This window comes from Levilactobacillus lanxiensis, from assembly GCF_016861655.1.
Lineage (GTDB): Bacteria > Bacillota > Bacilli > Lactobacillales > Lactobacillaceae > Levilactobacillus > Levilactobacillus lanxiensis.
In genome coordinates this window covers 57672-115342 of record NZ_BOLN01000009.1, presented here as the reverse complement: position 1 = coordinate 115342, position 57671 = coordinate 57672, and the positions used below count along the sequence as shown (strand labels likewise).

56 protein-coding genes (2 of these 56 cut by a window edge) are annotated in these 57671 nt (G+C 50.9%); 5 read left to right on the top strand and 51 right to left on the bottom strand.

Translation table 11 applies throughout. The features are described 5' to 3' along the window. Positions 1–472: the final stretch of an APC family permease gene (locus JUF22_RS11355; RefSeq protein ID WP_203646321.1), read on the top strand. It extends 851 nt beyond the left edge of the window; the window shows 472 of its 1323 coding nt (coding positions 852–1323); its start codon lies off the left edge, out of view; the stop codon is at positions 470–472. Between the two features lie 46 nt (positions 473–518). On the opposite strand, the gene JUF22_RS11350 is transcribed toward JUF22_RS11355, so the two are convergent. From JUF22_RS11350 to JUF22_RS11315, 8 genes are all read right to left on the bottom strand, one after another. Next, positions 519–2042 (bottom strand): gamma-glutamylcysteine synthetase, encoded by a 1524-nt coding sequence (locus JUF22_RS11350; RefSeq protein WP_203646319.1) that lies wholly within the window; start codon positions 2040–2042, stop codon positions 519–521. Positions 2043–2921: 879 nt separating this feature from the next. Then, on the bottom strand, positions 2922–4220 hold the full coding sequence (locus JUF22_RS11345) for a pyrimidine-nucleoside phosphorylase (protein ID WP_203637416.1): 1299 nt from the start codon (positions 4218–4220) through the stop codon (positions 2922–2924). A 37-nt stretch (positions 4221–4257) separates the two neighbouring features. Next, positions 4258–5214, bottom strand: coding sequence for a DNA-binding transcriptional repressor DeoR (gene deoR / locus JUF22_RS11340; RefSeq protein WP_203646317.1), 957 nt, complete (start codon positions 5212–5214; stop codon positions 4258–4260). A gap of 427 nt (positions 5215–5641) precedes the next feature. Next, on the bottom strand, positions 5642–6349 hold the full coding sequence (gene deoD, locus JUF22_RS11335; protein ID WP_203637417.1) for a purine-nucleoside phosphorylase: 708 nt from the start codon (positions 6347–6349) through the stop codon (positions 5642–5644). Positions 6350–6380: 31 nt separating this feature from the next. Beyond that, positions 6381–7568, bottom strand: a complete 1188-nt coding sequence (locus tag JUF22_RS11330) for a phosphopentomutase (protein WP_203646315.1) — start codon at positions 7566–7568, stop codon at positions 6381–6383. Positions 7569–7599: 31 nt separating this feature from the next. Next, on the bottom strand, positions 7600–8286 hold the full coding sequence (gene deoC, locus JUF22_RS11325) for a deoxyribose-phosphate aldolase (RefSeq protein WP_203646313.1): 687 nt from the start codon (positions 8284–8286) through the stop codon (positions 7600–7602). A 357-nt stretch (positions 8287–8643) separates the two neighbouring features. Further along, a complete protein-coding gene (locus tag JUF22_RS11320) occupies positions 8644–9480 on the bottom strand; it encodes a hypothetical protein (protein ID WP_203646311.1) in 837 nt (278 codons plus the stop codon). A gap of 470 nt (positions 9481–9950) precedes the next feature. Continuing rightward, positions 9951–10196 carry a helix-turn-helix transcriptional regulator gene (locus tag JUF22_RS11315; protein WP_125765111.1) on the bottom strand — a complete coding sequence of 82 codons (246 nt, stop codon included), beginning with the start codon at positions 10194–10196 and terminating at the stop codon, positions 9951–9953. A 165-nt stretch (positions 10197–10361) separates the two neighbouring features. Between JUF22_RS11315 and JUF22_RS11310 the strand changes: the two genes are divergently transcribed. Further along, complete coding sequence (locus JUF22_RS11310; protein ID WP_203646309.1) at positions 10362–10724, top strand: helix-turn-helix domain-containing protein; 363 nt, start codon at positions 10362–10364, stop codon at positions 10722–10724. 61 nt (positions 10725–10785) lie between these two features. On the opposite strand, the gene nudC is transcribed toward JUF22_RS11310, so the two are convergent. The 12 genes from nudC to JUF22_RS11250 all read right to left on the bottom strand — a co-directional run bounded on the left by nudC (position 10786) and on the right by JUF22_RS11250 (position 26887). Next, on the bottom strand, positions 10786–11637 hold the full coding sequence (nudC, locus tag JUF22_RS11305; RefSeq protein ID WP_203646307.1) for an NAD(+) diphosphatase: 852 nt from the start codon (positions 11635–11637) through the stop codon (positions 10786–10788). Positions 11638–11968: 331 nt separating this feature from the next. Next, a complete protein-coding gene (gene rlmD, locus JUF22_RS11300) occupies positions 11969–13336 on the bottom strand; it encodes a 23S rRNA (uracil(1939)-C(5))-methyltransferase RlmD (RefSeq protein WP_203646305.1) in 1368 nt (455 codons plus the stop codon). A gap of 74 nt (positions 13337–13410) precedes the next feature. After that, positions 13411–14421: a diacylglycerol kinase gene (locus tag JUF22_RS11295; protein ID WP_203646303.1), complete on the bottom strand. Its 1011-nt coding sequence runs from the start codon at positions 14419–14421 to the stop codon at positions 13411–13413. A 17-nt stretch (positions 14422–14438) separates the two neighbouring features. Beyond that, on the bottom strand, positions 14439–15860 hold the full coding sequence (gatB, locus tag JUF22_RS11290) for an Asp-tRNA(Asn)/Glu-tRNA(Gln) amidotransferase subunit GatB (RefSeq protein WP_125765116.1): 1422 nt from the start codon (positions 15858–15860) through the stop codon (positions 14439–14441). Further along, positions 15860–17329, bottom strand: coding sequence for an Asp-tRNA(Asn)/Glu-tRNA(Gln) amidotransferase subunit GatA (gene gatA / locus JUF22_RS11285; protein WP_203646301.1), 1470 nt, complete (start codon positions 17327–17329; stop codon positions 15860–15862). The genes gatB and gatA overlap by 1 nt, the downstream gene beginning before the upstream one ends. Beyond that, positions 17330–17641, bottom strand: a complete 312-nt coding sequence (gatC, locus tag JUF22_RS11280; RefSeq protein WP_125765118.1) for an Asp-tRNA(Asn)/Glu-tRNA(Gln) amidotransferase subunit GatC — start codon at positions 17639–17641, stop codon at positions 17330–17332. 237 nt (positions 17642–17878) lie between these two features. Next, a complete protein-coding gene (locus JUF22_RS11275) occupies positions 17879–19024 on the bottom strand; it encodes a CamS family sex pheromone protein (RefSeq protein WP_203646298.1) in 1146 nt (381 codons plus the stop codon). Positions 19025–19046: 22 nt separating this feature from the next. Continuing rightward, positions 19047–21080, bottom strand: a complete 2034-nt coding sequence (gene ligA, locus JUF22_RS11270; protein ID WP_203646296.1) for an NAD-dependent DNA ligase LigA — start codon at positions 21078–21080, stop codon at positions 19047–19049. A gap of 21 nt (positions 21081–21101) precedes the next feature. Next, complete coding sequence (gene pcrA / locus JUF22_RS11265) at positions 21102–23363, bottom strand: DNA helicase PcrA (RefSeq protein WP_203646295.1); 2262 nt, start codon at positions 23361–23363, stop codon at positions 21102–21104. A gap of 696 nt (positions 23364–24059) precedes the next feature. Beyond that, on the bottom strand, positions 24060–25208 hold the full coding sequence (locus tag JUF22_RS11260) for an ATP-grasp domain-containing protein (protein ID WP_203646293.1): 1149 nt from the start codon (positions 25206–25208) through the stop codon (positions 24060–24062). Between the two features lie 109 nt (positions 25209–25317). After that, entirely contained in the window at positions 25318–25893 is a 576-nt protein-coding gene (locus tag JUF22_RS11255; RefSeq protein ID WP_203646292.1) for a xanthine phosphoribosyltransferase, read from the bottom strand. Positions 25894–25978: 85 nt separating this feature from the next. Continuing rightward, positions 25979–26887, bottom strand: a complete 909-nt coding sequence (locus JUF22_RS11250; RefSeq protein ID WP_203646290.1) for a 1,4-dihydroxy-2-naphthoate polyprenyltransferase — start codon at positions 26885–26887, stop codon at positions 25979–25981. Between the two features lie 731 nt (positions 26888–27618). Between JUF22_RS11250 and JUF22_RS11245 the strand changes: the two genes are divergently transcribed. Continuing rightward, the gene (locus tag JUF22_RS11245; RefSeq protein WP_203646288.1) at positions 27619–28596 is read left to right on the top strand and encodes a polyprenyl synthetase family protein; all 978 of its coding nucleotides are present in this window, start codon (positions 27619–27621) and stop codon (positions 28594–28596) included. A 59-nt stretch (positions 28597–28655) separates the two neighbouring features. Here JUF22_RS11245 and cydC read toward each other — a convergent pair whose 3' ends face one another. From cydC to JUF22_RS11225, 4 genes are all read right to left on the bottom strand, one after another. Then, positions 28656–30392: a thiol reductant ABC exporter subunit CydC gene (cydC, locus tag JUF22_RS11240; protein ID WP_203646286.1), complete on the bottom strand. Its 1737-nt coding sequence runs from the start codon at positions 30390–30392 to the stop codon at positions 28656–28658. Continuing rightward, positions 30389–32122, bottom strand: coding sequence for a thiol reductant ABC exporter subunit CydD (gene cydD / locus JUF22_RS11235; protein ID WP_203646284.1), 1734 nt, complete (start codon positions 32120–32122; stop codon positions 30389–30391). Before cydD ends, cydC begins: the two co-directional genes overlap by 4 nt. Before the next feature lie 851 nt (positions 32123–32973). Beyond that, complete coding sequence (gene cydB, locus JUF22_RS11230; protein ID WP_203646282.1) at positions 32974–33984, bottom strand: cytochrome d ubiquinol oxidase subunit II; 1011 nt, start codon at positions 33982–33984, stop codon at positions 32974–32976. Next, positions 33977–35428 carry a cytochrome ubiquinol oxidase subunit I gene (locus JUF22_RS11225; protein WP_125765128.1) on the bottom strand — a complete coding sequence of 484 codons (1452 nt, stop codon included), beginning with the start codon at positions 35426–35428 and terminating at the stop codon, positions 33977–33979. Before JUF22_RS11225 ends, cydB begins: the two co-directional genes overlap by 8 nt. 274 nt (positions 35429–35702) lie before the next feature. Here JUF22_RS11225 and JUF22_RS11220 point away from each other — a divergent pair, with 274 nt between their 5' ends. Further along, positions 35703–36647: an NAD(P)-dependent oxidoreductase gene (locus JUF22_RS11220; RefSeq protein ID WP_203646280.1), complete on the top strand. Its 945-nt coding sequence runs from the start codon at positions 35703–35705 to the stop codon at positions 36645–36647. Positions 36648–36732: 85 nt separating this feature from the next. On the opposite strand, the gene rfbB is transcribed toward JUF22_RS11220, so the two are convergent. The 6 genes from rfbB to JUF22_RS13860 form a co-directional block, all read right to left on the bottom strand. Beyond that, positions 36733–37761 (bottom strand): dTDP-glucose 4,6-dehydratase, encoded by a 1029-nt coding sequence (gene rfbB / locus JUF22_RS11215; RefSeq protein WP_203646278.1) that lies wholly within the window; start codon positions 37759–37761, stop codon positions 36733–36735. A gap of 73 nt (positions 37762–37834) precedes the next feature. Next, entirely contained in the window at positions 37835–38911 is a 1077-nt protein-coding gene (locus JUF22_RS11210; RefSeq protein WP_236000773.1) for an LCP family protein, read from the bottom strand. Between the two features lie 175 nt (positions 38912–39086). Beyond that, positions 39087–40106, bottom strand: a complete 1020-nt coding sequence (gene lplA, locus JUF22_RS11205) for a lipoate--protein ligase (RefSeq protein WP_203646276.1) — start codon at positions 40104–40106, stop codon at positions 39087–39089. A gap of 54 nt (positions 40107–40160) precedes the next feature. Continuing rightward, a complete protein-coding gene (locus JUF22_RS11200) occupies positions 40161–41576 on the bottom strand; it encodes an APC family permease (RefSeq protein WP_203637435.1) in 1416 nt (471 codons plus the stop codon). A 186-nt stretch (positions 41577–41762) separates the two neighbouring features. Next, the gene (locus tag JUF22_RS11195; protein ID WP_203646274.1) at positions 41763–42236 is read right to left on the bottom strand and encodes a hypothetical protein; all 474 of its coding nucleotides are present in this window, start codon (positions 42234–42236) and stop codon (positions 41763–41765) included. Next, positions 42220–42345: a hypothetical protein gene (locus JUF22_RS13860; protein WP_268890147.1), complete on the bottom strand. Its 126-nt coding sequence runs from the start codon at positions 42343–42345 to the stop codon at positions 42220–42222. Before JUF22_RS13860 ends, JUF22_RS11195 begins: the two co-directional genes overlap by 17 nt. A 613-nt stretch (positions 42346–42958) precedes the next feature. On the opposite strand from JUF22_RS13860, the gene asnA reads away from it, so the two are divergent. Then, positions 42959–43969, top strand: coding sequence for an aspartate--ammonia ligase (asnA, locus tag JUF22_RS11190; RefSeq protein WP_203646272.1), 1011 nt, complete (start codon positions 42959–42961; stop codon positions 43967–43969). A gap of 72 nt (positions 43970–44041) precedes the next feature. Here asnA and JUF22_RS11185 read toward each other — a convergent pair whose 3' ends face one another. From JUF22_RS11185 to rplR, 21 genes are all read right to left on the bottom strand, one after another. Beyond that, positions 44042–44707, bottom strand: a complete 666-nt coding sequence (locus JUF22_RS11185; protein ID WP_125765137.1) for a potassium channel family protein — start codon at positions 44705–44707, stop codon at positions 44042–44044. Between the two features lie 12 nt (positions 44708–44719). Continuing rightward, complete coding sequence (locus tag JUF22_RS11180) at positions 44720–46072, bottom strand: TrkH family potassium uptake protein (RefSeq protein WP_203646270.1); 1353 nt, start codon at positions 46070–46072, stop codon at positions 44720–44722. A 163-nt stretch (positions 46073–46235) separates the two neighbouring features. Further along, complete coding sequence (locus tag JUF22_RS11175; RefSeq protein ID WP_203646268.1) at positions 46236–46703, bottom strand: hypothetical protein; 468 nt, start codon at positions 46701–46703, stop codon at positions 46236–46238. Positions 46704–46917: 214 nt separating this feature from the next. Beyond that, positions 46918–47310, bottom strand: a complete 393-nt coding sequence (gene rpsI, locus JUF22_RS11170; protein WP_011668466.1) for a 30S ribosomal protein S9 — start codon at positions 47308–47310, stop codon at positions 46918–46920. A gap of 14 nt (positions 47311–47324) precedes the next feature. Continuing rightward, on the bottom strand, positions 47325–47768 hold the full coding sequence (gene rplM / locus JUF22_RS11165; RefSeq protein WP_125765139.1) for a 50S ribosomal protein L13: 444 nt from the start codon (positions 47766–47768) through the stop codon (positions 47325–47327). Positions 47769–47906: 138 nt separating this feature from the next. After that, a complete protein-coding gene (gene truA / locus JUF22_RS11160) occupies positions 47907–48704 on the bottom strand; it encodes a tRNA pseudouridine(38-40) synthase TruA (RefSeq protein ID WP_203646266.1) in 798 nt (265 codons plus the stop codon). A gap of 9 nt (positions 48705–48713) precedes the next feature. Then, on the bottom strand, positions 48714–49514 hold the full coding sequence (locus JUF22_RS11155) for an energy-coupling factor transporter transmembrane component T family protein (RefSeq protein WP_203646264.1): 801 nt from the start codon (positions 49512–49514) through the stop codon (positions 48714–48716). After that, entirely contained in the window at positions 49507–50379 is an 873-nt protein-coding gene (locus JUF22_RS11150; protein ID WP_203646262.1) for an energy-coupling factor ABC transporter ATP-binding protein, read from the bottom strand. Before JUF22_RS11150 ends, JUF22_RS11155 begins: the two co-directional genes overlap by 8 nt. Then, positions 50355–51191 (bottom strand): energy-coupling factor ABC transporter ATP-binding protein, encoded by an 837-nt coding sequence (locus JUF22_RS11145; RefSeq protein ID WP_203646260.1) that lies wholly within the window; start codon positions 51189–51191, stop codon positions 50355–50357. The genes JUF22_RS11150 and JUF22_RS11145 overlap by 25 nt, the downstream gene beginning before the upstream one ends. A 323-nt stretch (positions 51192–51514) precedes the next feature. Then, a complete protein-coding gene (gene rplQ, locus JUF22_RS11140; RefSeq protein WP_020090123.1) occupies positions 51515–51898 on the bottom strand; it encodes a 50S ribosomal protein L17 in 384 nt (127 codons plus the stop codon). A gap of 30 nt (positions 51899–51928) precedes the next feature. Further along, positions 51929–52879 (bottom strand): DNA-directed RNA polymerase subunit alpha, encoded by a 951-nt coding sequence (locus JUF22_RS11135; protein WP_125765144.1) that lies wholly within the window; start codon positions 52877–52879, stop codon positions 51929–51931. A gap of 87 nt (positions 52880–52966) precedes the next feature. After that, positions 52967–53356, bottom strand: coding sequence for a 30S ribosomal protein S11 (rpsK, locus tag JUF22_RS11130; protein ID WP_125574870.1), 390 nt, complete (start codon positions 53354–53356; stop codon positions 52967–52969). Between the two features lie 17 nt (positions 53357–53373). Continuing rightward, on the bottom strand, positions 53374–53739 hold the full coding sequence (gene rpsM, locus JUF22_RS11125) for a 30S ribosomal protein S13 (protein WP_125765145.1): 366 nt from the start codon (positions 53737–53739) through the stop codon (positions 53374–53376). Between the two features lie 26 nt (positions 53740–53765). Beyond that, positions 53766–53885 carry a 50S ribosomal protein L36 gene (rpmJ, locus tag JUF22_RS11120; protein WP_011668476.1) on the bottom strand — a complete coding sequence of 40 codons (120 nt, stop codon included), beginning with the start codon at positions 53883–53885 and terminating at the stop codon, positions 53766–53768. Between the two features lie 29 nt (positions 53886–53914). After that, the gene (gene infA, locus JUF22_RS11115) at positions 53915–54133 is read right to left on the bottom strand and encodes a translation initiation factor IF-1 (protein WP_011668477.1); all 219 of its coding nucleotides are present in this window, start codon (positions 54131–54133) and stop codon (positions 53915–53917) included. Positions 54134–54297: 164 nt separating this feature from the next. Further along, positions 54298–54948: an adenylate kinase gene (locus JUF22_RS11110; protein ID WP_308439814.1), complete on the bottom strand. Its 651-nt coding sequence runs from the start codon at positions 54946–54948 to the stop codon at positions 54298–54300. Positions 54949–55038: 90 nt separating this feature from the next. Next, on the bottom strand, positions 55039–56349 hold the full coding sequence (secY, locus tag JUF22_RS11105) for a preprotein translocase subunit SecY (protein ID WP_203646256.1): 1311 nt from the start codon (positions 56347–56349) through the stop codon (positions 55039–55041). Beyond that, positions 56349–56783 carry a 50S ribosomal protein L15 gene (gene rplO, locus JUF22_RS11100; protein ID WP_203637442.1) on the bottom strand — a complete coding sequence of 145 codons (435 nt, stop codon included), beginning with the start codon at positions 56781–56783 and terminating at the stop codon, positions 56349–56351. Before rplO ends, secY begins: the two co-directional genes overlap by 1 nt. 35 nt (positions 56784–56818) lie before the next feature. After that, the gene (rpmD, locus tag JUF22_RS11095; protein WP_125765149.1) at positions 56819–57001 is read right to left on the bottom strand and encodes a 50S ribosomal protein L30; all 183 of its coding nucleotides are present in this window, start codon (positions 56999–57001) and stop codon (positions 56819–56821) included. Positions 57002–57015: 14 nt separating this feature from the next. Next, on the bottom strand, positions 57016–57519 hold the full coding sequence (rpsE, locus tag JUF22_RS11090; RefSeq protein ID WP_125765150.1) for a 30S ribosomal protein S5: 504 nt from the start codon (positions 57517–57519) through the stop codon (positions 57016–57018). Positions 57520–57541: 22 nt separating this feature from the next. Continuing rightward, positions 57542–57671: the 3' portion of a 50S ribosomal protein L18 gene (gene rplR / locus JUF22_RS11085; protein WP_275404329.1), read on the bottom strand. The gene runs 236 nt beyond the window's last position; the window shows 130 of its 366 coding nt (coding positions 237–366); the start codon falls outside the window, past its right edge — the gene reads right to left on this strand; it ends in the stop codon at positions 57542–57544.

Sequence of the window (57671 nt, the reverse complement as noted above, 5' to 3'; positions counted from 1 at the left end):
GATCTTGATTTCCGTCTACGGCGCCATCAACGGCTACACGCTGACGGGGATGCGGGTGCCCTTCGCCATGGCCGAAGAGGACAGCCTGCCCTTTTCCAAATACTTCCGCCAGCTGTCTCGCCGGACCTACGTGCCCTATTTTGCGGGAAGCGTACAGTTTGTCATCGCCTTAATCATGATGTTCATGGGAAGCTTTGATCTCTTAACGGATATGCTGGTGTTCGTGATGTGGGTCTTCAACTGCCTCATCTTCATCGCCGTCTTCAAGTTGCGGCGGACCGAACCCGAGCTCAACCGGCCTTACCGGGTCCCTGGTTATCCCGTGATTCCGTTGATTGCGCTAGTAGGTGGGATTTTCATCCTGGCAACCACGCTGATCACCGAAACGGGCCTCGCCGTCACCGGGCTGATCCTCACCCTGATTGGCCTGCCGATTTACTTCTGGCACCAACGCCATAAAACAACCAATTAATCAAAATGGCTCACACAAGTTTAGCGCTTGTGTGAGCCATTTTTCGTTAGTTTTCGTAATGTAAGGGCGCTGGTAACGCCGGTAAATCGGGGAAGAGTTGTCGCAACCGGGCGTCGGCGTCGGGCACGCGGGTATCGCGGTCCTCCAACACCTGGGTGATGCCATCAAAGGTAAACATCAGGAGGTCGGCGCCGTTCTCGTCACGTACCTGGTAGAAGCGAATGCCGGCTTGTAAGGCGGTCATCACAAATCGTTGGGCGTGATCAGACAGCTGCTGAAGCTGTGGCAACAGTGCTGGCGTGTTGATACGGTCATGATACCATTTCCGCGCCACGGCCTGCCCAAATTTCATCAAGCTGCCGTCTTCAACGTGCGCCAACAACTTGGCCGCTGGCGTTAACTCGGGATGCGTCAGGACTTCCTCAAGGTCGTCGATGATATCCCACTGCTCGATGTGTGTCTGTAAGGACTGCGCCATCTCCCGCATTTCGTGGAAGATCTGCTCCCCTTCCAGTTGATATTGCGTGGCCGTCAGGGGGTTCTCCAACGCGACCGTCTGGTTCTTGGTCCGCGCGGCCGTCAGCGTTTCTGCCAGATTCTCCGGTTCCGGTTGGGTCAGCAGGTACAACATGAAAATCTTCAGGAAGTACATGGCGTGGCGACTGACCCCGTTGGGCGTGAACGGCGTGTTGTCAAAGTCTCTGAGCTCCAGGTATTGGATACCCCCAGTCAGGAAGTCACGCGCGTTGGCCCGCCCCTTGAGCCGCACTGGCCCGTAGAATTCATGCGCGGAGAAGTAGGTCCCCTCGTCGATCCGGTCCTGTAATTGCGTTAAATGGGCCGTCAGCGAGGCGTAGGTCACCTGTTCTTGTGGGAAGTTGACGAAGCCGTAAGGGCTGTTACGAATGCTGCGAACGGGTTCCTGTAGCTCTGCCGGAACGGTCTCGAAGAAACCCTTTTCCGCGATGGGACTGGCCCCAAATAGGTACGTCAACAACCACTGGTAGCGCACAAAGTTTTGGGCCACCCGGAAGTACAAGGCATTTTTAAAGGCAACCAGCGAACTGAATTCGGTGGTGTAATGGCTGTACAAGCGATGAATAACGGGGTCCGGCAAGCTGTAGTTGACGTGAACGCCGGTCAAACAGCCGTGCTGCAGGCCGTACTTTTTGACCAAATACTCCCGATATGGGCGAATCGCCGGCCGGTCAAAGTGATCCGCGATAAACTGCAGATCCGTGTCGTCCACCACTGGTGGCATGCTCAGCGGCCAGATACGGTCGTCGCCCTCCAGTGAGCGGTACGCCACCGTTTGTAACGTATCGAGTTGGTCCAACGTGCCCCCGATATTGGGGTTGGGGTCGGTGATGACCTCCAACTGACTTTCGGTGAAGTCCGTTTGAAAATACGGATGGAAAGTCCGGGACCCAAGTTGGCTGGGGTGTGGGCGACGGCTCAACCGGCCATGCTGGTCGATTCGCTGCTCTTCAATCTCTAGCCCCACTAGGCTGTGATAAAGCTGTTCTGATAAGTTTTCTTCGCGAATAACCGCTAATAAGTTGTCCAGCATGGCGGTAACATCCCCTAACCTTAAGATGACTGATTTAACCTAAAGTGTAAACAAAAAAGGGGCCCGTGTCACTGATATTGGCTAACTTTTTTCAAAAAAATTTAGTGAGTAACCCATCCACCGGGATAATGAAAATACGGGGTTGGGTTTTCGTTCCCGGCGGCGGGCTCAAAGTCCCCTGCTGTGGGGCCGGTTCCAGCCTGTGGGGCGGGCTTCCACCTCAACTTTGAGCCTGGGGAACGGTCTCAAAGGTTGTCCCATGCTCTAAACTGAGAAAACCACTCAGTTAAGACCATCGACACAGCTGGTGACTTTGGCCCGCCTCTGGTCACTGACATTGACCGCTTATTTTCAACACGTTTGGGCCACCATTCACGTAAAGTTTTCCGCAATACTAGTTTGGAAACTCATATCACCGCAACTTCGCTAACCAGCTCTTTTAACTGTTGTTAGCAAACCAATGCGGATGCAGCTATGCCGGCGGACCGCTTCTCAGGCTGCACCTATTCACGTAAAGGATCGACACCGGCCCAGGGACATCAACAGTGTCAGACACCCGCCCATCCCGCACCAGCCACACGGTAACCTTGTCAGCCGGCTCTTTTCAGCCGTTGTTAGCGACCAGAGGCGGTTTCGCGGACGCAGCTGTGTCGGTGTTGTTAGACCGAGCGCCTTTCTCGGCCTTACAACACGGGACGACCTGGAAAACTCGCGCCCTTGGCGAGGTTTTCAGGCGAGACGGAGGACCGCTTCTCAGGCCGCAGTCGTTCCCCACAGCAGCGGTAGCGAAGACCGCCGCCGGAAGCGGACCCCAACGCCAAAAAGAGCCAGCCGGCAAGGAACGCCGACTGGCTCGTAGGAGAAGAAGCACGGTTCTGACTACCGAACCGTTTCGTGAATCAGCGTAATTGGTTCCGCTGAATCGCTAATTTCAATGTTCTTGTAAAGCATGTCCTTGATATCATCAACATCTTCACGGTTACTGTAGATGGTCAAAAGCGTGTCGCCAGTCTTAACGGCGTCACCAATCTTCTTGTTCATCATGAGTCCAACCGCGTAGTCCAGCTTGTCATCAGCCTTTTGCCGGCCACCACCGAGTAACATCCCGGCGATACCCATTTCATCGGCTTCAACCTTGCTGACAACCCCATCAGACTTGGCTGGCAAGTCGATCTTGTACTTGGCTTGTGGCATGATTTCTGGGTGTTCGATGACACTCCGGTCGCCGCCTTGGGCTTCGATCATGTCGCCGAACTTCTTCAATGCGGAACCGTCTTCGATGGTCTTTTCACACATAGCCCGGGCCGTCTTCAAGTCGTCAGCCTTCCCAGACATGACAACCATGTGAGAGCCTAAGGTCAAGACTAAGTCGGTAATGTCGGCTGGTGCTTGGCCCTTTAAGAGGTCGATGGATTCCTTGATTTCCAAGGCGTTCCCAATGGCGTTCCCTAAAGGTTGGTTCATATCGGAAATGATGGCCATGCAGTTCATGCCGACCCCTTTACCGATACCCACTAAGGCTTTGGCCAATTCACGTGAGTCGTCCAAGGTCTTCATGAAGGCACCCGCACCGGTCTTAACATCGATAACTAAGGCGTCGGTCCCGGAAGCAATCTTCTTGCTCATGATGGAGCTAGCAATCAGCGGAATGGAGTCAACCGTGTCGGTGACGTCCCGCAGTGCGTAGATCTTCTTGTCAGCGGGGGCAATGTTTCCAGTAGCCCCAACGATAGCCAAGCCTTGATCCTTCACTTGCTTCTTAAATTCGTCTTCACTGATTTCAACTTTGTATCCTGGAATCGCTTCCAATTTATCCAAAGTGCCACCCGTGTGACCCAGGCCACGGCCAGAGATCATTGGAACGGGAATGCCTAATGCGGCAACGATTGGGGCCAATGGAATACTGGTCTTGTCACCCACACCACCGGTCGAGTGCTTGTCGACTTTAATGCCAGGGATGCTGGATAAGTCCAAATGGTCCCCAGACTTCATCATGGCCATGGTCAACTCTGAGCGTTCAGCGTCGGTCATGTCGTTGAAGTACGTTGCCATCAAGAAGGCACTGGTTTGGTAATCAGGAATTTCACCGGAAACCACACCATCAACGAAGGTTTGGATTTCTTCCTTAGTTAATTCGCCACCGTTACGTTTCTTATCAATAATATCTACCATTCTCATGTTTCAGCCACTCCATTTCTAATTGGGATAAACGTCGTTACTGTTTCGGCGTGTCCTTAAGTAGTTGTGCTGCTGCGTGTTGATCAATAATGAGGCAATTCGGGTAGCCGCCCAGTAAGGCCGCTTTCACGGCGGGAACTTTGGCATCCCCCGCCGCCACCAGAATTGAGTGTTCCTTTTGCTTTAAGCTTTCTAAATTAATGCCAATGGTCCGTTCATTCAGCTGTGGATTAACGATTTCACCATTTTCATCAATGTAGCGGGAGAAGATATCCCCCACCGCATGGGCCTGCAAGGACTCCTTTTCAGGTTCCTGCAGATACCCTAGCTGAAAGACCAACGCATTGTTGCGAACCGTCCCGACAGAATAAATCGCGATATTGGCTTTCTCGCCCAACTCAAGTAGATACTGAATATGCCGTTCCTTCTCCACCAATTCCTTAGTTTGTTGGTGGTCGAAGATGACGGGCAACGGTAAGTACTGGGGCACCGCGTGAAAAGCATTGGCAAAGGCGTCGATGCTTTCGTAAGCGTAGGTGTGCTCAGTGGAGTAACTCACACTCCCCTTAAGTTGAATGACCTCTACCCCGGTCAGGGTATCGGGTTGTAAATTAGAGCCAATGGCGTAAATGGTCTTGCCCCAGCCAATCCCAATGACATCGTGTTCCTGCACAATGTCTTCGAGATAGCGGGCGGCATACGACCCCACGGCGTTTAAAATGTCACCGGTTGCGGTCAACTGCGTGGGCACCACGTGAACCTCCACGTGATAGGCCGCACTTAACGCGTCTTCCAGCGTCTGTACGTCCTGCACGGGGTCCACGATTTGAATCCGCACTAATCCTTGTTCTCTAGCAAACTGAAGGAGCCGGGAAACCGTCGGCCGGGAAATCCCCAGCTGTTGGGCAATCTGACTTTGACTCTGATCAGCTTGATAATACATCTTGGCAACGGTTAACCCTTGGGCCAATCGCTGTTCGGTCGTCTCTGCCATTCCCCGTTTCCTCCTCACTATTGGTTATTTATTTTCTTTGCCGCTACGCGTAGTGAAAATACGACAACTGGTTCGTTCCCGCCGGTGGGTTCAAGGTGCCCCACCTCTGGTCACTAACATCGACGTCACTATTTTCACTATCGTAGCCAAATACCTAACTAAGTCACCTGATTCACAGCCAGGTCATAAGTCATTAGCTGTCTGTGTACCAGGCACTCTGTTCCTATCAGCCGCCGGTTCCAAGTCCCACGGTCCCGGCGCTGATATTTGTTTCTAACTAGCCAGGTGATGTTTACTTCATAACTACCATAACTGTCCAAACTATCTTCACCAGGGTAGTCCTAACAGTCACTTAGCTATTCACCCGCTGATTTATTATCTGATAGAAAAGGCGGGTGCGTCTCTTTAGTCCGCACCCGCCACTTCATTACGCTTTAACGGCTGTGTCTAAAGCAACCTTGATCATATCGTTGAAGGACTTTTCCCGTTCTTCTGGCGTCGTTGATTCACCGGTAATCAAGTGGTTACTGATGGTCAAGACGGAGAGTGCGCGAACGTGGTACTTCGCAGCTAACAGGAAGAGCGCCGTTGATTCCATTTCAGTGGCAATCACACCGTAATCAATCAGCTTTTGCCGATCCATTTCGTCGTTGTAGAACCGATCTTCAGCTAAGATGTTCCCGACCCGAACCGGAATCTTCAAGTCTTGGGCCACGTGGTAAGCGGTGTCCAATAGACCGAAGTCACTGATTGGGGTGTAGTACATGCCTGGGCCAAAGGTGTTTTGGATAATGGAAGAATCCGTTGAAGCGGATTGGGCCAAGACCACGTCGCGGACGTGAACGTCTGGGCTCATCCCACCGGAAGTCCCTACCCGGAACAACGTCTTTACGCCGTATTCACTAATCAGTTCGTTGGCGTAAATGGAAATTGAAGGAATCCCCATCCCAGTGCCTTGCACGGAGATACGCTTGCCCTTGTAAGTCCCGGTGTAGCCGAAGCAATTCCGGACCTTATTGTAGCAAACTGGGTTTTCTAAGAAGGTTTCAGCAATATACTTTGCCCGTAATGGGTCACCGGGAAGTAAAACAGTGTCAGCAATGTCGCCCTTTTTAGCTTCAATATGGTTACTCATGATTAGTTCCTCCTAAAATGGTTGTGGTTACCTATTTCAAGTCTGCCAAGAAACTGTGGCCTTCACCGTTACCAGCCACGCCAAAGTTATCCAAGACCGTTGCCCCAAAGTCAGAGAACGGTGAACGAACACCTAAGCTCCCACCTTGCTTGATGCTTGGTGAGTAAACCAGCAATGGCACTTGTTCACGGGTATGATCGGAGCCCTTAAAGGTTGGGTCGTTCCCGTGGTCAGCGGTGATCATCAGCAGGTCATCGTCATGCATGTTGTCTAAGACAGTGCCGAGGCGCTTGTCAAAGTCCATCAGTGCTTGCCCATAACCTTCCGGGTTCCGCCGGTGGCCATACATGGCATCGAAATCAACTAAGTTAATGAAGCAGAAACCGGTAAAGTCTTCTGCCATGACGTGGTCGACGTGGTCCATCCCGTCCATGTTGCTTTCGTTATGGTAGCCTTCGTCGATTCCATGACCAGAGAAGATATCGTTGGTCTTCCCAACGGCAACGACGTGGACACCAGCCTTTTGTAAGCGATCCAGGTCAGTTTCGCCAGTTGGTTCCAACGTGAAGTCACGCCGGTTAGCGGTCCGGGTAAAGTGGTCCTTGTCAGGGCCAACGTATGGCCGCGCAATGATCCGGCCAACTAAGTATTCTGGGCCATTGACCAACGAACGCGCGTACTCACAGATCTTGTAAAGTTCCGCCAAAGGAATGACATCTTCATGCGCAGCAATTTGCAAAACGGAGTCGCCAGAGGTGTAGACAATCAAGTCGCCCTTGGCCATCTGTTGTTCCCCTAATTCAGCAATGATCTTGGTCCCAGATTCTGGCCGGTTACCAATGACTTTGCGACCAGAGAACGCTTCCAATTTGTCGATGATGTCGGCTGGGAAGCCGTTAGGGAACGTGCTCAGTGCTTGCCGAACTGGCAGGCCCATCATTTCCCAGTGGCCATCCATGGAATCCTTACCGGCCGAGATTTCACGCATCTTACCGTAGTAGGCCTTAGGGTTATCCGCAACGGGAACCCCTTCGATTGGGGTGTCACGTAAGTTAGATAAGCCAATCTTAGCCATGTTTGGTAAGGCTAATTTACCAGCGAAATGCTGGCCGATGTGGCCCAGCGTATCTGCGCCCTCATCGTCATATTTAGCGGCATCGGGAGCGGCCCCGGCACCAACTGAGTCAATTACTAAGCCAAAAATACGTTTGTACTTCATACCTTATTTACCCGCTTTCACAAATTAAATTCTAGTAACCGGACTTTTCGGCTGGTGCACCAGTCAGGATAGCAACCGTGGCACTGACACCTAAACGGCTAGCACCGGCATCGATCATTTCAACGGCTTCGTCCCAGCTGTGAACACCACCAGAAGCCTTAACGCCTAAGCGGTCGCCAACAGTTTCGCGCATCAATTTAACGTCTTCAACCTTGGCACCGGCAGTTGAGAAACCAGTTGAGGTCTTCACGAAGTCTGCGCCGGCCTTTTCGCTTAACTTGCAACCAAGAACGATTTCGTCTTTGGATAACAGGCAGGTTTCCAAGATAACTTTCAAGATCTTACCCTTGGCGTGAACAGCGTCAGCCAATGACTTGATGTCAGCTTCAACAACATCATTGTTACCAGACTTTAATTCACCAATATTGATGACCATGTCGATTTCTTCAGCACCGTCGTCGATAGCCTTTTGGGCTTCGAAGACTTCGCTATCAGTTGCCATGGCACCGAGTGGGAAGCCAACAACGGCGATTGGGTTAACGTCGCTGTCCTTCAATTGCTCAGCAACGAACGGAATCCAGTAAGAGTTTACGCAGACGGAAGCCGTGTCAAATTGCTTAGCTTCGTCACAAGTTTCTTTGATGCTGTCTTTAGTTGCATCTGCCTTTAAGTTAGTGTGGTCAATGTATTTTGCTAATTGTGCTTTCGTTAATGTCATTATATGAAACCCCTTTCATTTATCATCAACAGCATACCTAATTACTGCACATTTGTAAACCCCTGAATTGAACCGCTGTTCAAAAGCGCGCACCTTTGTGCATAATCAGGCAATAAAAGTTTCACTTTCCAGGTTTACCGTTTTACTTAATTGAAGCCCGTCCTGATAACGTTTTCATTTTTACTTGTGAAATTAATTAGTTCATGGGACGGACGTTAAAGCCCCTCATTTTGTTAGAAAAAATTTTTTCAAAAAAATCGGCCGGATTAAAAATCCAGTCGATTTCTGGTTAAATTTAGAAGTTGTTGCGGAAATTTCTTAACAGTTAGCCGTCTATTTCTCTCCGGGAACGTCTAACTAGTCTGGCATGTTGTCCCGAATCTTCTGACCAACCTCGGTGTTGGTGGGACAGAACAACGCATGCTTCTCACTAACATAGTAGGTATCCCACTTATCCGTAATGGCCTTGTAGGCCGCTGGTGTGAAGGAATTCTTCATAATGCGGACCTGCATGGGCACTGAGAACAGGCTCTGCGTGACGTAAGGGAAACCGTCTTCATCGTAAGGCACGTCATCGACGTAATAGAACGTTAAGCCGTTGACCTCGCCCTTTAGATCTGGCAGGCTCAGCCAATCTTGCCAGGACAGATGCTTGATGTCCTTGATGTAGAGTTTAGCGTTGGTGGTAGCAGTTGACGTCGTCTTACTCCCGGCGGTCGTGGTGGCCGTGGTTGATTTGGCTGATTTGGTCGTCGTTGATGGCATTGTCGTTGTGGTTGAAGACGTTGTTGGTGTCGTTACCTGACTGTTGATTTCGGAACCACTCTTCGTCCGTTTCTTCGTTCGAAATCCGGTTAAATATTTTTCACAGACCCAGACACCTTTGCCCTTATAGGTTACATAGTCGTATTCATACCGCAAGCCTCCTAATGAGATAGCTTTAACCTGATGAACTACCTTGTTCTTCATGGTTCCTAAACGATACGCCCGCTTCAAACGGTAACGGTTATGTTTAACTTTATGTAAGGTGTACGCGTAATGTTTGTACCCCGACTTGCGAAAATGAAATGAGCTAGCCGCTCGCGCATGCATCCACAGCATTGGATGACTCTTGGCGGCATATGCCGTCTGTGGCACCAAGCCACCCCCAATCAACCCACCGAAAACTAACAATCCCAAAAGACTCTTTCTCATCTGATCCATCCCCTACTGGCTATCCTGTAGCCAAATTGCGTGCACTTTCCACCACATTCTAAAAAGTGGACAGCGCCCCTAACTTCCTTAGTCTAGCGACGGTACCTTTGTTTGTCAATAATCATTGGGATAAATGGTTCATGGACGACCAGTTTACGGCACCTAGGCATTAAAGTAGCTTTCCCCGCATAAATCAGCTATTATCACTTCAACACCAAGTTAATCAGTCACTCATTTGTTCTAGCATTAAGTTGGTGATCACATTGTTCATCCCTGTCAGGCACATCATCTTCACCCATTGTGAAAGGAGGATAACCCTACGCAATAATATTTGGTCATCAATCATCAGCCACCAAAAAAGTTTACTACCGCAAAAAAATCGCCAGGGTTATCCCTCGCGATAATTAATTAAGCCTGTTTGATTGACCGGATCAGCCCGGTGACTCCCCCCTGAATAAATGACCCTTAACTTATCCTTTGGCCGCACGTTGTCGGATTGTTTGAATAAATTCAGCCTTCTTGCCAAAGAACAGATAGTTTTTTGGAATCTGGTAAAGTTGGGACAAACGTTCAATGGTTTTAATTCCCAAGTTTGAGCTATCTCGTTCCCAAGCAGCCAACGTTTGGTAATGGATACCTAGACAGGCCGCCGCCTCTTTTTGTGAATATCCCGCATTGTGGCGTGCAGCCTCTAGTGTAATTTGCAGCTTATCCATCACGGAATCCTCCTTACAATCACTTCCACATATTAAACGAGTTTATTCGTTTTGTCAATTATTGATTGATAGGAGTTTCTTGTTTGCTTGTCTAGTCACAATTCGTTATAATGACGATAATAAGTATATTTTTACCTCAGTATTAATTTCAAAGGAGTGAACGTAGTGCCCCGCCATGAATTATCTCCATTTGAACGCAATATTCGGCGGATTATTGCCCAAAACCTCAAAGCAGCTAGTCGGGACATGACCCAGGCCGAATTGGCAGAAAAAACGGACATTCCGACCTCGACGCTTTCGGGCTACTTTGCCCAACGTTCTACCCCCAGCCCTGGCAATGTGCAGCGACTGGCGGATGCATTAGGCGTACATAAATCCGCAATTGATCCCCGTTATGGTGATGACCTGTTAGAAAAAGATGTCTGTTTTGAAGCCATCTTCTCACAGTTGTCCCCCGAACGTCAAAAAGCCGTCTTAACTTTCGCCCAGCAACAATTAAGGGCCCAATTGGACAACTTATCTAAGTAACGGTTTCGTTAAAACAGCCCCGGCTTACTTGCCAGGGCTGTTTTTCGTCTGTATTAAATGATTACATGCGACCATCACGGAAGGCTTGGCGCATCTCCCAGGCCAAGATGAACTTGGCCCCATCCGTCGGCATCTCATCACGACGGAACCACTGGGCCCGGGCCAACTCATCGCGCTCCAGATCAATGGCCACATCTTCATCAAGTTCGGCAAAGAAGCCGACCAGTAGCGACTCGGAAAACGCCCACGGCTGACTGCCAAAGTAACGCAGATTGTGGACGTGCAATCCGACCTCTTCTTGAACCTCGCGGCGAACGGCATCCTCCAACGTCTCACCAATTTCAGCAAAACCGGAAATCAAGGTGTAGGGCTTATACCCAGCCACATACTTGGTCAGTAGAATCTGATCACCCTTGGTCACACCCACAACCACCACTGGCGAAATCCGCGGAAAAATCTGGTAGCCACAGTGCGAACAGGTCAGCGCCCGTTGATGCTCGTCTGGTTGCATGGCGTGTCCACAGCGCCCACAGAAGCGATTGGTTTCGTACCACCAAGCTAGATGCGCGGCCGTCGCACCAGCAAAGCCCAACCAGGCCGGTTCAAAATTTTGAAAACTAGCAACGGGCTGATACTGGTACGCGGCCGTCGTAACAACCCGCTGACTAACCAGGTAGAACCCTGTCTCATCGACGCTAAACAAATAGGTCATCTGCAATGGCGAAAGCTGCCATTGGCTGACGACCTCACGATAGTTTGGTAGCCGCTGCTCTTGAACGAGCACGACTTGCCGATTGTCATAAATCACAACGTAATCGCTATCCCGGGGCGCGCGCCGTTGCTCATAGTGATTGCCAAAAACCTTGGGACTAATATCTTGAAACATCTTTTCCCCCAACTTTCTCAATGCCATATACCTATCATGACGTGACTCAATCAGGATTCATTTTACGCGTCTGACTTATTTTTACAATAGTCAATTTCATATTATTACATTTGTTCATTTTGCCTAGTCTTCTTGACTTTTCCTTGCAAAAAATCGCCAAAATAGCGGTCATTTCCCTAACTGGTCTAAATACCCAGTCAAGCAAAAGACAGTCCCCAAAACGGTTAATAGCCGTCTTAAATGACCGCCTGGAGTCATGGGTGTCCCTAATTATTCACCAGGCAATCGGCTCTCCCTCAAATAGGTGGGTACAAAAAACATCCCCCAGCAATTAAGCTAGCGGATGTCAGTCAAAAACTTACTTCTTAACCAGCACGGTCACAGATTCAACGTGTGGGGTTTGTGGGAATTGGTCAACGGGTTGAATTGGCCCGTCAATTTCATAACCGAGTTCTTGGAACCGGGCCACGTCACGCACCAGCGTTGCTGGGTTACAGCTGACGTAAACGATCTTCTTAGGACCCATCTTGGCAGTGGAGGCAATCAAGGTTTCAGCCAGGCCCTTACGTGGGGGATCAACCACGACAACGTCAGGCTTGATGCCGGAAGCTTGCCATTGAATCATTTGGTCTTCAGCCTTATCCACGAAGAAGTCCACGTTGGTCAAATGGTTCTTTTGCGCGTTGACCTTAGCGTCTTCAATGGCTTCGGGCACAATGTCGACCCCGTAGACTTGCTTGGCGTGCTTAGCCAATGCCAGCGAAATCGTCCCGATACCACAGTAAGCATCGATGACGGTCTCGGTACCGGTCAAGCCAGCTTTATCGATGGCCATTTGGTACAGCTTTTCAGTCTGTTGTGGGTTCACTTGGTAGAACGACCGCGCAGAAATGGCGAAGGTTAAGCCCATCAAAGTGTCTTCGATGGTTGGCTTGCCGTACAACGTCCGGGTCACGTTCCCCATGATGACGTTGGTCTTCTTGGCGTTCACGTTCAAGACGATGCTGGTAACTTCAGGCAAGGCCTTGTGAATTTGGTCAACCAGTTGGTCCTGGCTAGGCAGCTTTTGTTGACGGCTGATCAGCACAATCATCATCTCATGGCTGTAGTAGCCGCGACGGACCATGATGTTCCGGATAACACCCTTGTCACTGATTTCGTTGTAAGCAGGAATTTCAAATTGACGCAGGAGGTCGCGAACCTTCACGATGGCGTCGTCGATGGCGGGGTCTTGAATGTAGAAGTCCGTCAACGGAATCAGCTCATGGCTGTGTTGGCGGTAGAAACCGGTTTCCAACTGGCCCTTGATCATGCGAACAGGGACTTGCGCCTTGTTCCGGTACTGGGTGGGGTTAGCCATGCCCAGTGTCTCAGCAACGTCAACGTCTTGGTGAGCCTTACTGAAGAGTTCTTTGATTTGGTGTTGCTTGAAGGTCAGTTGAGCTGGGTAAGCCAAGTGTTGTAATGGGGCGATACCGGTTTGCCGGTAGGTCTTGTCCACGTCCTTGACCCGGTCAGCGGATTCCGTTTGCCAAGAGATGGCCCGGGCAAAGCCGTAATGGCTCTGAACCTTGGTCACTTGGATGGTGATCTCTTCGCCAGGTAAGGCGTTTTCGATGAACAGTGGGAAGTCGTCGACCTTAGCCACGCCCATCCCCTGATAAGTCAGGTCGGCGATAGTCACGTCAAGTCGTTCGTTTTTACTTACTGGTGCTTTTGTTTTCATATTAACCTCAATTTCCTTAATGAGAAAGGGATTTTGCTGCTCATTCGTCGCGCAAAATCCCTCCCAGTTACTCTCTAGACATCAGTGTCTTGGTCTTCCGGCAAACTCTCGACCTGCTTGACGAAGTTTTGCTCCGCCTCTAGCAACTCGGGAGATTCACTAGTGACCGCCGAATCCGGAATATCATCCAGATTGGCATACATTTCAATGTGTTGCCGCAGGTTGCGGAACTTCATTGGTGCATCCCCACCATACTCACCGTCCAGGTTGATCATCATCCGGTCTTCAACGGGCCGGGCAATCACCTTACTGGTCTTCTCGTAAATGATGTGGGGATCGTTGATATGCTTACCCCCGTTTAAGACTAAGCCCATCAACCGCAAAATTTCCGGCATGCTGGCCGTCTTCACGATGATCATGGTAAATTTACCATCATCCAACGCCGCGTCGGGCACAATCTGCTCGAACCCGCCAATGGAGTTGGTCAGCGCGAGGAGAAACATGGATGCCTTCCCCCGGAAATGACCGCCATCATAGGTCAGATCCATCTCGATTGGCTTGATGCGGGGCAAAAGTTCTGCCCCCTTCATCAGGTAGGCCAGGTAACCGAAGATGGACTTCAGGTTAGATGGTACGTCGTAGGTCAGCTCGGTCAGGAGCCCCCCACCCGCAATATTAATGAAGTAGGTATCACTGGCCTGACCAATGTCCATCTTAATAGTTTGGTCCTTCAGCACGACCTTCGCCGCCGCCAACGGATCTTCCCGTGGGATGTGTAACGCCCGGGCATAATCATTCGTGGTACCGGCAGGAATAATGGCCATCTTCGGACGATGAGGTAAGCCAGCCAAACCGTTGACGACTTGGTTGATGGTCCCGTCGCCCCCGGCTGCCACGACGAGTTCGAACCCGGCTTTAGCTGCCCGGGTCGCCTCATCGCGTGCTGAATTTGGTGCGGGTGTCGTGGCGTAGGCACTGGTTTCATACCCTGCCTGCTCAAACACCGCTAAAATATCGATTAGGTCTTTCTTCAACGCCTCGCGTCCTGAAGTCGGATTATAAATGACCCGTGCCCGTTTACGCATGATGTGCCTCCAATGTTCTATTGCTGTAATGCCGTCATCAACAATTTGTTAACAACTTGTGGGTTGGCTTGACCATGAGTTTGTTTCATGATTTGACCGACTAAGAAACCAACGGCCCGTTTCTTCCCGTTGTTAAAGTCTTCGATGGATTGTGGATTAGCCGACAAAACATCGTCAATGATGGGTTGTAACTTCGCTGGATCTGACAGTTGAACCAGACCGTGAGCTTCCACGTAAGCCTTAGGTTCTTCACCATCCGTGATGGCCTTGAAGACCTTCTTGGCCATCTTGCTGGAAATGGTGCCGTCAGAAATCAAGTTGATCATACCGGCCAGGTTGGCTGGGGTCAGCTTAGTGGCTTGCAAATCGACTTGCTTCTCGTTCAGGTAGGCGTTAACGTCCCCTTGCAGGTAGTTAGCGGCCATCTTGGGGTCAGCCTTTAAGGCAACCGTGGCGTCAAAGAAGTCAGACATTTCCTTGGTCTGAGTGATAACCATGGCGTCGTAGTCCGTCAAACCTAACTCGTTGACGTAACGTTCACGCCGCTTCGTTGGCATTTCTGGCATGGCAGCGTCGAGTTCCTTGATCCAGTCATCACTGATGTTCAGGGCTGGTAAATCTGGTTCTGGGAAGTACCGGTAATCATCTGAGCCGGCCTTGACCCGCATCAGAATGGTTTCGCCAGTCTTTTCGTCGAACCGCCGCGTTTCTTGTTGCACAGCGCCGCCGGACATCAAGACTTGTTGTTGCCGCTTTTCTTCGTATTCCAACCCACGTTGCACGTAGTTGAACGAGTTCAAGTTCTTCAATTCCGTCTTGGTCCCGAACTTCTCCTGACCCACTGGCCGCACGGAGATGTTAACGTCGACCCGCATGGAACCTTCTTCCATCTTCACATCGGAAATCCCAGTGAATTGGATGCGTTGGCGCAAGGCTTCCAGGTAAGCGTAGGCTTCGGCTGGAGAAGCGATGTCTGGCTTCGACACGATTTCAATCAGCGGTGTCCCTTGCCGGTTTAAATCGACGTAGGAGTGGTCCCGTTCATGGGTGTTCTTCCCGGCATCTTCTTCAATATGCATTTCAGAGATTCCGATTTTCTTCTTCACACCATCAACGTCGACTTCCACCCAGCCATCATGGCCGATAGGCTTGTCGGATTGCGTGATTTGGTAAGCTTTCGGGTTATCAGGGTAGAAGTAGTTCTTCCGGTCAAAGTGGGTGTGTTGTTCCACCGTGGCGTGTAAGGCTAAGGCGGCAATGATACCGTCGGCAACGACGCCCTTGTTGGTGGTTGGCAGGACCCCTGGGTAACCCCAGTCGATGACGTTGGTGTTGGCGTTAGGGTCGGCCCCGTAGGCAACTGGTGACGGGCTAAAGATCTTTGAATGGGTCTTTAACTCAATGTGGACTTCCAGTCCAATCGTTGTTTCAAAGTTCATTAGTTTTGGCCTCCTAACGTGGGTACTTGTAAATGAAAGTCAGTGTTTTGTTCGAAGGCGTAACCCGCTTTGTAAAGCGTGCTTTCGTCAAATGGCCGACCGATGAGTTGCATTCCGACTGGCAAGTTGTTGCTGAAGCCAGCAGGCAAGGACAGTCCTGGGAGCCCGGCTAAGTTGACGGGAATCGTCAAGACATCGTTCATGTACATCGTGATTGGATCTTTGATTTCATCACCGATACCGAAGGCCGTGGTTGGTGCAACGGGACCCATGATAAAGTCGTGGTCTTTCAAGACCGCTTTAAAGTCATTGATAATGACCGTCCGGACCTTGGCCGCCTTGATAAAGTAGGCGTCGTAGAATCCAGCGGATAAGGAGAACGTCCCTAACATGATTCGACGCTTAACTTCTTCGCCAAATCCTTCGGAACGAGACTTCACGTAGACGTCTTCCAAGTTCTTCACGTCGTCAGCCCGGTAACCGTAACGAATCCCATCGAACCGTTGCAGGTTAGAAGAAGCTTCGGAGGAAGCGATGATGTAGTAAGCCGCTACCCCATATTTGTTATGTGGTAAGGAAACTTCATCGACCGTGGCACCTAACTTACGGTAGGTGTCAGCGGCAGCCAAGATGGCAGCCTTCACGTCTTCGTTGACCCCTTCGGCCAAGAATTCCTTTGGCAAACCAATCCGCATGCCCTTGACGCTCGTGGCGTCATTCAGGTCGGCAGCGAAGTTAGGCACCGCCTGCGTTGAGCTGGTTAAATCGTGGTCGTCATGACCCGCGATAGCACTCAAAACCGTGGCGTTATCCTTCACACCACGCGTCATTGGGCCAATTTGGTCTAAGCTAGACCCGAAGGCAATCAGGCCCCAACGAGAAACACGGCCGTACGTTGGCTTCATCCCTACAATCCCGTTGAAGGCAGCGGGTTGGCGAATAGAACCACCGGTATCTGAACCTAAGGTAACGGGCACTTGGCCTGAGGCAACAGCGGCCGCAGAACCACCTGAAGAACCACCGGGAACCTTGGTTTGGTCCCAAGCATTCTTGGTCGTCTTGAAGGCAGAGTTTTCGGTTGACCCACCCATGGCAAATTCATCCAGGTTGGTCTTCCCGACGTTGATCATCTGTGCGTCAGCCAGCTTTTCAGCGACTGTAGCGTCATAGACGGGTTTGAAGTTGGCCAAAATCTTGGATGCGGCCGTCGTGGTCAAGCCCTTGGTCACGATATTGTCCTTCAATCCCATGGGAATCCCGGCCAATGGTTGGTCGGCGTTGATTCCCTCAGCATCAATTTTCGCTGCTTGGTCTAAGGCAGCGTCTTCGTTTAAGTTTAAGAAAGCATCGATCTTTGGGTCGGTTGCCTTGATGTTGTCGAAGGTGGCTTGCGTTAATTCCTTAGCGCTAAGCTTCTTGGCAACCAGGTCGGCGTGTAGACTAGCGAGATCCTTGTCAAAATAATTCATTTACGCGTTATCCTCGCTTTCATCGATGATGGCAGGTACCTTGATGAAGCCACGAGCTGCGTCTGGTGCGTTGTGCAGCAGGTCTTCACTTTGTCCCCAGTTATCGGCGACGTCCTCACGCATAACGTTGATTTGGTCGGAAACGTTGCTGGTCACGTCAACACCATCGGTATCAACTTCGCTCAGCGTTTCAAACATACCGATAATGTCGTCTAGTTGGGGCGTAAACGCGTCCAACTCGGCATCCGTAAATTCAAGCTTTGCCAAGCCGGCAACGTGTTGAACTTGTTCTCGATTAATTCGATTAGCCATCAATTATCCCTCTTTCTGATTTATCCGCAATTCACCGTTTACCCCGGACTACTCCCAGGGTAAACATACATTAACATTCTACCATATATCCGTGGGACGCCAAAGATTATGACAAGAAAACTTCCATGGAAACGCCACCAGTTTCGCGTGACCGGTCGCAAACACGTTAAATTCACAAAAAAGGGCCGTTATCCCCTCACCTCGTCATGTGGTGAGCAGGACAACGACTCCTACTTTTTAATAACTATTAAAGACGTGACTCGTGAACTTCTTCGAGCCAGTGGTCCGGTTCAAGAAGCTTTGCACACCGTCCGTCGATGACACCGTAATGTCAATCGGCACGCCGGATGGCAGGTACTTTTGCGCCGCCGTCTGGAGATACTGCGTGAAGCTAATGATTTCCGTTTGGCTGTAGAACTGCGTTTGAATGTTAACGTGCATCCCCGTCAGCGATTTCCCATTGTAATGAGCCTGAGCGGTGACCCCACTCAAGTTCGGGAAGAAGTTTTGAACTTCCGTCTTGAAGTTCGAGAAGGAACTTTCATCGTTGCTGTTCGGGCTGCTCTCGCCACTCTCAACCGGGAAGACGTAATTCTTTTCGCCTAACGCCGTCCAACTGTAGACACTCGTGGCGCCCGCCTTGTTGTTCGAGTAGGCAATGAAGTCGCCCCCGACCAAGCTATCGTTCGAGGCTTGCCGATAAATGGCAATGACGATTGGCACATTCTTCAGGGCTGACTTCTTCCGCAACCGCTTGAGAACGGTGTTGGCCGCCTTCTTAGCGTAAGCTTCACCAGCCGCCTTGCTGATCTTGGTCTCAAACGTGGCGCCGTACTGAGTCTTCTTGTAGTAATCCACCGAGTTGACCGCGATTCCAATCGTGACCCCGCCCAGACTCAGTTTATTGTTCTTCTGGGTCATGTAATCTTGTTCTTCTAAGGCCTGAATGTAGATGGGGTTCCGGCCAGTCGACGATGTTGAGCCGTTGCTGGCAGGGTTTAACCCCGTGGCATTCGACTTAGATTTCCGGTCCAACCAGTTCTGGACGGTAGATGCCGACAGATGCTGGCCTTCTTGGAAAACATACTTCTTGGTGGAGAAGACTTTCTTCGAGACGTTCAGCATCCCATTTTCAAAGCTCTTCAGGTTGTACGTATTCCCAGAGTCTTGACTGTTGGTCACTCCACGCGATTTACTCGTTTGGTAGTGGCCACTCTTAATGACCCCTTCGTAATCACCATCGCTGCTTTGTCCCGTTAATTGGGTTCCCCCGGACTTACTGCTGCCGGAAGTTCCGGACATACTGGAACTACTTAAATTGCCACACGCGGCCAAAAATAACGGCACCGCGGCCAACGCAATAAAGGTTCGTAACCGTTTCACGACTTGTTTCCTCCTAAAGTCATCATTTCGTTTCGTTCATCGCTGCCTGTAGTTGCGCTTCGTTCCAGACCGGAACGTTGAGCGACTGGGCTTTGGTGAGCTTGCTACCGGCGGCTTCACCCGCAATCAGTAGATCCGTCTTCTTGGAGACGCTCCCCGTGACCGTGGCCCCGTGTTGCTCGAGCCAGGCGGTCGCTTCTGGTCGGCTCAGTTCCTGGAGCTTCCCGGTCAACACGATACGCTGACCAGCAAACTGGCCTTCCGTATCCACGGGCGTTGCCGCCCCACTGGTATACGTCAGGTTGACGCCGACCGCACGGAGTTCATCAATCAATTCACGAACCTGATCACTGGCAAAATAGGTCACGACGCTGTCGGCGATGATGCCCCCAACCGTGTCGATGGCAGAGATAGTCTCACTATCAGCCGCCATCAGGCTACCAATATCACCGAATTCAGCCGCAATCGACCGCGCGGCTTTAGCCCCCACGTGCCGAATACCTAAGCCAAATAGCAAACGTTCTAATGAATTATTGCGACTATTATCAATCGCTGTCAAGAGGTTTTGGGCTGACTTCTCCCCAAATTTATCTAAAGTTAATAATTGGTCGGTCGTCAGCCGGTAAAGACTGGCCACATCGTCGACCAATTGACGGTCAAACAGCTGCGCCACAATCTGTGGGCCTAATCCGGCAATGTTCATGGCATTCCGAGAAGCGAAGTGATTCATCCCCTCGGCCAATTGGGCCGGACACCGCGGATTGATACACCGTAGCGCCACTTCCTCATCCAGGTGGACCAACTTCGCCCCACAGGACGGACAGTTCGTCGGGATGGGATAGGGTTCTGCATCCGCTGGACGTTTAGCGGCCACAAACTGAGAAATTTCGGGGATGATGTCCCCGGCCTTGTGCAACAGGACCGTGTCGCCCAACCGAATGTCCTTAGCCGTCAGGTAATCGGGGTTGTGCAGGGAGGCCCGCGCAACCGTGCTCCCAGCTAAGGCAACGGGCGTCATGACCGCTGTTGGCGTCACGATTCCCGTCCGGCCGACCGTCCACTCAATATCTAAGACGGTCGTCTGAACCTCTTCCGGTGGGAATTTGTAGGCAATCGCCCACCGCGGCACCTTGACCGTCGCCCCGATTTCTCGTTGAAGCGGTAAGGAGTTGGCCTTGATCACAATCCCATCGATTCCGTAAGGCAGATCAGACCGTTGCCCCTGGTAGTGGTCGATGTAAGTCGCCACGTCGTCCATATTGTGGGCAACCTGGTAGGCCGGATTCGTGGTAAAGCCGAGTTCGGCCAGCTCATCCAGCAAGCCACTCTGACTCCGCGTATTTAACGGCTCGTAGTCGGCGATGTTATACATAAAGGTCGCCAGCTTACGGTCGGCGGTCACCTGCGTATTTTGTTGGCGCAGGCTCCCGGCCGCCGCGTTCCGGGGATTGGCAAATGGCGCCTGACCGGCCGCCTCGCGTCGCTCATTCAGCGCGAGAAAGGCCGCCTTAGGCATGTAGCATTCGCCTCGAACATCAATCGTCAGTGGCCGGCTCAGGGTTTGGGGAATGGACGGAATCGTCTTCAAATTGGCCGTAATGTCCTCACCAATCTGCCCGTTGCCCCGTGTTGACCCCTGCACGAATTCACCGTTCTCATACCGCAGTGAAATGGCCAGACCATCAATCTTTAATTCACAATTATAGTCAAAGTCCTCGTCAACATTACTGCGAAGACGTTCATCAAATTCCTTGAGCTCATCGATGGAGAACACGTCCCCCAACGACAGCATGGGAATCTCATGGGTCACCTTAGGCAGGTCGCCACGGGTGGTGCCCCCCACGTTTTGCGTGGGTGACTCCGGTGTCACGATTTCTGGAAAGGCTGTCTCCAAGGCGACCAACCGGGCATAAACCCGATCGTACACGTCGTCTTCGACCGTTGGTGCATCCGCGTTGTAATACTGTTTGCCCCAGGTAAGTAATTGGGGCCGGAGCTCTGCTGCCTCGGCAGCGGCTTGCTCCGCCGTTAAGGTTTTAATGGGTTTGTCAGTCATCAAATTCCTCCCACGTCACACTTATTTTTCGACTCGCTTGATTGGGGCGAAGGCAGCTAATAGCCGCTTAACACCCTGTTCTGGAAAGGCAATATCCAATTCGGCATCTTCACCGGTCCCGTTGACTTTAACCACGGTCCCGATCCCCCACTTCTTATGGCTGGCCTTATCGCCGACGCCCCAGCTAACTTCACCGGCACCGGTGCCAGCTGGTTCGCTGACCCGGCCGGTTTTGCCGGTATATGGCTTGGCAACCGCACTGGCCGTCCGCCGGGCAAATGGCACGTCACGGCGACTTGGGGTCAAGCCGGATTGCGTTTCGCTGTAGTCTAAGTGCAGCAACTCTGGATCAATTTCGGTCACGAAACGGGACTGCGGGTTGGTTTGACGCCGACCGTACAGCATCCGCGAGTAGGCGTTGGTCAGGTACAGCTTGGTTTGGGCCCGGGTAATCCCCACGTAGGCCAACCGCCGTTCTTCTTCCAACTCGTCGTCTTCCAGCATGGCCCGGGATAGTGGGAAAATCCCCTCTTCCAAGCCCATCAGGAAGATGACGGGGAATTCCAATCCCTTAGCCGCATGCAGCGTCATCAAGGTCACCTCAGCGGGTTCCTCTTCAACGTCGTCTTGCGCGGAAACCAAGGCCAAGTCAGCCAGAAATTCGACCAGTCGTTCTTCCGTTTCATCATGATCGGCGTTATCCCAATCATCATCAAACTTCTGCGTCACGGATAAGAATTCTTGGATGTTTTCGATCCGGGTCTCCGCCTCCAGGTTCTTGGCAGCAACGGCTTTCAAGGCCGCCATATAACCAGTCTGGTCCAACAGTTCATTGGTGATTTCGGAAACGCTCATGGTGGCGGCCTTGTCTTGCACGGCCTTCAACGTCATCCCAAATTTCTCCATGGCATTGCGAATCCGGGCGCCCAGGTTCGTGGCCAACGCAATGTTTTGTGTGGCTTCTAACTCGGTCCAATCGTTCATTTCCGCAAAGTCCCGAAGCTTTTCGACACTCGTTGCGCCAATGCCCCGCTTAGGTTCATTGATGATCCGTTCCAAACTCATGGAGTCAGCCGGATTAGCGACCAACGTCAGGTAGGCCAGGACATCCCGAATTTCCTTACGGTCGTAGAACTTGTGCCCCCCGACCATGGTGTACGGAATGTTGGTCTTGACCAGGGTTTCTTCAATCACCCGGGATTGGGCGTTGGTCCGGTACAAGATGGCAAAATCGCCGTAGCCGCGGTTGTGTTGCTCGCGTTCTTCTTGAATCTTAGCGACCACGTAATGGGCCTCATCATTTTCATTTTGGCCCCGGTAATACGAGATCTTTTCCCCTTCCGGATTGTCCGTCCAGAGATCCTTCTTCTTCCGGTTAACGTTGCGTTGAATGACATCGTTGGCGGCCTTCAAGATGGTCTTGGTCGACCGGTAATTTTGTTCCAGCAACGTCACGTGGGCAGCGGGGTAATCATGTTCAAAGTTTAAAATGTTTTCCATGTTGGCACCCCGCCAACCATAGATACTTTGGTCCCCATCCCCAACGACACAGAGGTTACCGTACTTTTTCGCCAACAGGTTGACCAGCGTGTACTGGGCGTCGTTGGTATCTTGGTATTCATCGACGTGAATGTACTTGAATTTTTCTTGGTAGTAACCCAAGACTTCTTTATCTTGATTGAAGAGTTTGATGGTCAACATGATCAGGTCATCAAAGTCCATGGCTTGGTTGGCCTGCAGCTCACGTTGGTAGCTCTCGTAGACCGTCGCCACCGTCGTTTCAAAGGGATTCCCAGCGGCTTCACGCATCATCGCTGGTGTTTGTAAGGCGTTCTTAGCGTTTGAAATGGCCCCTAACACAGAACGGGGGTCAAACTTCTTCACGTCTAAGTTTTGTTGCCGCAGAACCCGCTTGATCAGCGTCCGTTGTTCCCCGGGATCCGCAATCGTAAAGGCCCGGTTGTAACCCAGTTTATCGGCATCTCGCCGTAAAATCCGCACACACAGGGCATGGAACGTGGAGACCCAGACATCGTTGCCATCTGGCCCCAATAATTTAATGACCCGTTCGCGCATTTCCTTAGCGGCCTTGTTCGTAAAGGTGATCGCCAAGATCCGCCACGGCATCACGTTGTTGTGCTCAATCAGGTAGGCGACCCGGTGCGTTAACACCCGGGTCTTCCCACTACCGGCACCCGCCAATACCAACAGCGGTCCCTCCGTCTGAAGGACGGCCTCCGTTTGCTTATCGTTCATGCCAGTTAACAATTCTTCTCCTGCCACCGTGAACACAGTCCTCTCTGTAATTAGTCTTGAATAGTATACCAAAAAAACATACGTTCTGCTGGAAGTCTCCCCGATATTTCAAAAGAATTTTCGGGGACCGCTATCATAATTTTTACGGTTAAAAAGTCAGGCACACCAATAAACGCACCCAATCAGCCAGCCGGGTGATCAGATGCGCAATGTCACTGTTTTTATTTGTCGTTGTTGGCGCCTTACCGGTCGGCGAAAATAAACCGGAACGCGGTGGGCGGACACCTGAAGCCAAAGGACGGTCTTCAGGCTCGCTTTGAGTCTCAAAATGCGAGTCTCAAAGTCGCCAATTCTCTAAACGGTCAGGATCAACCGTTAAGAGAATTCCCACGGCTGAGTTTATTTTCGCCGACCTCACGGCTGACAGCGGATTAAAACCGCGACACGTCCGCTGTCCTCTCCTCAACCCAGTGACACCCACAAGTCAATGCTAACTTACTGGCCGTCACTGGGTTAACTGGATATGAGCCGCAGGGAGAGTGAGAATGGGCTTAGCCGTGGGAATGTTCTTAGCGGCGCTTCTTGCCAGTTAGAACATTGATATCTTTGAGACACCTGGGTGGCTCAAAGTAAGCGCGGAGACCGCTCTTTGGCTCCGGGCGTTCGCCCACAGCGTTCCGGTCCCATTCTCACTCTCCCGGAGGCGCCAGTTTTCCGTTAACCCTAGTCGACTGCTGGGTCGGTTGGGGTGGACCAGATGGCGGTGTCGTCCAACTGGTCGAGCAGCGGCTTAACCGCCGTCCCCTGCACGGAAATGTGCCCCACCACGTCATCATCGGCGGGTTTGCGTAAATGGTAGAAAGTGAAGTGCCAGTTGGCCTTGATCTGCCACTGCGTCTGGATAGCCGTCAACTGACTGGCCGTAAAGTTAGCCGTCACTGCTGGCGTTAAGATCGTTGGTTGGGCCAAAGGTAGGCCACAAACGGCGCGCATGTGTTGTTCAAACTCGTCGACTGTAGCGGCATCCCCGAAGACGTACCCCGTCTCGCTAGGTGCGGCAACGATTTTCTTCACGTAAATTGCGCCACTGCTGGTGAGATAGAAGGAAACTTCAAAGACCCCAACATAGTTGACGTTCTTGCCGACTTCCCCCGCAATCCGGTGAATTTCACTGGCCACGTCGTCATCGAGTTGTGTGGGGACCCAGGTCTTCTGAGCGCGGTCATTGACCGACTGCACTTCGGTGATTGGAAAGGCCTGTTGGTTGCCCTCTTGGTCACGGGCAACGATGATTGAGAATTCTCGGTCATACGCGATTTGGGATTCCAAAATGTAGGTTCCCCAATCGAGTAACCCAGCAGCTTTGGCAATATCCGTTTGCGTCTTGATGACCAACTCACGACCGTGGGACCATTCTTTTTGAATGGGCTTTAAGACACAAGGATAGCCAATGGAATTGACGGATTGGTACACGTCGTCCAAGTTGATGATCGTTGCGTATGGGGCCACGTTCACATTTAACTGATCAAAGAAGGCCCGTTCCAGCAACCGATCCTGCATCATTTCCAGCATGTCTGACCCCTGTGGAACCCGGGTGAACTGTGCCAAGAACTTGATGACATCCGTGTCCACACGGTCCGAATCGTACACGATGGCCGCACAGCTCTCAGCAAAATGCTGGAGCTTGTCGCGATCCTTCGTGGTGCCAACTGCCTTGAAGTCTGCTAATTGTAGTGCCTCACTCGTTTCGTCAGCGCCGTACGCCCCGACACGCAACCCCATTTTCCGGGCCGTTGTTACCAACATTGCCGCGTTAGCGCTGTTACCAATCACCCCAACAGTATCTCCAGGATATAAGACCGTGTTCGCCAATTTACTCCCTACTTTCTACCTAAAATTAATTTTTTCGTCAGTGTTAAAAATTGAAACCATTCACTTTTTATTCTAAAGTTTCCCAAGCGATTAAACAAGTTTGCGACGCCTAATCCTGGGCAAAAATGACCTGACCATCCGCAAAGGACGCAATACTAGCCAGTGCGACCAATGGCACGCCAGCGTCAACGACCATTTGGTGGCCCTTCTGGAAGCGTTTCTCGATGACAACACCGACACCGCCGACCGTGATTCCCGCCGTTTCAGCAATATCAAACAAACCTTGAACGGCCTGGCCGTTTGCGAGGAAATCATCCACGATCAGCACCCGGTCCTCGCGTGACAGGAAGCGACGGTCAATGGAAATATCGTTGTTGACCTGCTTGGTGTACGAGTAGACCTTGGCCGTGTACAGATTGTCCTGCAGCGTCAGGCTCTTGTGCTTGCGGGCAAAGATAACGGGAACCTGTAAATGTAGCCCTGCCATGACGGCGGGCGCAATCCCAGAGGATTCGACCGTTAAGACTTTGGTAATGCCGGCGTTTTTGAAATGGCTGGCAAATTCTGCCCCCATCTGGTCCATCAATTGGGGATCAATTTGGTGGTTCAAAAAGTTATCAACCTTCAGTACGTTGCCCGGTAAAACCGTCCCGTCCTGTCGAATGCGATCTTCTAAAATTTTCATCGTCTTTGACCTCCAAAAAGTATTTCTTTCATTCTACCCGATTGCTGCTTAAAAAACACCAACCTGATCAGACATTTAGGAATGCTTAACCCAACCACAGGCCGAGCAATTCAGAAACGACCGTCACCAGCGCTAGAATTCCTAAGCTGCGGACGGCTAGGATAAAGGTTTCCTTCTTCACCTGAACGCGAAACAGACCGCGAACGTTACGCACAATCAACGGCACGCTGATCAGTGCCAGCAACGACCATTTGGGCAGGTCACCCAGGACGACGCTGACAATCAGCGACAGATACCCGATGACGTAGAAGCTCGCAAACAGCCATAAGGCCCCCTGCTTGCCCAGGTAGTAGACAATTGTCTTCCGGTTCAGGCTCAGGTCCTCGGCGGCGTCACAGATGTTATTAGCCAGCAATAACGCGGCAATGGCCATCACGGCGATCCCCGATGCCAGTAAAACGCGCCCCATGAGTTGCCCGGTGAAGGCGGACGTTTGATAAAGGTTTAAATAAACTGTGATTAGCATAATCATATAGCCCATGGTAAATCCGGCAAAGAACTCTCCCGTGGGCGTGCCAGATAAAGGTCGCGGACCACCGGCGTATAAGTAGCCGACAAGAAAACAAAAGATGCCCATGACCAATAACGGCCAGCCGGTCACCCAGACGAGATACAGGCCAATGGCCCCCGCCACAACCGCCATGCTCGCCATCAAGGCAAAAATCCGGTTAACGGCCAGGTGATGGACCCCAATGATGTTGGTATGCTTCTTCCACTCAGCAGCCTGATTGCCTGCCTTGGTATAATCCTGATAATTATCATTGATATCCACGGCCATATTAAAAAGCAGCATCGCCACAAAGAATAACCCGGTAACACCCCAGTTCACGTGCTGATAGTTGGCCTGGACAAAAATAACACCCAATAAAAATGGCCAAACAGAGGCAATTTTGGCTTTGATTTCAACGAGTTCGAGAAAGGTACTGACGGTCATACGGATTCCTCCTGAATTTTTTATAAGTTCAATGTTATTGATTTGGTCTCCGACTTAATGCTGACTGGAAACTGCCAAATAAGCCGAGAATTATGTATGCTAAATATTTTGTTACGCGACAATCTACTACAGAAAATGATTGTGTGCGCCCAGAGAGACTAAGGTACCCGAACGGACGCGCCATGGCCTTCACCCCTAGATACCACGCAAACCAGCGACAATTCTCACGGGCTAAACCAGTGTTAGCCGCAGGGCTGGTGAAAATGGGCTCAGCCGTGGGAGTTGCCTTAGCGGGTCCCCCGCTTAGGCAACTGCTATCTTTGAGACGTGGTTTTCGGCTCAAAGTAAGTCCGAAGACCGCCCCCCAGGCTTCGGACGTGCGCCCACAGCGTCACGGCCCATTTTCACCAGCCCGGAGGCGCGGATAACAACTAGTTTAGCCACAATTTGATAATAGCCCATGTCTGCGGTGAGTTCAACCGCTACAGACATGGATTAGCCCCTCCACCCCAGCCCCACAAATTAGTTTTTACCCGCAACGATTTCACCAGCGTTACGTCACTCACCGTCCACCACAACAATCCCCGATATCACGCCATTTATCGGCAATCTGGTCCGACTAGTCCACCCAACGTCCTAACAAATTCGAACAACAGAGTAACCTTTATTTGACAACGTTTCCACATGCCGGTAAGATAAATTTTAACGTAACATACATAGCGAGGTGCAAAATGGATCGACAACTTTGGCGGCAATTTCCACAAGTAGAACCGCAACTGGATGCGCTACAGGACTACCTTTTCCGGGCGGTTCAGCTGGATAACCAACCCATCCACAGCAAAATATTAGCGTTATTAAAATCTGGCGGCAAGCTGTTGCGTCCGGGATACTTTTACCTATTCTCTAAATTCGGGAACCAGGGCACACCGGCGGAATTACAGGCCGGCGCGGCAGCGCTAGAAATTCTGCACGTCGGCACCCTGATTCACGACGACGTCATCGACGAGTCCCCGACCCGGCGTGGCGTGCGCACGATTCAGATGAAGTATGGGCAACGCAACGCCATTTACGCCGGCGACTTCATGTTCACGGTGTACTTTAATCAGGTCCTAAAGGCCACGGCCGACCGGCACATGGTGCAGGAGCATATCGACGCCATGCACCGCATTCTGCAAGGGGAGCTTCACCAAATGGACCTCAATTACCGTGAGGACATCACGATTGACGCCTACCTCAACGAAGTCGCTGGCAAGACCGCCGAGCTGTTTGCGCTGAGTTGCTACACCGGTGCCAAACTTTCTGGCGCACCAGCCAGCGTGGTGGCGATTACCCGTGAGATTGGGATTGCCATTGGTTGCGCCTACCAGATGCTCGACGACATTCTGGACTATGCGGGCGACCCGGCCAAAACGCAGAAGCCCGTTCTGGAAGACTTGCGCTCTGGCGTGTACTCTTTGCCCCTGATTCTGGCGATTCCCCAGGCTAAACGAGACTTCCACCACCTATTGCGTAAGAAAAAAGACATGACGGTCGCGGACATTCAGGCCGTTCAGGCATTGGTCGCCCAGTACCACGGTGTCGAAGCCGCTCGGCAATTGGCCCTGGCTCACACGGAAAAGGCGCTGGAGCTGATTCAACAGCTGCCCGCTGGCGAGGCCCAGGCCGACCTCGAAAAGCTCACGACCATGCTCCTTCGGCGTGATCATTAATCGATTGCATAAGTAAAGGGTCATCCCCACGTGAGGATGACCCTTTTTGTATACCCATTTTATTTTCCACGATCCAAATCGTACAACGCTCTGAAACGGGCATTGTCGCGGTACAGCTCGGCTGGTGTTCCCTGCATGTCGAAGCGGCCGTTTTCAATGAAGCGGACCTGATCGACGTGATTGATACCGGCCAAATGGTGCGTGACCCAGATAATCGTCTTGTCGTGGAGCACACTAAACACCGTGTCCAACAAGTGTTGCTCGGTAATCGGGTCCAGGCTAACGGTTGGCTCATCTAAAATGATGATAGGCGCATCTTGCAAGAGAATCCGTGCCAAAGACAACCGTTGGCGTTCCCCGCCAGAGAACCGACTCCCGGCCTCCTGAACTTCCGTGTCGTAGCCTTGAGGCAACCGACCGATCAGATCATCCAGTTCAACGGCTTTGACGGCCGCGTGAACATCCTCATCGGTGGCATTTAAATTTCCCAAGCGCACGTTGTTCATTACGGTCGTGTCAAACAAATACGGCTGCTGGTCCAACACGCCAAAGAGTTGCGCCCGTTGCTGTTGTAACTGGGCAATCGGTACGCCGTTGAGGGTTACTTGACCACTTGCGGGCGTTTCGTCTCCCAAAATAAGTTTGAGCAGCGTGCTCTTCCCCGTCCCACTGGGACCCAACAAGGCCAATTTTTCACCCGGATGGAGCTCTAGGGACAGATCATCAATGACTTGGCGCTCGGCACCCGGATACGTAAAGGCCACGTGGTCCAGCTTCAAGGTTGGCTCGCCGCTGATCGTGGTCTGTGGGGCCTGTTCCGGTTCATTTTCATCCAAGCGGTTGACCCGTTCGATGGAATCCTTGTAGACCGGCCACTCGCTGACCCCTTGGCTCATGCTCGAGAACGGTTCGACGGTTGGGAAAAGCGCCAGCCCAAAGGCGGCGACCCAGTTGGCCTCAGCCTGATTGTGGGTAAATGTCAGTCCGGCCCACCACACAATCAGCACGACCGCTGCCCCGAAGACGACCTGAATGGCAAAGTTCCGCCACCACTGGAAATGGTGGTCGGCTCGCCGCAGCGTGGCAATCTCATCGATAGGTTGGTCCTGTTGTGCTAGGAAGGCCGTTCGCCGACCAGAAATCAGCCAGTCGCCCAACCCCAGCACGGAATCGGTTAATTTGGTATAAAAGTTCCGTTGCACCTGACGTGCTTGGAACTCCCGGCGACCGTTTACCGTCACGGATAACAGCGGCATGAAGATGACGATCACACCCAGCAGTAGCAGCATCAACAGGCCAAATGCCCAGTTGAAGTAGCCAATCCCAATGACCACGAACAGATAGAGTAGCCAACCAATGACCAGTGGAAAGACCGTCCGCAAATAAAGGTTTTCAATGTGGTCGATGTCTTCGGCCAAGATGCTGAGGACATCCCCCGTCTGGTGCGTCTGGCGAATAGCGACCGCTTGCTTCTCCACGGCCTGATACAGTCGTTTCCGGAAGTCTGAAACGATTCGCAACACCCAGTTGTGACTGGTCAGGCGTTCCGCATAACGAAAGGCTGGTCGGCCAATCCCAAAGGCCCGCGCGAGCACGATGGGTACGTAAATCATTAAAATGTTGTACGGATGGGTGGCCGCCCGACTAATCAGATAGCCGGAGTTAAACATCAACGCGCCCCCACAGAAGAAGGTCATGAAGCCCAGAAATAGCACCAGCGCCAACAGTTTCCGATAGCGTCGCAGGTACGGCATGACCCAATGATCGTGTTTAAACGTCGCAAAAAATCCCTTCATCGTGTCGTCGCTCCTTCCATTTCAGACCGCAACCGAACGTAGGCGCCGTTTCGCTCCTGGAGTTCGGCAGGCGTTCCCTGCTCCACGATTTCGCCGTGGTCCATCACTAAAATATAATCCATTTCATTCATCCAATGGAGCCGGTGCGTCGCAAAGAATACCAAATGGTTCGCAAAGACCGGCATCATGGTTTGTTTCAGTTCTACTTCGGTTTCAATATCCAAGTGCGCCGTGGGTTCGTCAAATAACAGCACTCGCCGCGAATCATCCAGGAAGGCTCGCGCCAACGCAATCCGTTGGGCCTGTCCCCCGCTGACGCCCCGGGCCCCCTCACCAATCTGGGTCTCCAAGCCGGCTGGCAAGGAGGCAATCCAGTCGGTCAATCCAGCCTTGGCGGCAGCGGCATTGACGGCCGCTTCGCTCGCATCCGGTGCATAGAAGGCCAGGTTGTCCCGCAAGCTAGCATGAAACAGGTACGGCGCCTGCGGAATGTAAACGAAGCTGCGTTGCCAAGCTTTTTGGTCGAGGTGCGGCACCTGCGTTCCGCGAACGTGAATCTCCCCGTCTTGTGGGCTCAGAAAACCGCCTAATGTATTGATCAGCGTCGACTTCCCGGAACCAGAGGCCCCAATGATGCCGACCTTTTGAAAGCCATGCACATCAAACGTGATGTCCTTTAACGTCGCGGCATCCTTGCCATAGGCCACGTTCACGTGATCAAAGCGCACGTCATCGTCGGCCGTCCACACGGGCTCGCGGGCTGGTAAGAGCTCCCGGTCACTCGGCGTTTCGCGTTGTAAAATGTCCAGCACGGCCGTCAACGCATTTTTCCCGTTCAGGGTCGCGTGATAGTCGTTGGCAAAGTTCCGAATTGGGGCAAAGTAGTCCGGTGCCAGGGTCAAAATGACCAGTGCTGGCAGGAGTTGAATCGAGTTGTTCATCAAACCAAAGCCTAAGAAGACGGCAATGATGGCAATCGACAGCGTCGTGAAAAAGTCCAACGCAAACGTTGAGGTCATGGCAATCGTCAGGGTCGCCATGGTCTTCTTACGGTAATCTTCGCTGACTTGATAAACGTTGTCCGCATACTTTTCGTTCAAGCCCAGCTGTTTCAAGGTTGGCAGTCCCCGTAACGTATCCACAAAGTGATTGGATAGCCGTTGGTAACCGGCGTATTGTCGGTCGGCTTTGGCCTGCGCCGCGAGTCCCAAGATAATCATAAAGATAATAATCAACGGGTAAATGGCCAGCAGGAACAGCGCCTCTTTCCACTGGATAAAGGCAATGTAGATGAGCACCAACCAGGGCGTAATCGACAGGTCCAGTACCTTCCCGATGATCATCATCAGGTAGGTTTGAATCTTATCGATACCCTCCAGGCCCATGGTGACCACGTTCCCGGTCCCCTTCTCAGCCACTACGCTAGGACCCAGGTCAAATAGTTTGGCCATAAAATCCTTCCGCAATTTCTTGGTCGTTCGCTCGACAAACGGATACATCAGCCAATCCTTTAAGAGTGTCAACAAATGCCGTGCCAAGAAGGCGACCGCAAACACTGCCAACGGTTCGACAATCGTGTCAATCGGCTGTTGTTTCCAGAGCTGAACAATTGCGGCCGACAAGTACTGTGCCTGAATAATAATCATAATGGCTTGAATCACCGTCAGTACCGCCTCAATCACCGCGGCCGGTTTCACACCCGGAAATTTAAAAACTCGTGAATCAATCAAAATAAAGCCCCCTCACAACAAGTGATAACTCATACTGACATGATAGCATTTTTTAGGTATCTAAGCGCTACCAATCGCCGCTTCCCAACATCTTTTCGACAATTTAGTTGGTCACAACTGATTGGACTTGGTGGTGGTTGTGCGTTGGCGTTCTCGCCTGCGGCAGCTAGATACGCCCCGCCTGTGGGGCCCGGCTGAAGCCAAAGTGCGGTCTTCACCCTCGTTTGGAAGCTTCACCAAACCCGTGAATCTTCCAAACGACCCGTGTTCTAAGTCCGGCAACCCCGGCCGCACTAAGAACACCGACACAGGTCTGCGCATCTAGCTGCCTCCGGCTTCACTTGACGACAACCGCCAAGCCCAACCAGTTATGACAACAATTGTCCAACTGTGTTCCATTATCTACCGAGTTTGTTCCTAACCAGCCTCAATATGTACACACTAAGAAACAGGAAATCTCAGTCCACATCGACTACCACCACCGGTTTAAACCACTGTCAGTCGCAGGGTTAGTGAAAAATAGGCCATCAAGGTCAGTGTCAGTGACCAGAGGCGAATCAAAGTGACCGGCTGTGTCGGTGGCCTTGGCTGAGGTCCTTCCTCAGCCTAGCCCACGGGACAACCTTTGAGACCGCCTTTCGGCTCAAAGTTGAGGTGGAAGCCCGCTTCTCAGGCTGAAACCGGCCCCATAGCCGGGCACTTTGAATTCGCCGTCGGGAACGAACTATAACACGACCCAGGCCCGGTTTTCACCAGCTCGGCCCCGCTGGCAAAGACTGGTTTAACTAAAAATCCCCACGGCTGGGAAAGTCGTGAGGACCCGAGCACCAATCAGGTGCATTTAACTTAAATTAAGCGTTTTGCTTAGGTGAAGCCAACCGCTTGTAGAAGACCCAGTAGCTCCAGATGAAGTAGACCAAGACGATTGGCAGGATGCTAAACGCCAAGATGGTCATCAGGTGCAACGTGTAAGGTGAACTAGAAGAGTTCTTGATCAGCAGTGAGTACGCTGGATTGTTGGCAACCATGACCCGTGGGAATAACCCATTGAAGATCAAGACAACCACACTGACCAGTGACAGGCCACTGCCGATAAAGGACAGCCACTCGTGGTTCCCCAACACACCCCAGTAAGCCAAGCAAGTGAAGATGACCAAGGCAACCACGATGGCCGTGGTCGTCAGTGGCTTCTTGGCAAAGAAGTCGGTTGAGAAGTACAGCAGGATGGCGAACAGAACTTCGCCTGCAAATAAGACGGGGTACAAAATCTTGTTCCAGGCCAAGGCCCGGTCCCGCAATTCACCGGACGTCTTCAACCGAATGAAGTTTAACCCATGAACCAGGGATAAGACGGTGACCGCCACCCCACCAACGATGGAGAACAAGTTGACGTAGTCGAAGAAGTGCGCGGTCATGTCCCCATTTTTATCGATAGGCATCCCGGCAATCATGGCGGTAAACAGCATCCCAAACAGGAAGGCTGCGCAGAAGCTCCCAATCGTGGAAGCCCACTCCCAGAAGCTTCGCCAGGTTTCCGTTTGCATATTAGCTCGGAATTCAAACGAGACTCCCCGGAAAATCAGGGCGGCCAAGATTAAGAACAGCACCAGGTAGAAGCCGGAGAACAGGGTCGCGTACCACATTGGGAATGACGCGAACATGGCACCACCAGCGGTGATCAACCAGACTTCGTTCCCATCCCAGTGTGGCCCGATTGAACGAATCACAACGTCACGTTCGGCTTCGGTCTTGGCAAAACTCTTGACGAGCATCCCCACACCAAAGTCAAACCCTTCTAGGAAGAAGAACCCACTAAACAGCACGCCGATTAAAATAAACCAAATCAGTTGATAGCTAGTCATGGTTGAACGCCCCCTTTGAGTACGGATCAAGGTCAGTATCGCCCGCCGCATACCCATCGGTATTTTCAGTATCAGGACCAGCCTTCAACGTCCGGTGACACAGAACGATCATGACCAGGCCCATGCCGGCAAACATCAGGAAGTAAACGATGTTTGATGTCAGCAGCGAGGCAACGGATACATTTGGCGAAACCGCGTCGGCAATGGTCAGTAAGCCATAGACGACCCAAGGGTAACGCCCAAATTCAGTAATGAACCAACCAGCCGTGTTGACCACGAATGGGAGCCATAGGCACAGACCCATGATGTAGAGGAACCAGCGTTGATTCATAATCAGCTGCGACTTCTTGCGGTTAAAGAACAGCCCGACAATCGCGAGCAAGGCAAACAGTGCCCCCGCCCCAGACATGATTCGGAAACTCCAGAATAAAGTCTTCGTTGGGACGTAGTAGTTAATGTCATTCCCGTACTTCTTATCGTACTTGGCATGTAACTCCTTGTTAATCGTGTTCATCCCTTTGATGGTCCCGGTTGTCTTGTGGTAACTCAGTAAGTTCAAGACATACGGCACATCAACGGACCAAGTCGTCTTGTGTTGCTTGTTGTCGAATCCAGCAACCATCGACCATTCACCTTTATTGGTCGAGTCCTTGTAGAGCCCTTCCATAGCGGCAAATTTCATCGGTTGGTTGTTGATTAAGTAACGACTTTGAATATCCCCACTGGCAATGGAACCCAGGGAGAAGATTAAGCCAATGACCAGGGCGACGTTCAAAGACTTGCGGTAGAACGTCACGTGATCCTTCTTCAGCAGACGCCATGCAGCACAGCCGGCAATGACGAAGGAAGCGGTAACAAAAGCGCCGAAGATAACGTGCGGAAATTCACTCCACAGCTGGGGGTTACTCAAAACAGCCCCGAAACTGACCATTTGGACGTGGCCCGTTTGTTGGTTGATGATGTAGCCCAATGGGTTCTGCATGAAACTGTTGGCAGCCAGAATCCATAATGCGGAAAGTGAAGACCCGAACATAACTAACCAAATAAAGAGCGTGTGGACCCACTTATTGAAGCGGTCCCAGGTAAACATCCACATCCCGATGAACGTGGATTCCATGAAGAAGGCTGCTAGCGCTTCGATGGCTAATGGTGCCCCGAAGATGTCCCCCATAAACCGAGAGTATTCAGACCAGTTCATCCCAAATTGGAATTCCTGAATAATACCAGTAACCACCCCAACGGCGAAGCTGTACAGGAACATTTTGCCCCAGAACTGCGCCATCTTCTTGTAATCCTCATCACCCTTAATCGCATACATGGTTTCCATGACGGCGACGACAAAGGCCAAGCCGATTGAAAATGGAACGAAGAAGAAGTGAAAGACAGTGGTCATTCCAAATTGGAATCGCGCTAGGCCCAGGATATCCAGACCAAGATTTAACATTTTTCTAACCTCCCCAAACGTTATTAGTGTAAATAAATAATTGCTGTCTTGGCTCTATTATATCGAGTGATAAGTCAATAAGCAATGGTTGGGCGCCAATCTACCCAAAGTTAATGGATTATATTCGAAATTTGTGTGCAATTAAGTTGTTAGTCTTCGTGACACTTTAGTCAATGTGTGTTATTTGTGTAAGCGTTCTCCCTGTTTTCGCGGGATTTCTGGCAAACTCGTGCTAAAATGGAGGGGACGGTAAACGTCGAAGGAGGTTTTTTACATGACAGAACGATTATTAACCTTTCCAACCTTAAATCAAACGCAAATCACTGCCCTAACATCCCTGGGTGTCGACGTGGTTCCCGCTAGTGACTGGGAAACCGCCACGGATATTGACATCATCTTTGGCTGGGGGCAACACGGTCCAGCCGTTCTGCAAAACCCACAGAATCACGTGCGCTGGATTCAAACGGTGAGCGCTGGGGTCGATTATCTCCCCCTCGATTGGATTAACGCCCACAATATTCAAGTCACCAACGCAAGTGGCGCCTACTCTGCGGCCATTGCGGAGTCGACGATTGGTTATTTACTTTACTTTCTACGTGACTTTAACGATGCGGTCAAGAACCAGGCCGGCCACTTCTGGCAGGTGCCTGCGCGCTCCGACCTGGCAACGTTGGCCAATCAGAAGATTGTTATCTACGGAACCGGCAGCATTGGCCAACACATTGCCGAGTTGCTGAACGGCTTTGGCAATTACCCATTTGGCGTCAACCGCTCCGGCCACGGTGTCACTGGCTTCCAGGGCACGGTGAGCCTGGAAGATGACGCTGCGTTAGTCAAGGATGCCGACGTCATCATCAATGCGATGCCCGCCACCCCGGCGACCGTTCATTACTTTAATACCGATTACTTTGAAAAATTAAATGGCGTGCGGATCTTTGTCAACGTCGGCCGTGGGAAGTCCGTCGACGAACAAGCCCTCATGCACGCACTGCTTTACCAAAACGTGTTGAATGCCGCTTTGGACGTCTTCGAGACGGAACCCCTTCCCCGCGAATCCAAGCTGTGGGATTACCCGAACGTCCTGATTACGCCACACCAAACCGGTTTCGATGTCGACAACATCCGGCCAATTTTCGGTTACCTCAGTGATAACCTGAAGAGCTGGGACGCCGATGGTCAGTTGACCGTCAACCGCGTCGATGTCAGCCGTGGTTACTAACGTTTAGTAGGCTAACGTAAAATACGTCTCTACCCATTTGTTGGGCGGAGACGTATTTTTTAATGGATTTAATGATGTGGCCGCTTTACTGGCCAGTCTCCCGGTACCCAGCTTCCACCCGGTCCTTATCCCCGCGCCACCACGCTTCGTGCGCCCGGTACCAGGCAATCGTTTGCCGCAAGCCTGCCGTGAAATCGGTCACCCGTGGCTGCCAGCCCAACGATTGCTGGAGATAACTGGCATCAATCGCGTACCGGACATCGTGTCCCGGCCGGTCGTGCACGTAATCAAAGGCATCCGCCGGTTGGCCCATCAGCTTCAAAATGTGTCCCAGAACTTCGCGGTTACTGTGCTCACCATTGGCACCAATCAAATAGGTTTCACCCAGCTTGCCACGCGTCAAAATGGTCCAAACGGCCCGCGAATGATCGTCCACGTGAATCCAGTCCCGGACATTGACACCGGCCCCATATAGCTTCGGCCGTCGGTGACTTAGGATATTGGTAATTTGGCGCGGAATAAATTTTTCCACGTACTGATAAGGCCCATAGTTGTTGGAGCAATTAGAAATTGTTGCCTTGAGGCCAAACGAGCGGACCCAGGCGCGAACCAGCATGTCGGCACTGGCCTTGGAGGCCGAATACGGGCTGCTGGGATTGTAGCGCGACTGGGGCGTGAATTTTTCACCGGCCCCCTCACCGTGCCCGGGTAGGTCCTGACGCAGCGGCAAGTCCCCGTAAACTTCATCGGTGGAAATCTGATGGAATCGAACGCCATACTGCCGACAAGCCTGCAACAAGGTGTAGGTCCCCACAATGTTGGTCTGCATGAACGGTGACGGGTCTAGCAGTGAACGGTCATTGTGACTCTCGGCGGCATAGTTGACCACCGCATCCGCGTCACGCACCAGCCGGTCAACCACGACGGCATCCGCGATGTCCCCCACCACCAGGGTCACCCGCTCAGCCGGCAATCCAGCTAAGTTCGCGCGGTTACCCGCATAGGTCAGTTTATCCAAAACGGTCACATGAACATCAGGCTGATACGCCACCACGTATCGGACAAAATTAGCCCCGATAAAACCCGCGCCACCGGTTACTAACAACTCTTTCATCACAAGGACTCCCTTCATTTACGCAAAAAGACACGAGAACCCCAGCGGATTATCGTGCCCAATTTATTTTAACTTAGTAGCCGCCACCAGGACCGCCATTACCGGAATCACTAGTCCCGCCGTTGTCAGAACTGGTCGTTGTCGTGCTCCCAGTCGTGCCGGACGTGGCATCCATCTGGGCAATGGTCCCCGTGGACTTGTGGGCCAAGCTCAGGGCATTCCGAATGTAATTCGTCACGCGCTGAAGCTCGGTCTTTGAGGCCACTTCCATACTTTGACTGTTAATGGTCTCGCTGGTCCCCTGCAGGTGAGTCGTCTTAACGCTAGAGATTGCCTTCCGATAATTCGTCGCCAGCGCCGTCAGATCGTTGAAGGTCAAATCCGTCTGGGTTTGTTTCGATAACGAACTGATAAAGCTTTGATTTAGCAGCGACGTAATGGAGTTCGACTTGCCAAGTAAGGCCATAATGACCTTCCGTTGCCGCGTTTGCCGCCCATAATCGCCGAGCGGATCGTCGTCACGCATCCGGGAGTAGGCCAAGGCCTTTTTCCCGTTCATGTGGGTCTGAACGCCCTTCTTAAATGAGTAACCCCCATAACTAAATGTCAGTGTTGGCTTTAAATCAACCCCGCCAACCTCATCAATAATCTTTTCCATTCCACCCATGTTGATAATGGCATAGAAATCGATTGGGACGTTCAACATGTCCTGAACAGTCGTAATTGCCGTCTTGGATTTGCCATAGGCGTACGCCGCGTTGATTTTGGAAATCCCGTAGTCCTCGTAGCCAGGAATGTTGACCGCCGTATCCCGGGCCAGACTGGTAATCGTGGTCTTATTCGTGGTCGGATTGATGGTGACCACCATCATACTATCCGTCCGCCCAGCAAATGTCCGACCGAGGGCCCCGGTATCCGTCCCCATCAAGAGAATCGATACAGGTTCCTTATCCTTTAAGACCTGATTCACGTTCCGGAGTTTCTTAACCCCAGAGGCTTTGTAGGTCTGGTCAACGCTGTCCTTGATGCCTTGGTACTTTTTCATCCCGTAGGCCACGCCACCCCCGATTAAAGCAATGATCAAGATGATGATAATATTCCGAATTGGATGTCTCCTACGACGCGGCCGTTGCCGCTTTTCCATTTCCATGGTTTGATACCCACCCTTTCAGCCCAGCCGGAATGGTCACGGCTGGCGGATTCTATTTATAATCGACTTGACCATTATAGGGGTTAAGTCTTAACGTGACCTAAGTTCTTCAGAACCTTAAGAAAAAAACAAAGCGCTACCGTCGCAACAGTAACGCTCCGATGACGTCTTTCACTTAAGCCTGAGGTTGCTTGGCTAAGAGATCCACCAGGTCAGTGGCCGGAATCTTGCCAAAGTAACTGGCGACATCCAACTGGTCAAAGACCGCCTGAATCGCAGTCGGCGTGTACGGAATCCCTGTCAACTGCTGGGTCACATCTTCGATCGGCAATTGCCCAAAGAAGTCCCCGTGAATCTGAACGGCTTTGATTTTCCCCTGGTCCACGTCGAGGTCAAACTCAACGGTACCGGCTGGGAAATGTTGGCGGCGCGTCAACGAATAAGCCGGATCATTGCCGTAAATCCAGTCCCAATTGTTAAAGTACTGGTCGGCTAGGGCCTTCACCCCAGCCTTATCGGTCGCCGTCAGCTCATATTGATGGGCCTGGCTTAAATCACTGACACCCAGAATTTCTTTAGCTAGGGTGTCTCGGAACTCTTCAATGGTTAAGTGTTGGTATTCGGGCGCACAGTAAGGCTTCAGGTTGGTGACCCGACTCCGAACGGACTTGATGCCCTTAGTCGCCAACTTGTCGGCTGGGACCTGTAAGGCGTGCGCAATCTGCGACTGGTCCACGTCATACATCAAGGTACCGTGAGAAAACATGCGACCATTCTCGACGTGCATGGCGTTACCCGAGAATTTCTTGCCGTCAATCGTCAGGTCATTGCGCCCCGTCATGGCAGCACCGGTCGCGCCCATTTGATGAAGGGCCTTAATCACGGGATCGGTGAATCGCTTAAAGTTGCCCACGGCATCCCCGTCATCCTTGGTGATAAAGCTAAAGCTGACGTTGCCAAGGTCGTCGTACACGGCACCCCCACCGGACGTCCGCCGGGTCAAAATAATGTTGTGGTCCTTCACATATTGTTGGTTGATTTCTGCCAGGACATTTTGATAACGCCCGACAATGATGCACGGTGAATTCACATAGAAGTACAGGATGGGCTCCGTCAAATCGGCGTGCTCCATCAGGTACGTTTCAATCGCTAAATTTTGGCGAATATCTAAACTTGGGCTTGCTAGGTAACGCATCAAGTCATCCCTCTCGATTAGTCTATGACCATTCTACCACGAAAAATGAAAGCGTTACCCGGCTTGTGAAATTTCTCGGACGCGACTGTGGTGATACCCGTAAGACACGTACACAATCAGCCCGATGACGACCCAGACGCCAAAGGCTTCCCAGGTAAATGCTTGAAGCTGCGTCATCAGGTAGACACACGCCAGAAATGAAGCAATTGGCAGGTACGGATACAGCGGCACCTTAAACGAGGTGTCCAGATTCTTAAACCGTTCGTCGTGACGCAGGAAGACGATGCCCAAAGAAACCATGGCAAACGCCGACAACGTCCCGATGTTGACCAGTTCCGCAATCTTATCGATGGGGATCACAGCCGCAAAGACACTGGCAATGGCCCCGAAGATCCAGGTGTTGGCCACGGGAACGTGCGTCTTCGGATTCAATTTCTTCAGTGAAGCTGGTAATAGGCCGTCACGACTAATGGCAAACAATAACCGCGTGCCCCCGTAGGACATCACGATCAACACGGTCGTCATCCCCACGATGGCCCCAAAGGAGATCACCCCGGACGCCCAGTTCTGATGAATCAGCGTCAACGCTAAGGCAACGGGATCGGCCACGTTCAGCTTGGTGTAGTGCACCACGCCAACCAGCACGGCCGACAGGCTCACGTACAGCACGGCGGCCACTAGGAGGGAGCTGATAATTCCAATGGGCATGTTGCGCTTGGGATTCTTGACTTCCTCACTAGCCGTCGACACGGCATCAAACCCGATATAGGCGTAGAAGGCCACGGCCGCCCCCTTGAAAATTCCGCTCGTGCCAAACGGTAAGAACGGATTATAGTTCGCTGGTTTGACGTAAAAAATAGCAATGCCGATAAATAATAAAATAACCAAGATTTTAACGATCACCATGATGTTGTTGATCTTGGCCGATTCCCGAATGCCCTTCGAGAGCAACCAGGCCACCAACATGGTGATGACTAAGGCCACGACGTCGATGCCGCCGCCCTTAACCCCAGCGGTCCCGGCCGCAGCCTGCAGGAATGGGGGTAATTTTAACCCAAAACCGGCTAAGAGGTTCTGGAAATAAGAAGACCAACTCACGGCCACCGAGGACACCGCAAATAGGTACTCAGAGATCAGCGCCCACCCGAGAATCCAGGCGGCAAACTCACCAAAGACCGCGTAAACATAGGTGTACGCGCTCCCGGCAAGGGGAATGGTTGAGGAGAACTCGGAGTAACACAGGGCAGCCATCGCACAAACGACAACGGCAATCAGGTAGGACAACATGACCCCCGGCCCCGTATAGTTGGCGGCAATCAGTCCAGGCGTGATAAAGATCCCGGACCCCACGATGGCGCCAATCCCCATGGTGGTCAGACTAAACGCCGTCAGCGTCTTTTCGAGACCCGTTTTCTTGTATAAGTCCGTCTGCACCTGTTTCTTAATAAAGAGTTGCTTTGGTCGTCCCAAGTCGACCCCTCCTTCCAAAATGATTAATGAGAATTCGATTAAACCAATTATCATAGTCTAATTTCATTTGGTCAGAATGTCAATAGAAAACTTGCATGAAAGCGGATAACTGTGGGCTTAACTGCTGATTTCGTCTCCAAAGCTCGTGCGGGATGGTTGACGCCATTAATCTCTCAGAAAGCGGCGTTAAATCCGCGGCCGTTCCCGGCGACCCCCACCGACCGGCGCCATATCCAAAAAGGCACTCAGTTTATTCTCAAAGGCCGCTTCCTTGTGTGGGAGTTGGGGATGCCGTTGGGCCAGTTGCACCAGTCGCTGATAATTCCGCGGGCCTAACGCCTGCACCTTGTGATCACGGTCAGCAATCACCTTGACCACGACCGTTGCCGCATTGTTCGCGCCGTATTCCACACACCGTGTCGCCGCGGCATATTTGCGATGCCGGTCCCGGTCGATCAGGATGTCATAGCCCACGCGGTGCTTAGACTTTTGCCCCATATGATGGTCACTGATCCGAATCTCTTTCAACACATCATGGTCCAGGTGTAAATACAGACTGGGCGTGCGATGACTAGTGACGCGCACGTGAACACCGGCGGCCCGTAGCTGGACAATAATTGTGCGGATCAGGGCCTTCAATTGGTCATCGGTCATTTTCATGGGGAACCTCCCGTGATTGAATTCGCTCGGTCATCGTACTACCAAATTCCAACGCCTTGGCCGCGCCATTCAATTGGCCGGCCATGATAAATAAGTCCTCAAAGTGCATGCTGGTCATCCCCTACTCCCATAAATTATCCCCAGCATACCCTGCCAACTAACGATGGGTCTAGACCCTTTCACTCGCCTACAGGGAATCTTAAACTCTAATAATTTTAATTATCAAACCGCCCAATTTGCCCCGTCGCGGCACCGTTCTCAAAAAAATTAACATTTTTTGGCCAAGTATTTTCTTCTACTAGTGCCGTTTATTTGATGAGGGCCTAACCAGAAAAAGTCTCGCTAAATTCTAATTTAGGCATTTACAATTTTCAAAATGGTGCTAGTATTAATGCCACAAGATAAAAAACGCAGGAAAGAGGAGTAAGTTAAGTCAGCCTGTCAGTGAGTTGGGACCTAGTGCAAACCCAATCAGTGCTTGATTTTTCCGAAAAACACTTTCTTAGTTGCTTCCTGAAATGACGTTGTCACGCTAGGGTAAGCCGTTAACCGGTACGTTACCATCGGTGGAGTATGTTTGTACTCTGATTGAGCTGGCCGATCATTTGGATCGACAACTTGGGTGGTACCGCGAAAAGGTTTTTCGTCCCTTGATTTTACACAAGGGATGGAAAACCTTTTTGTTTTATCTTAAATCAGGCCCCAAGAAGGAGAAAAAGCTTATGCATTTAATTATTCCAAAATCATACGATCCAAAATTATCCGTTCGAGAAACGCAGACGGCCATTCGTTACATTCGGGAAACTTTCCAAGAAGAATTCGGTAAGCAACTGAACCTGTCCCGTCTGTCCGCCCCGATGTTTGTGGAGAAAGCCACTGGGCTGAACGACAACTTGAACGGCATCGAAAAACCCGTGTCCTTCACCATGGCCGACATGGGCGCCGACGACACGATTGAAATCGTCCACTCTTTGGCAAAATGGAAGCGGGTCGCCCTTAAGCGTTACGGCTTTAACCTGCACGAAGGCCTGTACACCAACATGAACGCTATCCGTAAAGATGAAGACCTCGACAACTTCCACTCCGCTTACGTGGACCAATGGGACTGGGAAAAGGTCATCACCAAGGAAGAACGGACCGAAGCCACGTTGAAGCAAACGGTGCGGACCATCTTCAAGGTGATCAAGCACATGGAACACGAGGTTTGGTACAAGTTCCCCGAAGCCGTGCACCACTTACCAGATGAAATTCACTTCATCACAACGCAAGAGTTAGAAGACATGTACCCAACCATGACGCCGCGGGAACGCGAAAACGCCATTAGCAAGAAACTCGGTTGCGTCTTCCTGATGAAGATTGGCGACGCCTTAAAGAGTGGCAAACGTCACGACGGCCGCGCCCCCGACTACGATGACTGGCAATTAAACGGGGACATCATGTTCTGGTACGAACCGTTACAACAGGCCATCGAAATCTCCAGCATGGGCATCCGGGTCGACGCTGAGTCAATGAAGCGCCAATTGAAGCTGGCTCACGCCGAAGACCGCCTCAGCCTCCCTTATCACCAAATGGTCCTGAACGAAGAGGTTCCTTACACCATTGGTGGTGGGATTGGTCAATCCCGTCTCTGCATGTTATTGCTGGGTAAGGCCCACGTCGGTGAAGTCCAAGCTGCCCTATGGCCACAAGAAATGATCGACCAATGTGAAGCCAACGGGATTCATTTACTCTAAGCCAATTAAAAAAGTCACGTATCAAATAGCCGCTAACCGGTTATTTGACACGTGACTTTTCTATATATAAGGCTATTTTTTTAACGTCTCATCTAATTTCTCAACGTTCGCAATAGGCCCAACGACCGTCAGCACGTCATGCAGCTGCACGATGTCCGTGGGCTGCGGGGAAATGTTGATGGCGTGACCGTGTTGAATCGCAATCACGGTCAAATCAAAGCGCTGCCGCAGGTTTAATTTGACCAGGTCCTGATTCACAAAGTTCGGGTCGGTGATCACCACTTCGGCCAGCGTGTATTCATCACTCAGGTCAATGAAGTTTAAAATGTGATTCGACAGGAGTTTGCGGACGATGCTGTGCCCCATGTCGCGCTCGGGGAAAATCACCTGATCCGCCCCCACACGCTTTAACACACGGCCATGGTCGCTGGTTTCGGCCTTGGCAATCACCTTCTGGGCACCCAGCTCCTTGGTCAACATGGTCGTCAAGATGCTGGCCTCCATGTTATTGCCGATGCCGACGATGACGTAATCAAAGGTGTCGATGTTCAGCCCGCGCAAGACGTCCTCATCGCGCGTATCCGCAATCAGGGTCTGCGTGGCAATGTCCATCATTTCATTGACCGGCGCCTCACGAACGTCCACCGCGAGCACGTCCTGATGGGCCTCCACCAGTGTTTGCACGACACTCTGGCCAAACCGGCCGAGCCCCAGGACCGCAAAACTTTTCTTTGTCATGGTAAAACCTTCCTAACCAATTAAAATGTTTTCCTCTGGATAACGAATCTGGTTGACCTTAGTCTGCCGCTTAGACAGCGAGTACAGCGACGTGAAAATGCCGACCCGGCCGACAAACATTAACATCATAATGACGAGTTTGCCGATCACCGTTAGATGCGGGGTCAAGCCCAGGCTCAGCCCCACGGTCCCAAACGCCGATAGCACTTCAAACACAATGTATTCGAGCCCAAAGCCGCGCGGAATTTTCTCCGTCTGCGTCAAGATCAACGTGGCCACGACAATCACAACACTGGCCAAGAAGACCAGTAACAGCGCCCGACTGATGTTAGTTTGACTGAAGCGCCGGTGACTGAATTCAACGTCCTTCTTGCCCCGTAACTGCGCAATACTCTGGAGCATCAAGACCCCAAACGTGGTGGTCTTGATTCCCCCGGCGGTCGATCCGGGCGTCCCACCGACAAACATCAGAATCATGATCAAGAAAATACTCCCGGACTGCAGGTCATTGGTTGGCAAGGTAATCAGCCCCGCCGTCCGCGGTGTCACACTGAGAAATAGCGTGTTGACCGTCCGATTGAACCAGGACGTGTTCTTCGGCAGCAACGAGAGGTCCCGCTCCGTAATCAGCAATAGCACAAACCCAACGACGAACAGCGTCCCGGTCGTGACCAGTGTCAACTTCGAGTTCAGGCTCAGGCGTTTGCGCTCATGGTACAGCAAGAGGTCCCGCCAAACCAAAAAGCCCAGTCCCCCACCAATGATCAGAATGATCGTCACAATCAGGAGGTAGGAGTCATCGCGAAAACCCATTAGACTGTTCCCGAAAATATCGAACCCGGCGTTACAAAATGACATCACCGCATGATAGACCGACGCATACAGGCCCCGTTTCCACCCGTAACGCGGAATAAAGTCAAACGTGAGTAAACACGCGCCCCCGAGTTGAAAGAGCGCAGAGAGGCCGACAACGTATCTCATGACGCTCTTGGTATCGCTCAGATTTTCCAAGTTCAGGGATTCCTTCACCATCAGCTGTGTCGACAGGTCGAGATTGCGCCGAATGATGTTAAAGAGGAGCACAGCGAAGGTCATGTACCCCAAGGCCCCAATTTCGGACAGGCCCAAAATGACCACCTGACCAAAAAAAGACCAGTGTTCGGCCGTGTTAACGACCGTGAGCCCGGTAATACAGGTGGCCGAGGTCGCCGTAAATAAGGTATTAATAAAGGCGGTGCCGCGCATCCCGTTGGTGGCGATAGGCAGACTCAGTAGCACCGTGCCAATCGTAATCAGGAAGATGAACCCCCACACCATCTTTTTCGACAATGTATCAAATAATCTTGAATGCGTAATTTTTTCCATGATTTCCCATTCCTATTCGCTATTCTCTCCAGCTTAAGACAATCACGCGGGGAAAACAATACCCATTTCCAGTCAGGCTACTGACCTCCCGAACGGTTGACTGCATCGTAAAAAAAAATCCCCACCAAACTAACGGGTGAGGACAACGACAACTTAACTGCGATTAGGCTTTGCGGTGAAAGTGCTCGACAATTTGATTCTCCGAGTGGGTGTATGCCCCATGCTCATAGTCTTGGGACTGATAGGCATACCAGTAAATGGCGAGCTTATTCTTGCTGATCTTCGTGTAGCGCCGGTAGTAAAGAATATCAAACTTGGTCTCAGTCGACTTCACGTAGTAGGTCTTACTCCCCTTCTTGTGGTGATAAGCCGGTTTGATTTCCTTGTACCGTTGTGGCATCGAGCCACTAACGTCCCCATCTTTGATGACGTTAGAATTGATCTGGTAGAAATAGCCCACGCGTCGATCAGTTCTATGTAAATCTTTCTTGTCTTCACGCCAATTTCCTCGAATAGTTTGGGGGATTCCCTTGTGCCAGGTAGTCTTCGCCTGCCCCGTGGTGGTAAATCCCACGAATCCAATCAGGATAAAGGCCATGCCAATCATCATCTTTTTCCAATTTACTTGCATCTAAATCCCCTCCTTGTTTAATTATAGCCACATTGTGTTGTCGGCTTAATCACCATTAAAACAAAATTATTATGTCCAGCAACACTTCATTCGATTAATATTATCAAAAAGCCATTAAAATAGCAATGCCGCCAGTCAGTTGACCACCCGCATGACACAAAAAAATCCCCACCAACTGAATGGTGAGGATTTCCAAATCGAAAATATCGAAATATTAACGCTTTGAGAATTGTGAAGCCTTACGTGCCTTCTTCAGACCTGGCTTCTTCCGTTCCTTCATACGAGCGTCACGAGTCAAGAGACCCGCACGCTTCAATGGACCACGGAAATCTGGGTCAACTTCGAGCAATGCCCGAGCGATCCCATGACGAGTTGCGCCGGCTTGACCGGAGAACCCACCACCACGAACAGTAACTAATGCATCATAGTTACCGAGCGTTTCCGTAACGTTGAATGGTTGTAAGACAACTTCACGAATACTTGCGAATGGAATGTAATCTTCGATTGCCTTGTTGTTCATAACAATTTTGCCTGAGCCGGGTACTAAACGTACACGAGCAGAGGAGTTTTTACGACGGCCAGTGCCGCGATATTGAACTTGTGCCAATTTGGTTTTCCTCCTTAGATAAGGTTAGTAATGTCTAATACTTCTGGCTTTTGTGCTTCGTGCTTGTGGTCTTCACCAGCATACACGTGAAGCTTCAATGCCATTTGGTGACCTAAGGAGTTCTTAGGAAGCATGCCTTGTACAGAAGTTTCGATCAACTTTTCTGGGTTTTCGGCCCGGAAGTTACCGGCAGTCCGTGACTTTAAGCCACCAGGAAAACCAGTGTGGTGATAGTAAATCTTGTCGGTAGCCTTACGGCCAGTTAAAGCGACTTTGCTAGCGTTGATGATGATTACGTTATCACCAGTGTCCACGTTAGGGGTGAACGTTGGCTTGTTCTTACCACGTAATACAGATGCAACGACTGAAGCAAGCCGACCTAAACTAACGTCGGTTGCGTCGACAATGTACCATTTGCGATCAATATCGCTAGGTTTTGCAATATAAGTTGTACGCACGTTAAATTCCTCCATAAATCTGTGTTTGTCTGACACCAAGTAAACTTTCCGGGGCTTATCGTGGGGCAAACAATACCAATAACCATAATACAAAGTTTTACCCATAAAGTCAATGATTGTTTGTCCCCCGAACGAAATTTACCGCTGATGTTGGGGTAATTTCGTCGGATGCGCCGGGTCCTCTCCTTGATAATACACGTGTTTCAAATATAGTCCAGCCGCTGGGACCGTTCGCCGAGCCTGCTTGCGGTCCTTGACTTCGTACAGACGTAAAATATCATGCACGGGCCGTGTCCCAGAGCCGATTTCGACCAGGACGCCGACCATGATCCGGACCTGATTGTACATGAAGCCATTGCCATAAAATTCAAAGACTAATTCATTGTTGGCCTGATCGATGTGGCAAGTCGCCTCGTAAATGGTCCGGACAAAGGTTCGTGTCTGCGCTCCAGAGGCCACAAAACTGGTGAAATCATGCTCCCCAGTTAAATCTGCCAAGGCAAGCTTAATTTTTTCCAGGTCAACGGGAAATTTCCATTGGCCGGTGTAATTTCGTTTGAACGGGTTGCGGAACTCCCCCATGTCCATCCGGTAAAGATACCGCTTGCCTGAGACATTGTAGCGAGCATGGAAGTCTGGTGCGGCCAACTCGACCTTGGTGACCTCCATATCCATCGGTAACATGCTGTTTAAGCCCTTGCGCATATTCTCCGCGGGAATGTCAAAGGGAAAGTCGAAATGGGCCACCTGCGCCAAGGCATGGACCCCAGCGTCGGTCCGCCCTGACCCGTAGATGACGATGGCGGGCGTGGGATTTTTGGCCATTTTGTTGATGACCTTCGTCAGCACGCTCTCCACCGTGCGTTTGTGCGGCTGCCGCTGGAAACCAGCGAAGTCAGTCCCATCATACATAAAAGTTACTTTATAACGTTGCATCAGGTCCTCCTACCAACGACGACAAGCGAGAATCGCCGCAAATCCAAGTAAAAATAATAACCACGTGATCGTATCCCGCTTCTGCCACGTTAAAATACGATACTGCGTGCGGTGCTCGCTGTCCTGATATCCCCGCGCTTCCATCGCCGTCGAGAGGTCTTCGGCCCGGTTAAAGGCACTCATAAACAGAGGCACCATCAATGGAATCAGGGACTTGGCCTGTTTAAATAGACCACCCTCGCCAAAGTCCACGCCCCGGGCACGCTGCGCATTCATAATTTTCTCGGCCTCGTCCATCAGCGTTGGCACGAACCGTAGCGCAATTGACAGCATCATGGCTAACGTATCGACGGGCACCCGAATCCACCGTAAGGGCTTCATCAAGGAAGCCAGTCCGGTCGCAATATCCAGGGGCTGCGTCGATAACGTCAGCAAGGTCGACATCATAATAATGAGCAAAAACCGAATAAAAATAAATCCCGCATTGACCAGGCCAAACTGGGTCACATTAATAAAGGCCCAGTGGAAGTACGTCTGGCCGCCGACAGGACTGAACAATAGCTGTAAAACGACGGTAAAGACGATCAACCACAGTAGTGGCCGAATCCCCCGCAAGAAGAAACCTAAACTAATTTTAGACGCGAGGATCGACCCAATCGTCAGCGCAATTAGAATGGCATAACTCAGGGGATTGTTCGCGAGGAAAACTAAAATGATATAGCAGAAACTCAGCATCAGCTTCGCTCGGGGATCCAGCCGATGAACGACCGAATTTAATGGCAAGTACCGCCCAAAAATAAATTTAGACATGGTCGGCCCCCTTTGCTGGCCACTGTGCCGCAATCTGATCGGCTAACTGTTCGGCGGTCAACGGTAAGTGTTCCCAAGTTACCCCTCGCTGAGCCAAACGTTGCGCAAACTGGGCCGCTCGGGGAACATCCAATTGATTGGCCCGGAGCCACTCGGAATCCGCAAAGACCTCCCGAGGCTGACCAAACTTCACGAGCTTACCTTCCCGCATGACAGCGACCTGCTCGGCGTACTGCGCGACATCCTCCATCTGATGGGTGACCAATACAATCGTTAGCCCCTGCTCCCGGTGAAGCCGCTCAAACAACGCCATCATCGCCTGCCGCCCCTGAGGATCGAGTCCCGCAGTTGGCTCATCTAACACCAACACTTGCGGCCGCATCGCCAAAACACCGGCAATGGCGACCCGGCGCATCTGTCCACCAGAAAGCTCAAACGGTGACCGCTCGGCATAACTCGCATCGAGCCCCACCGTGGTTAACATTTCGTCGGCCAACGCATTGGCGTCCGCCTCGCTCATGCCAAAGTTTTGGGGACCAAAGGCAATATCCTTGCGAATGGTCTCCTCAAACAACTGGCTTTCGGGAAACTGAAACACCATACCCACGTGTTGCCGCAGCGGCTTGAGGTCCGCGTTAGTCGTGCTCGGTGTCACGGTGAAATCATCCACGTGAATCTCTCCGGCAGTGGGTTTAAACAACGCATTCAACTGCTGAATCAACGTCGATTTGCCACTCCCGGTATGCCCAATGATGGCGAGATAGCCGTGATCAGGCACCGAGAAGGACACGTCCTCGATGGCGGTGTGGGCCATGGGTGTGCCAGCCTGGTACGTATAGGTTACGTGTTCGAAAGAGATTGCCACAACCATTCCTCCATTTCCGCCGTCGTTTGATATCCCGCTGGCGGGGTGATACCGCGCTGTTGCAAGGCCTGTTTTAACTTAGCCGTAAACGGTAGATCAAGCCCCATCTCAACGAGACCTTCTCCCCGCGCAAAAATTGTCGCCGGCTGCGCCTCTTCAATTAGCTGCCCATCGTCAATCACCAAAATACGGTCAGCGCCGGCCGCTTCGTCAATATCGTGCGTGATAGAAATAACCGTTAAATGCTGACGTTCCCGTAGCTGACGTACCAGCGCCAACATGTCGCTTCGTCCCTGGGGATCCAACATGCTGGTTGCTTCGTCCAAAATCAAAATTTCCGGCGCAATGGCCACGATACCTGCTAATGCCACCCGTTGTTTCTGCCCACCAGACAGTGAACTGGGCTCCCGTTGTGCAAACTCAGCCATGCCAACCTCAGCGAGTGCCGCCTTAACCCGGGGCAGCATTGCAGAACGTGGCGTCTGCCGGTTTTCCAGGCCGAAGGCAACATCATCCTCAACGGTTGCACCAACGAACTGATTGTCAGGATTTTGAAAAATCATGCCAATTTTGCTGCGCACGTCCCATACGGTTTCTGGTGTGAGTTGAACGCCATCCACGGTGACGGTACCTTCAGTGAATGGCAATAAACCGTCTAGGGACTTCGCTAAGGTCGATTTGCCACTACCGTTGTGTCCGACAATGGCTAACCATTCACCGGCGTGTACGTCGAAACTAACGTCCTTTAACGCCGGCTGTTGTTCTTCGCCATATTTATATGAAAGATGCTTCACTTCAATGATATTTGCCATCCGCGTTATTAATTCTCCTAGTGAAAAAGTCACCGCTAATTATATCAAAGTTTTGGACAATACCGAAGTGTTCCGCCAGTTTTGTTACCAGATTGTGAAAGCCCCCGTCACCACGCACCCAAAAATCCCGAGAACGCAAAAAATCGGCACAAAAAAAATCACTAACAAACCAGCGGCGCTGAGGCAGATGCCCCCATTCAAGCTAGACTCGGAAAGAATTCCCCATCATCGTAGCGCTCTATACCACATAGTTCTAGTGATTAATTTGTAACCGATTCACCACGTTTAAGGACGTGATCACTCCTTGAATTGTCTAACTAAAACTAGTCAACAAATTCCAAGATGGCCATAGCAGCGCCATCACCGCGACGAGGCATCGTCTTCAAGATACGCGTGTAACCACCGTTACGATCAGCGTACTTAGGAGCCAATTCGCTAAATACCTTTTGTAAAGCACTAGTGACAACGACATCATCGCCATCTTCTTTAACATCTGCAACAACGTTACGGATGAAAGCAGCGGCTTGACGACGAGCGTGTAAGTCGCCTTGCTTACCCAAGGTAATCATTTGGTCAGCCGTCTTGCGAACTTCCTTAGCGCGTGCTTCGGTCGTTTCGATGCGGCCGTTCAAGATTAAACTAGTGGTCAAATCGCGTAATAAGGCACGACGTTGAGAACTAGTCCGTTGTAATTTACGGTAACTCATAACCAGAAACCCTCCTTTGAGTGTCTAAAATTAGTCTTCCTTCCGAAGTGACAAACCTAAGTCAGCTAACTTAGCCTTAACTTCTTCAAGGGACTTGCGACCCAAGTTACGAACCTTCATCATGTCTGCTTCAGTCTTGTTGTTCAATTCTTGGACCGTGTTGATACCAGCACGCTTCAAGCAGTTGTAAGAACGAACGGACAAGTCGAGCTCTTCGATGGTCATCTCAAGCATCTTTTCCTTGTGAGTTTCTTCCTTTTCAACCATGATTTCCGCATTCTTAGCTTCGTCAGTCAGGTCGACAAACATAGCCAAATGTTCGGTCAAGATCTTTGCAGCCAGAGCAATGGCTTCGCTTGGATTAATTGAACCATTCGTCCAAACATCCAGGGTCAATTTATCATAGTCAGCCCGTTGGCCAACCCGTGCATTCTCTACTTGGTAGTTAACCCGTTCGATTGGGGTGTAAATGGAATCCACAGCTAAGACACCAATTGGCATATCTGTGTTACGAGTTTTGTTCTCGTCAGCAGAGACATATCCCCGGCCCTTGTCTGCAGTCATTCGCATGTGGAACGTTGCCCCATCTGCAACTGTAGCAATGTACAGATCTGGGTTCAAAACGTCAACGTCGGCACCAGCAACAATATCACCAGCGGTGATTTGAGCAGGTCCCTTAACGTTGATCTCCATTGTTTCTTCCTGATCGTCGGCACCGTTTAACTTCAGCGCAATCTTCTTAACGTTCAAGATGATTTGCGTGACGTCTTCTACGACTCCTTCGACAGTCGAAAACTCATGCAGAACCCCGTCGATTTGAATGCTGGTAACAGCTGCACCAGGTAATGATGAAAGCAGAATCCGACGTAAGGAGTTGCCAAGCGTTGTCCCGTAACCACGTTCCAACGGTTCAACAACAAACTTACCGTAGTTGCTACTTTCGTCAATTTTATGAATGTTAGGCTTTTCAAATTCAATCATTCTTATCGTTTACCCCTTTCAAACCGCGTTGAGCTCCTATAAGTCAATCCCATCATGAAGGTTGCCCTCATTAATGAAACGCTCACGTTAAACCCGACGGCGCTTTGGAGGACGAGTACCATTATGAGGCACTGGCGTAACGTCACGAATAGCCGTAACTTCGATACCAGCAGCTTGGATTGCCCGGATAGCAGCTTCACGTCCTGAACCAGGACCCTTGACAGCAACTTCAACGGACTTAACACCGTGTTCTTGTGATGCTTTAGCAGCGGCTTCAGCGGCCATTTGTGCAGCAAATGGCGTTGACTTCCGACTACCCTTGAACCCTAAGGCACCAGCTGATGACCAAGCAATAGCGTTCCCTTGAACGTCAGTGATCATAACTAATGTGTTGTTAAACGTAGCATGGATGTGTGCAACACCGGATTCAATATTCTTCTTGACCCGACGCTTGCGACTAGTTTTTCTAGTAGCCATAAAGTGATAACCCTCCTTTACTTCTTCTTACCTGCAACGGAAACGGCTTTACCCTTCCGAGTGCGGGCATTGTTTTTGGTGTGTTGGCCGCGAACAGGCAAACCGCGACGGTGACGCATTCCACGATAAGAACCGATTTCTTGCAAGTTCTTGATGTTCAGGCTAACTTCACGACGTAAGTCACCTTCGACCTTGTACTTGTCAACTTCGGCACGAATCTTGTCTTCTTGATCAGGTGTCATATCGCGAACCCGAACGTCTTCTGATACTCCAGCATCCGCAACAATCTTGTGCGCGGTGTTGATACCAATACCAAAAATGTAAGTTAAACCGTAAGCGATTTTCTTATCACGTGGTAAATCCACTCCAGCAATACGTGGCATTTAAGTGCACCTCCTATAAATTGAAATTACTTACCCTGGCGTTGTTTATGCTTAGGGTTGGCTGAGCAAATAACCATTACTCGACCCTTACGCTTGATAACCTTGCAGTGTTCGCACATTGGCTTAACTGATGGTCTTACTTTCATGAATATCCCTCCTACATCTGTCCAGGCGGTTACTTAAACCGATAAGTAATCCGGCCTTTAGACAAGTCATACGGTGACATTTCAACAGTTACTCGGTCACCAGGCAGAATCCGGATGTAGTGCATCCGAATCTTACCGGAAACGTGAGCGAGAATCTCATGACCGTTTTCTAATTCGACCCGGAACATTGCGTTAGGCAATGTTTCGGTAACTTTACCTTCGACTTCGATGACATCGCTTTTCGCCACGAAAGTACCTCCCTTTTAATTGCGTGTAAAATACACGTAAAAGCGGTAGAGACAACAACTTGCCCCCACCTAGCACCTGTGAATTGCGACAGCGCGCCATTTACAGGCTAAACCTGAATAAGCTTACCATAATTCTCACTAAGACGCAAGAACTATGATACTTCCTACAGGTTCTTCAGGATCTTTTCGATGTCGACGTACACGTCATCGATGTCACGGTCACCATCAACAGTGAACAATAAGTCCTTCTCGGTGTAGTACTCGATCAGCGGTGTATTTGCTTTCAAATTCACTGCCAACCGGTTCTTCACCGTTTCAGGCTTATCGTCTTCCCGTTGATAGAAGTCATGACTACCACAGACATCACAAGTGCCTTCAACTTTAGGCTGTTTGTACAGCTTATGGTAGGTTGCCCCACAGTTGCGGCAGATATAACGACCAGAAAGGCGTTCAACCAAGACATCTGGCTCAACGTGAATATTGATCACGGCGTTGATGGTCCGATCCAATTCAGGGCCAAACGTATTTAACGCTTCGGCCTGAACAATGGAACGGGGGAACCCATCCAACATGAACCCGTCTTTGGTATCATCCTGAGCTAACCGGTCACGAACAATGCCGTTCGTCACTTCGTCCGGTACCAGTTCACCTTTATCGATGAACTTTTTAGCAGCCAAGCCCATTTCAGTTTCGTTCTTCATCGCTTCACGGAAGATGTCTCCCGTAGAAATATGCGGTAAGTGGAACTCCTTGATAATCTTTTCGGCTTGGGTACCTTTACCGGCTCCTGGTAAACCCATGAGGATCAAATTCATTGCTGTCATGTTCGTTCTCCTTATTCGAAAATTTGCCCGAAAAACACAAGCAGGTGTGCTAAATAGATCAACACACCCGCTGGAAACTCATTAAGCTGGTTCTGGATCTTGGATAAAGCCAACGTATTCGCGCTTCATCATTAATCCGTCAACTTGCCGCATGGTTTCGATAGCAACACCAACGACGATTAAGAGGCTGGTACCACCTAAACCAATTGACTCATCTAAGTCCCAAAGGTTTTGGGCTAATAACGGAATCAAGGAAATGAATCCAAGGAAGAGTGCCCCAACAGTGCTGAGACGCATCAATAAGTTGGAAACATATGATTGTGTTTCGTGACCAGGCCAAACACCAGGAATGTAGCTCCCCTGCTTTTGCAGGTTCTCAGCTAACTTTTCTGGGTTAACTTGTACGAACGCATAGAAGAACGTGAACACAATGATCAGAACAGTGTACAAAATGGCACCATCGAACGTTTGCATGTTGAAGACATCCGTTAAGGTTTGGTACCAAGCATCTTGAGAGTGGGTGTTTTGGAACGCCATCAGAATAGTCTGTGGCGTAGCAATAAACGAACTCGCGAAGATGACGGGGATAACCCCGGCAACGTTAACCTTTAATGGAAGGTAGCTACTATCTGGTGAACCAGATACCCGACGCGTGTATTGCATAGGTACACGTCGTTCAGCTTGCTGAACCCAGGTGGTAAAGGTCACAATGACCAAAACCAAGACGATTAAAGCTAAGATGAAAATAACACTCTTCCACAAAGTTCCCTTATCGGCATCGACAAAGTAAGTTTGGTAAAGCTTGTAAACAGAAGTTGGGGTCCGAGCAATGATACCCGCAAAGATAATCATTGAAATCCCGTTCCCTAACCCACGATCTGTAATCATATCACCCATCCAAGTGGTTAACATCGTCCCACCAGTCAGGATTAACCCGATTGACAAGTACGTTGCAACACTTGGATTTTGAACCAGTTTCAATGAACTTAAAGCACTGAAACCAGCCGTGATACCGATGGATTGAACGAATGCTAAAGCAATCGCTAAGTATCGTGTGGCTTGATTCAATTTCCGTCGACCAGTATCCCCTTGCTTGCTCCATTCAACGAATCGTGGAACGATGTCCATTTGTAGCAATTGAATAACGATTTGTGCAGTGATGTATGGTGAAACCCCCATCGCAAAGATGGAATAGTTTGTTAACCCACCACCACTGAAGGTATCTAAAATACTAACCAATCCAGAAGACGCAACGCTTTGAAGTGCCTTTGCGTTAATGCCGGGGACGGTAATATAAGTACCCAACCGAAAGACAATCAAAACCAATAGAGTAAAGAGAATTTTTTTACGAATGTCTTTAATCTTAAAGGCGTTTTTCAAGCTTGATAGCATTAAATCACCTCAGTTTTACCACCAGCAGCCTCGATAGCTTGGGCGGCTGACTTGGAGAACTTAGCGGCTTTCACCGTCAACTTCTTCGTTAACTCACCGTTACCCAAGATCTTAACACCGGACTTTTCGTTTTTAACGATACCGGCTTCAACCAGGGCAGCTGGAGTTACTTCAGCACCATCATCAAAGACGTTCAAAGCAGCTAAGTTTACGACAGCAAATTCCTTACGGTTAATGTTGGTAAACCCACGCTTTGGGATCCGACGGTACAATGGCATTTGGCCACCTTCAAAACCCAAACGAGTCTTGCTACGAGCCTTTTGACCCTTTTGGCCACGACCAGAGGTCTTACCATTACCAGATGAATCACCACGGCCAACCCGGTTACGAACCTTCCGTGAGCCTTCAGCAGGTTTTAATTCATTCAACTTCATGCTATTGCGCACCTCCTTATTTAATGATATGAAAACTATTTAACTTCTTCAACCTTAATTAAATGTGCAACTTGGAAAAGCGCACCGCGGGTAGCTTCATTGTCTGGTTGTAAAACCGTGCTGTTAACACGGTGTAAACCTAAAGCTTCCACAATCTTCCGCTGTTTAGGGAGGCGGTGAGCAACACTATGAATTAAAGTAACTTTTAATTGAGCCATTTTAATACCCCTCCTTATTCAGCTAAGTGTTGAAGAGAGACACCACGGAGAGCGGCAACTTCTTCAGCACGCTTCAACTGAGCCAAACCATCAAAGGTGGCCCGGACAGCGTTGACTGGCGTGTTAGAACCTAAACGCTTGGAAGTAACGTCAGCGACACCAGCTAATTCCATGACGGAACGAACTGAGCCACCAGCAGTAACCCCGGAACCTTCAGCGGCAGGCTTGAGCATAATCTTGCCCCCACCGTATGAACCGAGAACTTCGTGAGGAATGGTCGTTCCCACGATAGGTACTTCGATCAGGTTCTTACGAGCGGCTTCAACGGCTTTACGGATAGCTTCTGGAACTTCTTGAGCTTTACCAGTACCAAAGCCAACGTGACCGTTCTTATCGCCGACGATGACAAGAGCAGAGAACCGGAGACGACGGCCACCTTTTACAACCTTAGTGATACGGTTGATAGCAACAACGTTGTCTTCAAGCTCTAACTTGTCAGGATCAATAAATTTTGCCATGTGTGGTTATTCCTCCTTACTGTTAAAATTTCAGCCCGTTTTCGCGAGCAGCTTCTGCCAATGCTTGAACACGGCCATGGTACAAGTACCCACCACGATCAAACACAACATTGCTAATTTTCTTTTCGACAGCGCGCTTAGCAACTAAAACA

Excerpts from the sequence above, each read along its gene's own strand:
- rpsK (WP_125574870.1), bottom strand. The coding sequence starts at position 53,356 with ATGGCTACTAGAAAAACTAGTCGCAAGCGTCGGGTCAAGAAGAATATT.
- asnA (WP_203646272.1), top strand. The coding sequence starts at position 42,959 with ATGCATTTAATTATTCCAAAATCATACGATCCAAAATTATCCGTTCGA.
- JUF22_RS11315 (WP_125765111.1), bottom strand. The coding sequence starts at position 10,196 with ATGGATAAGCTGCAAATTACACTAGAGGCTGCACGCCACAATGCGGGA.
- JUF22_RS11255 (WP_203646292.1), bottom strand. The coding sequence starts at position 25,893 with ATGAAAATTTTAGAAGATCGCATTCGACAGGACGGGACGGTTTTACCG.
- JUF22_RS11350 (WP_203646319.1), bottom strand. The coding sequence starts at position 2,042 with ATGCTGGACAACTTATTAGCGGTTATTCGCGAAGAAAACTTATCAGAA.
- deoC (WP_203646313.1), bottom strand. The coding sequence starts at position 8,286 with ATGACATTAACGAAAGCACAATTAGCAAAATACATTGACCACACTAAC.
- JUF22_RS11250 (WP_203646290.1), bottom strand. The coding sequence starts at position 26,887 with ATGACCGTCAGTACCTTTCTCGAACTCGTTGAAATCAAAGCCAAAATT.
- secY (WP_203646256.1), bottom strand. The coding sequence starts at position 56,349 with ATGCTATCAAGCTTGAAAAACGCCTTTAAGATTAAAGACATTCGTAAA.
- JUF22_RS11295 (WP_203646303.1), bottom strand. The coding sequence starts at position 14,421 with ATGCGTAAACGGGCACGGGTCATTTATAATCCGACTTCAGGACGCGAG.
- rlmD (WP_203646305.1), bottom strand. The coding sequence starts at position 13,336 with ATGAAAACAAAAGCACCAGTAAGTAAAAACGAACGACTTGACGTGACT.
- JUF22_RS11345 (WP_203637416.1), bottom strand. The coding sequence starts at position 4,220 with ATGAGAATGGTAGATATTATTGATAAGAAACGTAACGGTGGCGAATTA.
- rpsM (WP_125765145.1), bottom strand. The coding sequence starts at position 53,739 with ATGCCACGTATTGCTGGAGTGGATTTACCACGTGATAAGAAAATCGCT.
- rplQ (WP_020090123.1), bottom strand. The coding sequence starts at position 51,898 with ATGAGTTACCGTAAATTACAACGGACTAGTTCTCAACGTCGTGCCTTA.
- gatC (WP_125765118.1), bottom strand. The coding sequence starts at position 17,641 with ATGGCTAATCGAATTAATCGAGAACAAGTTCAACACGTTGCCGGCTTG.
- lplA (WP_203646276.1), bottom strand. The coding sequence starts at position 40,106 with ATGCGTTACCTAGCAAGCCCAAGTTTAGATATTCGCCAAAATTTAGCG.
- JUF22_RS11225 (WP_125765128.1), bottom strand. The coding sequence starts at position 35,428 with ATGTTAAATCTTGGTCTGGATATCCTGGGCCTAGCGCGATTCCAATTT.
- rpmJ (WP_011668476.1), bottom strand. The coding sequence starts at position 53,885 with ATGAAAGTAAGACCATCAGTTAAGCCAATGTGCGAACACTGCAAGGTT.
- JUF22_RS11175 (WP_203646268.1), bottom strand. The coding sequence starts at position 46,703 with ATGCAAGTAAATTGGAAAAAGATGATGATTGGCATGGCCTTTATCCTG.
- JUF22_RS11180 (WP_203646270.1), bottom strand. The coding sequence starts at position 46,072 with ATGGAAAAAATTACGCATTCAAGATTATTTGATACATTGTCGAAAAAG.
- cydC (WP_203646286.1), bottom strand. The coding sequence starts at position 30,392 with ATGAAGGGATTTTTTGCGACGTTTAAACACGATCATTGGGTCATGCCG.
- deoD (WP_203637417.1), bottom strand. The coding sequence starts at position 6,349 with ATGAGTAACCATATTGAAGCTAAAAAGGGCGACATTGCTGACACTGTT.
- deoR (WP_203646317.1), bottom strand. The coding sequence starts at position 5,214 with ATGGCAGAGACGACCGAACAGCGATTGGCCCAAGGGTTAACCGTTGCC.
- JUF22_RS11210 (WP_236000773.1), bottom strand. The coding sequence starts at position 38,911 with ATGGAAATGGAAAAGCGGCAACGGCCGCGTCGTAGGAGACATCCAATT.
- rpsE (WP_125765150.1), bottom strand. The coding sequence starts at position 57,519 with ATGGCAAAATTTATTGATCCTGACAAGTTAGAGCTTGAAGACAACGTT.
- rpmD (WP_125765149.1), bottom strand. The coding sequence starts at position 57,001 with ATGGCTCAATTAAAAGTTACTTTAATTCATAGTGTTGCTCACCGCCTC.
- gatB (WP_125765116.1), bottom strand. The coding sequence starts at position 15,860 with ATGAACTTTGAAACAACGATTGGACTGGAAGTCCACATTGAGTTAAAG.
- cydB (WP_203646282.1), bottom strand. The coding sequence starts at position 33,984 with ATGACTAGCTATCAACTGATTTGGTTTATTTTAATCGGCGTGCTGTTT.
- JUF22_RS11155 (WP_203646264.1), bottom strand. The coding sequence starts at position 49,514 with ATGTCTAAATTTATTTTTGGGCGGTACTTGCCATTAAATTCGGTCGTT.
- JUF22_RS11185 (WP_125765137.1), bottom strand. The coding sequence starts at position 44,707 with ATGACAAAGAAAAGTTTTGCGGTCCTGGGGCTCGGCCGGTTTGGCCAG.
- JUF22_RS11135 (WP_125765144.1), bottom strand. The coding sequence starts at position 52,879 with ATGATTGAATTTGAAAAGCCTAACATTCATAAAATTGACGAAAGTAGC.
- rplO (WP_203637442.1), bottom strand. The coding sequence starts at position 56,783 with ATGAAGTTGAATGAATTAAAACCTGCTGAAGGCTCACGGAAGGTTCGT.
- JUF22_RS11110 (WP_308439814.1), bottom strand. The coding sequence starts at position 54,948 with ATGAATTTGATCCTCATGGGTTTACCAGGAGCCGGTAAAGGTACCCAA.
- gatA (WP_203646301.1), bottom strand. The coding sequence starts at position 17,329 with ATGAATTATTTTGACAAGGATCTCGCTAGTCTACACGCCGACCTGGTT.
- JUF22_RS11220 (WP_203646280.1), top strand. The coding sequence starts at position 35,703 with ATGACAGAACGATTATTAACCTTTCCAACCTTAAATCAAACGCAAATC.
- truA (WP_203646266.1), bottom strand. The coding sequence starts at position 48,704 with ATGCAACGTTATAAAGTAACTTTTATGTATGATGGGACTGACTTCGCT.
- rfbB (WP_203646278.1), bottom strand. The coding sequence starts at position 37,761 with ATGAAAGAGTTGTTAGTAACCGGTGGCGCGGGTTTTATCGGGGCTAAT.
- JUF22_RS11195 (WP_203646274.1), bottom strand. The coding sequence starts at position 42,236 with ATGAAAATGACCGATGACCAATTGAAGGCCCTGATCCGCACAATTATT.
- JUF22_RS13860 (WP_268890147.1), bottom strand. The coding sequence starts at position 42,345 with ATGCACTTTGAGGACTTATTTATCATGGCCGGCCAATTGAATGGCGCG.
- JUF22_RS11330 (WP_203646315.1), bottom strand. The coding sequence starts at position 7,568 with ATGAAGTACAAACGTATTTTTGGCTTAGTAATTGACTCAGTTGGTGCC.
- JUF22_RS11145 (WP_203646260.1), bottom strand. The coding sequence starts at position 51,191 with ATGGCAAATATCATTGAAGTGAAGCATCTTTCATATAAATATGGCGAA.
- JUF22_RS11245 (WP_203646288.1), top strand. The coding sequence starts at position 27,619 with ATGGATCGACAACTTTGGCGGCAATTTCCACAAGTAGAACCGCAACTG.
- JUF22_RS11320 (WP_203646311.1), bottom strand. The coding sequence starts at position 9,480 with ATGAGAAAGAGTCTTTTGGGATTGTTAGTTTTCGGTGGGTTGATTGGG.
- ligA (WP_203646296.1), bottom strand. The coding sequence starts at position 21,080 with ATGACTGACAAACCCATTAAAACCTTAACGGCGGAGCAAGCCGCTGCC.
- nudC (WP_203646307.1), bottom strand. The coding sequence starts at position 11,637 with ATGGCATTGAGAAAGTTGGGGGAAAAGATGTTTCAAGATATTAGTCCC.